The organism is Actinoplanes sp. NPDC023801 (genome assembly GCF_040639655.1).
GTDB lineage: Bacteria > Actinomycetota > Actinomycetes > Mycobacteriales > Micromonosporaceae > Actinoplanes.
The window spans coordinates 111,875-166,554 of record NZ_JBFAAI010000004.1; the positions used below are offsets into that span (position 1 = coordinate 111,875).

A 54,680-nucleotide genomic window follows, 5' to 3' on the forward strand; every position below is an offset into this window, starting at 1 on the left:
CCGGGTCTGCGACCGCTGGCCGCGGCCTGGGCCGGCGACGTCCCCTTGCAGGACCCACGGCTGAGCCCGATCTTCGGCGACCTGACCCGCCTGCCACCGACGCAGGTACTGGTCGGCACCCGCGACATCACCCTGCCCGACTGCCGCCTGCTCCGCGACCGGATGCCCCCGTCGGTACCCCTGACCTACCACGAGCAGGAGGGTGCCGTGCACGTCTATCCACTGCTCCCGGTCCCCGAGGCCAAGGCCGGTCGCCGGGCCGTTGCCGACCACATCCGGCAGACCTGCCAGTGATCACCCCGGCTCGGCGACCGGCCTCGCCTTCTGGGGATAGAAGGTCTCGTGGCGGGCCAGCATCGCGACGAACTCGCCGATCTTGCGTTCCCGGGTCTCGGCCCGTTTGACGGCGTTGAGACGGTGGATCAGGGCGAAACGGTTCGTCTTGGTCAGGACGTCGAACATGGCCTGAGCGGCGGGTTCGGCGGCGATCGCGGCCAGCAGGTCGGCCGGCACCACGGCCTCCGACGGCGGGGCATACGCGGCCGCCCACCGACCGTCCGCCTTCGCGGCCTCCACCGCGGCGCGGCCGGCAGGCTGCATCCGGCCCTCTTCCTCCAGGCGGGCGACGTGTTCGACGTTGCGCTGCGACCAGATGCTGCGAGCCCGGCGGGGGGTGAACCGGATCCACGACGAGGCCTCGTCACGTTTACGGGCCTGCCCGTCGATCCAGCCGAAGCACAGCCCTTCGTCGACGGCCTGCTGCCAGGTCAGCGTGGTGACGGTGCCCCCCTTCCTGGTCAGCGCCAGCCACACGCCGGGCGATATGGCGTGGTGCTCCAGCAGCCAGCCGCGCAGCGCCTCGGCGTCCGCGACGATCAGCTCCTCCAGCTCAGGGTTTGCCATACCGGGCAGGTTAGCGGGCAGCCCCGGAGTGTGCGACGCCGATAAGATCCGGCTCCGGCCGGACCACGCTGCGGGGAGAGCCACCTTGAGACGTACGCTCCTGCTGCTGCTCGTTCTCGCGGCCGCCGGCGGATGGCTGATCGCCGGAGCCGGCCCCGACGTACGCCGCACTCACGTCACCTCGGCCGGGGTGCCGCTGGACGTCGTCCACCCCGCCGGGAACGGACCCCACCCGGGAGTCGTCGTCGCGCACGGCTTCTCCGGGTCGGCGAAACTGATGGCACCCTTCGGCGACACCCTGGCCGCCCGCGGCTACGTGGTCGTCCTGCTCGACTTCTCCGGCCACGGCGCCAACACCCGGTCACTGCCGGATCAGGCCGCCGGTACCGCGGACTCCACCCGGGCCCTCCAGCGTGACCTCGACGCGGCGGTGGCCCACCTGCGGTCGCTGCCCGGCGCCGACCCGGCACGGATCGCGCTGGTCGGACACTCGATGGGCGCCGGCGCCGTCACCCGCTACGCGGCCGCACACCGGGACGTGACGGCGACCGTGGCCATCTCCCTGCCGGACGCGTCCGCCGCCACGGCCGACGGGCCGGCACGGCTGCTCACCGTGGTCGGCGCCCTGGAGTTCCCCGGCTTCCACGAGGCCGCGACGAGCGCCGCCGCGCAACGTGACGACCGGGCCTCCTACACCGTCGCGGGAGTGGAGCACATCACCGTTCTCTACGCCCCCGAGACCCACCGCGAGACCGTGGCGTGGCTGGACCGGGCGTTCGGCGGGTCGCGTGACGACGACGCGATCCCGTTCCCGGGGCGGCGGCTGGTGGGCGCGGCCCTGCTCGTGCTGGCTTTCCTGCTCGGTTTCCACCCGCTGACCGTCCTGCTCGCCGGCCCCGCCGCCGGTCCCCGGCCGCCGTTCGGGCTGCGGGCCATGGGTGCGGTTCCGGCTGTCCTCGGCCTCGCGGCGGCCGGTGCCATCACCGCGGTGGCGGCGGTCGTTGCCCGTTTCCTGCCCACCGACGACCTGCCGCTGGCGATCGGCGGTTACGTCGCCGGGTACGCGGCCGTGATCGGGGTGCTGCTTCTCGCGTACGCCCGACGGCTTCCGAAAGACCCGACCCGGCGAGCCGGCCGCCTCCGTCTGCTGGCGGTCGTTCCCTACGCGATCGTCTCGGTCGCCGTGCCGGTGCACCTGGGCCTGACCCACGCCGTTCCGTCCGGTGACCGCTGGTGGCTGCTGCTGATCGTGTGGGCCGCGTTCGCCCTGTTCGCCTACGGCGCCGAACGCGCCACCCGGGGTGTACCGCTGCACCTGCTGGTGATCGCGGCGTTCTTCGTCGTCGTGCTGGCCGCCGCAGCCATCACCGGGCTGACCCACGGTTTCGTGCTGCTGGTGCTGTTCCCGCTGATCGGCCTGCTGCTCTGGCAGACGCTGTGGAGCGCGACCCTCAACCGGTTCGCCGTGCCGGCCTGGATCATCGCGGTGACCGGCTCGATCGTGGTGGCCTGGCCCCTGGCGGTGGCGCTCCCGCTCGCCGGCTGACACCGGCCCGGCCGGCCGGACCGGCGAAGCCGCCGAGTCCGTCGTGGCGAGCTCCGAGGTTGCCCGCTGAACGGCGGACCGGCGGCGTCGTGGAGGGTTCAGGCTCGAAGAGGTGGATGATCGCGCCGACGGAGCGCCAGCTCCACCAGCCGGGCGGCACGACCGCGTAGCTCGCGTCCAGTGCCACCTGGTCCTGCGCGCTCACCCACAGCCACGCCCCGGACCGGTCACTCCGGCTCCGTCGTCTCCAGGAACGTCTCCACCGACTCCCGGATCGCCTCGTCCGTGTCGCCGGCGTGCGCGGCCACCGCTTCGCGCAGCTGGGGGATGATCGCCGTGCACTCGGCGACACCGGGTTCGCTGGTGTACTCCTCGGCCTCGATCGCCCCGGCCGCGACGATCTCCAGCCAGTCGATCAGTTCGGCACGCAGGGGCCGCCCCTGGAACCGCACGTCGGTCCGAGGGTCGCTCAGGATCGCCGCCACGTACAACGCGGCCGGCGCCGTGGCCGGATAGACCGACTCCTGGTGGGTCAGAGCGTTCGCGAGTTCGTCCCAGACCTCGGCGATCCGGCTCTCGTCCTCGCTGAGCAGCGCCCGCAGCCGCTCCGGGACGTCCTCGGCCGAACCGTACGCGTGGCCGAGCTCCGCCCAGTCCGTACCGTCGAGAATGGCATCCGCATCGATCATGACTTCAAATCCTAGGTGAGCAGCCGGTGTGCCCGCAGGTGGTCGAAGACGAGCCGGTCCACGGGGGACACCCGGTCCCGGTCGGCCCAGGTGAGCCACACGTACTCCTCGACCTCCGCGCCGGCCATCAGGGTTCCCTCGTACGCGGCCGTGTAACACGCCATCCGTACCGTCGTGCCCTCCGGATGGCCGTGGGCCTGCGCCTCGAACGTCGCGAGATGCCGGGCCGTCCCGGCGGCGATGCCGACGCCGAGTTCCTCGCGCACCTCACGGACCAGCGTCTGCACGTCGCTCTCACCGGGTTCGCGTTTGCCGCCGGGCAGGTAGTACACGTCGATCCCGCGGTTGCGGGTGCTCAGGACGGACCCGCCGTCCAGATGAATCCAGGCGATCTTGTCGATGACGGTCACCGCGGTATTCTCGCCCGTTCGGTCAGGCCGATCATCCGAGGCCCGGCCCCCACCGGCGGCCGAGACTGAGCTCGTGGGCATCGACCTGGGCAATGTCGAGTTCTACACCGGACCGCCGATCCTGGGCGCCCCGGACGACCTCGACCGTGTGATCCGCGACTTCATCGACGGCGCGACCGAGTCCCTGGCGATCGCCGTCCAGGAACTCGACTCCCGCGGCATCGCTGAAGCGGTCCTGGCGGCCCGGCTGCGCAAGGTCCGCATCCAGATCATTCTGGAGGGCGACTACCTGCTCGAGGACCCACCCCGCGGCGACCCGTGGGCGCCGGCCGGCGACAACGAGACCAACCGGGTCATCCACGCGGCGCTGCTGCGCGGCGGCGTCGACCTGATCACCGACCTGAACCCGAAGATCTTCCACCAGAAGTTCATCGTCCGCGACGCCGGCCGCGACAGTGCCGCGGTTCTGACCGGCTCGACCAACTTCACCCGCACCGACACCGGCACCAACCCGCCGGACAACCCGGAACAGCGGGGCAACAACCTCAACCATCTGGTGATCCTGCGTGGCCGTACCGCCGCGGATCTGTATCTCGCCGAATTCCGGCGGATGCGTTCCGGCACCTTCGGCGCCCTCCAGGAGCGGGTCGGCTCACGCCCCGCCGAGTTCCGGCTCGGCCGGATCCGGGTCAAACCGATCTTCGCGCCCTACCACGGCCCGGAGATGGAGATCATGAAGCAGATGCTGAAGGCACGCGAACGTGTCGACTTCGCCATGTTCACGTTCGCCCAGTCCTCGGGCATCGACGACACGATGGAATGGCTGCTCAGGGCCGGCATCCCGATCCGCGGGGTACTCGACCGGGGCCAGGGCTCGCAGAAGTGGGCGGCCACCCGGCGCCTGCTGGCGGCCGGCGCCGACCTCCACGAGAACAGCGTCGGCAACGGCGTCCGCAAGGTCCACCACAAACTCATGATCATCGACGAGCGCCTGGTGGTCGCCGGCAGTTTCAACTTCACCGCGCCCGCCAACACCCTCAACGACGAGAACATCGTCGTGCTCGGCGATCTCGAGGAGACCGACCCGGCCGCCGAGACGGCCCAGCGTGGCCTCGCCGCCTACGCGCTCGCCGAGATCGACCGCATTGTCGCCGACCTCTCCCGTCCTGTCGCCGCATGACGGTTCTGCAGGCTTCGCGCTACCCGGCCACACGACTGTCCCCAGTCGGTTGATCGCCATTTTCCGTACGTTCTCTCCCGCGCCGCCGAAGCGCCCCATGGGATCGATCAACCCTGATAAGGTTCGCATGTCCTAAAGGGATCTGGCGCGGGGGCGAATTCGATGACCACGGGGATCAAGTACTGCATTCCAGCGTCTCCCATACCTTCCCGCCCAGCAGCCGGGAACAGGTCCCGTTAGCGGTAGGCATTTCGGCCCGCCATTGACGCATTCACTCAGATGAGCGCCTCCAGTCGACCTGGCGAGCGCTGCTTCGTGCTGCCGGAAATGCACCGGCGCCGAATAAAACTCCGGATCAATCATGATTCCGGGAACCGTTAACGGGGAGGAACTTCTTGTACCACTCGACCGAAGGCCGGATTTCCACATGGATATCCCGGCTGACCGCCGCCGCCGCCTCGACGGCAATTCTCACGGTTGTCGCCGTGAGCCCGGCCACGCCCGCCGCCGCTGCCGCGAACCCGAATCCGGCCCGGATCACCGATGCATCCTGGTGGCTGATGGAGCAGCTCCTGGCCCTGGAGCCCGGCACCCGCAACGGCGGTATCTACGCCAACAAGTCCGGCTACCACAACACCAGGGCCGCCAACGACCCGGACGACTACTCGGTGCGCCACGAGGAGGACCAGGGTGGCCCCTCCGACAAGGCGGCCGCGTACGACTGGACCTTCCCCGAGGCCCAGCTCGCCTCGACGAACCTCGCCGCTCTGGCCTCGTCCGAATATGCCGGACCGGTCAGCACGGCGGATTTCCAGGCGGCCAGCGCCGACTACAGCGGCATCGCCAAGTACTCCAGGCGGCTCCTCGCGTCGGGGCAGGATCCCAAGGATCCCCGGCTCAACGGCTGGAAGGAGTTCTTCGGCCAGGCCGACAGCGACGGCTCGGTGGAGGGCTACGACTTCCGCGCCGACCGCACCTCGAGCTCCGACCCGTCGCACCTGTGGCACATCCACCTGAGCGAGGACCGCAACAAGGTCGAGAGCCTCGAGAACAAGCAGGCACTGCTGAGCGTCCTGCGCGGCGAGACGGTTGCGGAGTGGCAGGCTCCGCAGCAGGAACGCACCATCGGTGACTACAACAACGACGGGCAGACCGATCGCGCCTTCTACCGGCCGTCCGACGGCAAGTGGTACATCCAGTACTACCGGACCAACGGTGTAGCGATTCATCCGCAGTTGAACGCGGCGGCCGGTGACATCCCGGTGCCTGGTGACTACAACGGTGACGGTCAGTTCGACCGTGCGGTGTGGAACCCGAACGGCGAGTGGAAGATCACCTACTACGGCAGCAACGGGACCGCCATCCACCGCGGCTGGGGCCAGCCCGGCGACATCCCGGTCCCCGGCGACTACAACCGCGACGGCCAGTACGACCGCGCTCTGTACCGGCCGTCCGACGGCAAGTGGTACATCCAGTACTACCGGACCAACGGCGTGGCGATCTACCCGCAGCTCAACGCGGCGGCCGGTGACATCCCGGTGCCTGGTGACTACAACGGTGACGGTCAGTTCGATCGTGCGGTGTGGAACCCGAATGGCGAGTGGAAGATCACCTACTACGGCAGCAACGGCACCGCCATCTACCGGGGCTGGGGTCTGCCCGGCGACATCCCGGTCCCCGGCGACTACAACGGCGACGGCCAGTACGACCGCGCCGTGTACCGGCCGTCCGACGGGAACTGGTACATCCAGTACTACCGGACCAACGGTGTAGCGATTCATCCGCAGCTCAATCCCGCTGCCGGTGACGTCCCGGTGCCTGGTGACTACAACGGTGACGGTCAGTTCGATCGTGCGGTGTGGAACCCGAACGGCGAGTGGAAGATCACCTATTACGGCAGCAACGGCACCGCCATCTACCGCACGTGGGGTCAGAACGGCGACATCCCGGTCACCCAGTAACCACCCGTTCGCAACGGCCCCGGCCGCTCCGGCCGGGGCCTCCCCCTCGTGCTGCAGGAGGACCACTGCCATGATCCGGTACCCGCGCCGCCCGGCGCGCCTCGCGACCGTCTCGGCGGTCGTCGTGGGACTCATGACCGCGCTGTCGCCGAGCGCCGCCTCGGCTGCCGAACCCGACGAGCCCCTCACCACGCAGCAGGCTGCCGTGCTGGCGCTGACCGCTGTCGCCTGTCAGCCCGGCGGGCCGTCCACGCAGGACAGCCAGCTGGCCGCCACCCTCAACACCAGGCTCAACAACTCGCCGCGCCTCGGCGACAGTGTGGACGCATACCAGGTGTCCTGTGCGCGGGCCGTCGTCGCGGCGGTGCGCGCCCGCAAACTCAGCGAGCGTGCCGCCGTGATCGCGCTGACCACTGCCATCGCCGAGACCACCCTGCACAACTGGGACGGTGGCGACGACGACAGCGTCGGCCTGTTCCAGCAGCGTCCCTCGCAGGGCTGGGGCGATCCGGAGGACCTCGTCAAGCCGGCGTACGCCACGAGCAAGTTCCTCGGCGCGATGCTCAACAAGTACCCGAACAACGCGTGGACGAGCGGTGACATCGGCGCCATCTGCCAGCGGGTGCAGGTGTCGGCTTATCCGGACGCCTACCGTCCGGAGGTGAACAACGCCACGGTCATCGTCGACGCGCTGTGGTCGGACGAGACCGTGCGATCCGCCGCGACCGGTGACTACAACAACGACGGGCAGACCGATCGCGCCTTCTACCGGCCGTCCGACGGTAGGTGGTACATCCAGTACTACCGCACCAACGGGGTGGCGATTCATCCGCAACTCAGTCCCGCTGCCGGTGACATACCGGTGCCTGGCGACTACAACGGTGACGGTCAGTTCGATCGTGCGGTGTGGAACCCGAATGGCGAGTGGAAGGTCACCTACTACGGCAGCAACGGCACCGCCATCTACCGGGGCTGGGGTCTGCCCGGCGACATCCCGGTCCCCGGTGACTACAACGGCGACGGCCAGTACGACCGTGCTCTGTACCGGCCGTCCGACGGTAGGTGGTACATCCAGTACTACCGGACCAACGGTGTAGCGATTCATCCGCAGCTCAGTCCCGCTGCCGGTGACGTCCCGGTGCCGGGTGACTACAACGGTGACGGTCAGTTCGACCGTGCGGTGTGGAACCCGAACGGCGAGTGGAAGGTCACCTACTACGGCAGCAATGGCACTGCGATTCATCGCGGCTGGGGCCAGGCCGGCGACATCCCGGTCCCCGGCGACTACAACGGCGACGGCCAGTACGACCGTGCTCTGTACCGGCCGTCCGACGGTAGGTGGTACATCCAGTACTACCGGACCAACGGTGTAGCCATTTACCCACAGCTCAATCCCGCTGCCGGTGACATACCGGTGCCGGGTGACTACAACGGTGACGGTCAGTTCGACCGTGCGGTGTGGAACCCGAACGGCGAGTGGAAGGTCACCTATTACGGCAGTAATGGCACCGCCATCTACCGCACGTGGGGCCAGAACGGCGACATCCCGGTCACCCAGTAACTCTCCCGACGGAGGGCCCCGCCGTACGCGGCTCGGGGTCCTCCACCTGGGGAACACAGGCCATGTGAGTTCCAGGGGCATCGCGCATCGGAAACTAACCCTACGATTGCCGGCATGACGGGGACGATCGACTACGCCGCACCGGGTCCGCTGACCACCATCGGCTCGCACCTTGAGCCGGCCCTGGCTGATCTGCCCGGCGATCCCGCCGGCATCTGCCGGGCCGTCCACGACCTGGTCATCCAGCCCGCCGACGCCGCCAAGCTCGGACTTCCCGAACACCGGTTCGCCTCGAACCAGCTGCGGCCCGCCGACGACATCATCACCGCGCTGCTCGCCGTCGACCCGGCCCCGCTGACCGTCCCGCGCCAGCCCGAGCAGCGAGTCGTCGGCACCTGCCGCCACTTCGCGCTGCTCAGCTGCGCCCTGATGCGTCACCGCGGGATCGAGGCCCGCACCCGCTGCGGCTTCGGCACCTACTTCCAGCCCGGTCAGGGCCGCGACCACTGGATCACCGAGTACCGGCACGACGGCCGCTGGGTCCGCATCGACACCGAGATCCTCGGCAGCAACCTGGTGAAACAGCCCGAGGACCTGGCCGTCGGCGAGTTCCTCACCGGCGGCGAGGCGTGGACCGCCCACCGCGCCGGCACCATCGACGCGGCGACGTTCGGCGTCCACGGCACCGAGAACTTCGGATCGGCCGAGATCCGCGGCAACGCCATCCGGGACCTTGCCGCCCTGCAGAAGATCGAGATGCTGCCGTGGGACGAGTGGGGCCGGATGGCCGCCTCCTACCGGTACGAGACCGGCCCCGACTACGACGCGCTCATCGACACGATCGCCGCCACCTGCGCCACCGGCGACCCGGCCGCGCTCGCCGCCCTCTACGCCTCGGAGGATCTCCCGGTGCCCACCGACCTGGTGCGGTGATCGACCGGGCGGCGACCCGACCCTTGCCGGTGGGATCCTCCATCCGTTCGGCCGGGTCGGATGCGGCGCCTGCGCCAGCACGTTCGATCTGGCCGAATGGTTCGAGGCGGAGAACGGTCCCGCCCAGCCCATCGACCCGGTCGTCCCGAGAACCGGCTGCTCGCCGGCGATCCGGCAGCCCGTTCCGATCTGCGCTTTCACCGAGCCGCCGCCGGCGGTCACGGCTGAAGAGGGCGGCGGGGCAGCGCGGTGCGGGCCGTCGTTCGTAGGGTGGGGACATGAGCGAGGCGCCGATCCTGCTGCTCGATCTCGACGGGGTGCTGAACCCGTTCGCAGCCGCGGCCTGTCCCGACGGCTTTCTGGAGCACGTGTGCATCGCGGGGGAGGACCCGCAGCGCTACTGCCCGGCGCACGCCGGCTGGATCCGGGAGCTGGCGGCCGCCGGGGATCTGTGGTGGGCCACGGGCTGGGGCGAGTATGCGAACCAACTGTTCGTCCCGCTGCTCGGCGTCGACCCGCTGCCGGTCGTCCGGTTCCCGGAGGCGCCGTTCGAGCCGGAGCTCAAGGTCCCGGCCGTTGACGAGGTGGCCGGGGACCGCCCGGTCGCGTGGATCGACGACAACCACACGCCACGGGGTCTGCGCTGGGCGGCGGGCCGGCCCGCACCGACGCTGCTCGTCTCCGTCGACCCGGCCGTCGGCTGGACCCGGTCGGACGTCGACAACGTTCTGGAGTGGGTCACCCGTCTCTGACACTCACCGACGCCTGGCGGGCGGTCCGGTTCTGATCGGCCCGGACGGTGCGCGGGCCGCCATGATATCCACCCTCGGCATCCACTCGCGTCGCCGCGCCGAGAAACGCACCGAACAGCTCAGGGCGATCCGGGCCACGGCGCCGGACGGTGACTAGATCTCCAGCATCAGGGCGCGGTGGTCGGATATCTCCGGCTGGGCCAGGATCTCGAACGCCTTGACCGCGGCCGTGTCGGAGACCAGCAGGTAGCTCGCGTGGCGTACCGGCCTGAGGTAGCGGGACGTGCGGGTGTCGGCTGTACCGACGAGGTCGGTGAGACCGATTCCGGCCAGTACACCGAACGTCTCGCTGTCCGGCAGCAGGTTGAAGTCGCCGCAGAGCACCACAAGATCATGAGGACCACGGATCCGCTGTACGAGCTCCGCGAGCCGTTCGGCCTGCCGGCACCGGGCCGGGGTGTCGCCCTTGCCGGCCGGATCGCGCAACCCGTGCACCTGCACCACCCACACCGAGCGGCCGGACGGACGGTCCACGGTGCGCACGGCCAGAGCGACGCGGGGCCGGTCGGCGATCGTCCACTCGTCGTGGTCGGTGAATTCGCCGTGCACGAAGGCCGATTCGACGCCGCACACCGGCAGTGGCTCGGCCACCAGGGTCGCCAGGCCGAAATCCTGCCGGTGGCGGGTGCCCGCCGGGTCGTGGACCGGTCCGGAGTCGCCGGCGACGAAGATCGCCTGGTGGTCGGGGAGTGCGCCGCGGACGTCGGCGAGCAGGTCGGCGCGTTGCGGCAGGGTCCGCTCGCCGTCGTCGAAACGGGTCCAGCCGGTCAGGCCCGGTGTCCGCGTCACCTCCTGCAGGCACACGACGTCGGCGCCGCTGCGGGGCAGCCAGGTCAGCAGCTCGTCGGAGAGTGTGCCACCCCAGGCGTTGACGCTCATGATCCGCATCTCGGCGCACCGCCGTTCCTCGTCCGTACCGGCCACCATCGATCTTATGGGTCTCGGTGCGCTGCCCCGGTCCGGCGTCGTCCATGCCGGACCGGACGGTGATCGAGGCCCCGAGCAGCCAGCCGCGCGGTGAGATGCCGTACGGCCGGTCAGCGCCGGCGGTCCGCCTGTGCGCTCAGCGCGGCCGCCAGCCATCGCAGTTCCTCGGTGGAGTCCGGCGAGCTGTTCTGGCCGCGCACCCGGGCGACCAGCAGGCGGTAGCGTTCGGCGCCCGCCTCGATCCCGGCCCGCAGGCCCGCCAGCACGTCGGCCGGGTCGGCGGTCCCGAACATGTCATCTATGAGCCCGGCCGCGGCGGATCCGTCAGGCGTGACTCCGCGGCCTCTGGCTTCCGCGACGGTGGTCACGACCTGCCGGGCCCACCAGATCCGCGCCGCCGGCGCTTCGGTGCGTCCCGGGACGGGGGTGTTCAGTTCCAGGAACGTTCGCATCCGGGCGCGGAAGTCCGGATCCTGCAGCAGTTCCGCCAGTTCGATCCAGGCGTCGACCTGGTCGGGTGCCGGGTCGTCGGGCAGATCGATGCGCAACTCGCGCACCTTGTCCCGTCGCTCCGGGCCGATGTCCAGGCCGTCGAACACGTCGGCCTTGAAGTCGTCGATGATCTGTGTGCGTTCAGCGGCGGAAAGCCGCGCCAACCGGTTCATCAGGGCTGTCTCCTCAGCGGTGGAACCACGTTTCGACACGGTGGACAGCACGGCCCGGCTGACCTTCAGGGCACGGATCCGCGCATCGAGCGCCACCACATGCGCCTCGGCGACCTCGGCGACCGTCGTCCGGCCGTCGAGCACCCGGCGTACGTCGTCGAGCCCGAGACCCAGCTCGCGCAACGTGCGCACGAGCTCGACCCGGGCCACCGACGCGGCGTCGTAGAGCCGGTAGCCGCTCGCCGAACGCCCGGCCGGCGCAATCGCCCCCTCGTCGGACCAGAAACGCAGGGTCCGCGCGTCGATGCCGGTACGGCGCGCGAGCCCGCCGATGGTGAGCAGGTTTTCGTCCACGCGGCAATCCTGGACGTTCCAGCCACTGGAAGGTCAAGCGCCCGGTGGCCGGCGCTGAGGTCAAACCCGCGGGATGGGTACTTCCCGCAGCGGGTTCCCGCCGTCGATGAAGAGCCGGGCGCCGGGCGTGGTGGCCGCGGCGAGACGCTGGAGTATCCGCCGGCCGAGCGCGGGATGCCGTCCGTCGAGGCCCCCGACGCGCACGGCGAAGACGAGGTCGTACGGCTGCTCGCCCGCGCCCAGCTCGAAGTCCTCCGCGGCCACCTGCCGGACACTCATGCGCCCGGCCGCGATGGCGCCGGCCGCACCGGCCAGGGCCTGCGCCACAGCGGCGGCGGATCGGTCGATGGCCAGGATGTGACCGGTGGTGAGACGGGCCGCGACCGTCCGGGCGGCTGCCCCCGGCCCGCAGCCGATCTCCAGAACCCGGGAGTCCGGCCGGAGGGGGAGCGCGTCCACGACGGCGAGGAGACGAGGCGACACCGATTCCGGCACGCGAAGAACCATACCGGTGACCGCGGTCAGGCGCCGGCGTGCCGGGGAGCCAGGACGGGGAACCGCACCCCGGTGAGGTCTTCGGAGACGGCCCACAGTCGCTGCTGGACGGTCGCCTCGTACGACTGCGGGCTGGAGGTGACCAGCCGGGGGTGGCCCTTGACCTCGTAGCGTCCGCCGGGACCGTAGTACTGGCCGCCAAGAACGGCGGGGTCGGTGGCGGCGCGCAGGGTCGGCAGTGCGCCCATCGCCGGCGTCTGGGTGATCAGCGGCGTGATCCAGGTGAGCGGCACCCGGACGGCCGCGGGGGTGTTGCGGGTGAGTTCGGTGCTCGACATCCCGGGGTGCGCGGCCACCGCGACGGTGGTGCCGTGGGCGGCGAGCCGGCGCTGCAGCTCGTACGTGAACATCAGGTTGGCCAGTTTGGACTGACCGTAGGCGCCGGCCCGGCTGTACGACCGCTCCCACTGCAGGTCGTCGAAGTGGATCCCGGCGCGGATGCGGTGGCCGGTGCTGCTGACCGTCACCACCCGTGAGCCGGGCACCGGCAGCATCAGGTCCAGCAGCAGCCCGGTCAACGCGAAGTGGCCCAGATGGTTGGTGCCGAACTGCATCTCGAAGCCGTCCCGGGTGGTCTGCTTCGGGGTGTACATCACGCCCGCGTTGTTGATCAGCAGGTCGATCCGGTCGAACCGCGACCTCAGCTGCGCCGCCGCGGCCCGGACGGAGCCGAGCGATGTCAGATCCAGTGCCTGCACGGTCACGTCGCCGGTCATGCGGGCCGCGGCCTGCGTCCCCTTGTCGACGTCGCGCACGGCGAGCACCACGGACGCGCCGCGTTCGGCGAGTGCCTTGGCGGTCTCGTACCCCAGTCCGGTGTTGGCCCCGGTCACGACGGCCACCCGCCCGTGCTGCCCCGGAATGCTCGCCGTCGTCCACTTCTCGCTCATGCCTGACTCCCTCACCCATTAACGTACCGAAGGTATCTTGTGATGACGACGCTAAAGTACTAGCGGTACGTTGTCAACGTACCACCGGTATTTAAGTTAGGCTGTTGATCGTGACCTTCCAGCGAGCGCGAACCGAGGAGCAGCGGGAAATCCGCCGCCGGGCGATCCTCGACGTGGCATCGGCGATGCTCGACGAGATGCCGGTGGCCGCGGTCACCCTCAACGAGCTCAGCCGCCGCGTCGGCCTGGCGAAGCCGAACGTGCTGCGATACTTCGAGTCCCGCGAGGCGGTACTGCTCGAACTGCTTGACCACTTCCTGCGGGAATGGCTCACCGAACTCGCCGGGGAGCTGGCCGCCGGCGTCGACGCGAACCTGCCCATGGCCGAGCGGGCGACAGCCGTGGCCGAGATCCTCAGCCGCTCACTCGCCGGCCGGGCGGTGCTGTGCGAACTCTTCGGCGCGCAAGGCGGCGTCCTCGAGCACAACGTCTCCGTCGAGGTCGTGACGCGCTACAAGCGCGCCTCCCTGGACCGTCTGGCCACCATGACCGGACTGCTCCGCGAGTGCCTGCCGGAACTGGGCGAGAACGCGACACTGTTCAGCCTGCAGACCATGGTCCTGGCCGGTGCCCTGTCGGTGTACAGCACGCCCCCGCCCAGCCTGCAGGCGGCCTACCAGGCCGAGCCCGATCTGGCCCGGCTCCACCTGAACCTGGGGGACAGCCTGAATCTGGCTCTGACGGCCACCCTGCTGGGCGTGCTGCCCCGCCGCTGAATCGTCTTCGACCATCATGGGTACCGGTCGCCGAGGACCTGTTCGTACGCATGGAGAGAGGACCGCATGGTCAGGCATCTACCCGGGCCGGGTCGTCAGCACCCTGCCCCGGCAGCAGCGGAGTTACCGGGCCCTCCTGCCGGGGCGCGGCACGCGGTGGTCGACTGTGCGCTGTACCGCGAAGGCGTCCGCGCGCCGGGGCCGACCGACGACCTGCCGGCCCTGTACGACGCGGCCCGCGCCACTGCGGGCGCTTTCGTGTGGATCGGCCTGCACGAGCCGGACGAGGCGACGTTCGCGACCGTCGCGGACACGTTCGGGTTGCATCCTCTCGCGGTGGAGGACGTCCTGCATCAGGAGCAGCGGCCCAAGCTGGAACGCTACGAGGACGTCACGTTCCTGGTGGTGCGGGCAGCGCAGTATGTGGAGCACGCACAGCTGACCGAGACCAGCGAGGTCGTCCACACCGGTTCCGTGCGGATCTTCGTGGGTGCAGACTTCGTCGTGACGGTCCGCCACGGCGCGATCGGTGAACTCCGGTCGGTGCGCGCCGATCTGGAAGCCGCGCCGCAACTGCTCGCTCAGGGCCCGTGGGCGGTCGTGCACGCCCTCTGCGACCGGGTCGTCGACGCCTATGTCGACATCGCCGCCGCCATGCAGGCCGACCTGGACGCGGTCGAGGCATCGGTGTTCTCCCCCGGTCCCACCATCGGCATCAACCACATCTACCAGCTGAAACGAGAACTGCTCGAGTTCAAGACCGCCGTCCTGCCGTTGCAGCGGCCCCTGGCAGTCATCGTCAACGGTCAGCCGCTCGGCGTGCCGAAGGAGATCCGCCGCTACTTCCGTGACGTCGCCGACCACCACGCCCGCGTCGTCGACCAGGTCACCAACTACGACGACCTGCTCAACACCATCCTGCAAGCCCGGCTCGGACAGGTCACCATCGACCAGAACAACGACATGCGCAAGATCGCTTCCTGGGCGGCCATCGCCGCGATGCAGACCGCCATCGCCGGCATCTACGGCATGAACTTCGCCTTCATGCCGGAACTCCAGTGGCGCTACGGCTACCCCGGCGTGCTGACCCTCATGCTGGTCAGCTCCGTGCTCCTGTACCGCACCCTGCGCCGGGCGGGCTGGCTGTGACAACAGCGACCGCCGGCCGGACGGCACCGGTGCTGGTGATGCTCGCCGCGATCGGTTTCATCGCGACGGTCGTCGTGTTGATCGCCCGGACACCCCTGCCTGGGGAAGCCACGGCCGCCGGGCTGGCGGCGGCCTATCAGCAGGCCCTCGCCGATCAGGACACCGACGCGATCAACCGATTGACGCACGGACTGCCGGACGACGCCGCCGCCATCGCGGTCCTGCTGTCGCCGACCCCATGTGGCGGCCAGGTCGGCCAGGTCCGGGCAGTGAATGCCACCGTGGACACCGCGACCCTGCTGCTGTACGACCGGAGCGGCCGGTCGTGCGCCCAGATGGCCATCGCCGCCCACGACGGACGCTGGTTCATCGACCCCTGGGCCGCACCGTTCCGCGAGCCGCAATGAGCTCACCCGTTCTCAAGGGTGGTACGACCGGTGCGCGTGTAAGCTCCCCGCCCTGTGAAGATCATGAACATCCCGGCGGCCGTCGGGCTCGCTGTCATTCTTACCCTCACCGGCTGCGGGTCGGACAAGGCCCCGGTGGCGCAGCAGCCGCCGGCAAGTGCGGCGCCCGCGAGCAGCGCACCCGGGGCCGCTCCCGCGGCGGCGGAGGGCGAGCTGATCGGCGCCAAGGGCAGCGCCTGCCCGATGCCGCTGTCCTTCCGGGCGGCGGCCGGCTGGAAGCCCAGCGCCGTCGACGTCAAGTCGCTCGGTGAACTCGCCGCCCTGGCGAAGATCGGTGACTTCACGGTGGTGTGCGAGATCGACGCCAAGCCGGCCGGCAGCATCGGCTTCATCCGGGTGCACGTGGCGAAAGGGCTGAGCGGGCTGCCGCGCGAGCATCTGGCGTCGTTCGTCAAGGCGGACGGCAAGGGCAAGGAGGTCTCCGGTGCGGTCTACTCGGACGTGCAGATCGGCGGAGGACAGGCCGCCGAGGTGACCTGGGAGGTCTACAGCGCTGTCGCCGAGCAGCGCACCAGGTACACCGCGTTCGCCCTGAACACCGGGGACGGCGCTGTGGTGGTGCGGCTCGCCCCGTTCGACGAGGGCGAGCACGCGGGCATGCTTCCGGCGTACGAGTTGGCCAAGCAGACCGTCAAAGCGGCCTGAACGAAGGGGCGGCCCGCGCCGCCCCTCACCGCACTACCGCAGTACCGTGTCGATGCTCTCGGCCCGCCATGTGCGCAGCAGCTCGTGGAAGGCGACCGGCCCCGGTCCGTACATGAAGTTCACGGGGCGGGGGTTGCCCTCGCCGTTGTAGTAGCCGGGCGTGCACTCGGACTGGAAGTTGAAGTTGTTCGGCGCGGTCTGGAAGATCGTCGCCGCCCAGGCGTCCTCGGCCTCGGCGGTCGGCTCGATGTAGCGGGCGCCGCGCTTGTTCGCCTCGGCGACGACCGCGCCGATGTGGATGGCCTGCTCCTGCAGCACGTGCACGAAGTTGACGGCCGCCGCGTTCTGCAGCGATCCGAGATGGAACAGGTTCGGGAAGCCGTGGCTGTAGAAGCCGTGCAGGGTACGCGGCCCGCGCGCCCAGTGCCCGAGCAGCGGCTTCCCGTCGCGGCCAGTGACGGGCAGGGTGCCGGACAGCACGCCGGAGATGCCGACCTCGAACCCGGTGGCGAAGATGACGACGTCCACCTCGTACTCGGTGTCGCCGACGACCACACCGGTCGGTGTCATCCGGGTGATGCCGCCGTGGTCGGCGGTGTCGACAAGCGTCACGTTGGGACGGTTGAACGTCTGCAGGTAGAAGTCGCTGAACGTGGGCCGCTTGCACATGTACCGGTACCAGGGCTTGAGGACCTCGGCGACGGCCGGGTCCTCCACGATCAGGTCGATGCGTTCCCGGATCCCGTCCATCTTGCGGAAGTCGGCCATCTCGTCGAGGTACTCGCGTTCCTCGTCGGAGATGTTGGTGTCGACGCTGCCGGTGAGCATCTGGCGCTGCAGTTTCGCGGTCGACGTCCACCGGTCGTCGATCAGATCCTCGTCGGCGTACCCGCCGGTGACGATCGTGAGGAAGTTCTCCATCCGTTCCCGCTGCCAGCCGGGCTGGAGCGAGGCGGCCCAGGCCGGATCGGTGGGCCGGTTGTCGCGGACGTCGACCGACGACGGGGTGCGCTGGAAGACGTACAGCTTCTCGGCGGACTCGGCCAGGTGCGGGATTACCTGGATGCCGGTGGCGCCGGTGCCGACCACGGCCACCTTTTTGCCGGCCAGTCCGGTCAGGCCACCGGACTGGTCACCGCCGGTGTACTCGTAGTCCCACCGGCTGGTGTGGAACGTGTGCCCCCGGTAGTCCTCGATGCCGGGGATGCCGGGGAGCTTCGGCTGGGTCAGCGTGCCCGAGGAGATCACCACGTACCGGGACCGGTAGGAGTCGCCGCGGTCGGTGGTGACCTCCCACTCGGCGTTCTCCTCGTCCCAGGTCAGGCCGGTGATCCGGGTGTGGAACAGGGTGTCGGCGTACAGGTCGAAGCGTTTCGCGATGGCGACGCAGTGCTGCCGGATCTCCTCGCCGGGGGCGTAACGCCACTTCGGGACGTACCCGACCTCCTCCAGCAGCGGCATGTAGACGGTCGCCTCGATGTCGCAGTGGATGCCCGGGTACCGGTTCCAGTACCAGGTGCCGCCGAAGTCGCCGCCCTCGTCGACCATCCGGATCTGCTGGACGCCGGCCTGCCGCAGCTTCGCGCCGCTGAGCAGCCCGCCGAAACCGCCGCCGATGACGGTGGCCTCGACCCGGTCGGTCTTGGGCGCACGCTCCTGGAAGGGGGTGTAGGGATCCTTGGCGTAATACCCGAACTCGCCGGCCGCCCGCCGGTACTGGGTCGCGCCGTCCGGCCGGATGCGCCGGTCCCGTTCCACCCGGTAACGCTCGCGCAACGCGTCGAGATCCGCGGGCTTGATGCGGTGCGGGAACGGGACAGGGGATGTGGGGGACATGCGGGCCCTTTCGCGGGGGTTCATCCGATCGTGTGATCCGAGGGCACAATTTAAAGCACTTGTCTTACCGAATGGGCATCCGACAGCCCCGTTGTCCGAAAAATTCATGCGGTGGTCCGGCGATGCGGTCCAGCGCCGCTTCTCAAAACCCCCATTTCGTACGATCCACGCGCGCCGCCTCACGCCGAGCGATCGTCACGTCACCGGTGCCATGAACAGGCCGACGATCGCGTCGATCAGTCCCGCCGCGACCGCGTCCCACGCCGGCGCGGGATCGCGTTCCCGCTGGGCGCAGAAGTGCACGAGCAGCGTGTGCGCCATGTGGATGCGCTCGTGCCGGACGTCCTCGGGGAGCTCGGGCAGGCACCGCTGCAACCCGTCCATGACGGTGAGCAGTCCGGTCGCGTCCTGGAACTCCTCGGCCGCCACCTCCAGCAGCCCCGGCTCGGTGATCAGCTGTGCGGAGAACCGCGCGTACCAGCTCGGATGCCCCAGCGCCGTCAGATGCTCGGTGATCGGCAGCACCACGCAGGCCACCCAGTCACGCAGCTCCCGGCTGCCGCTGTGCGCGACGAGAAGCCGCCGCCGGATCCGCTCGGTCCGTACCGAATGCCGCCGGATGATTGCCCGGACCAGATCGGTCTTGGTGCCGAAGTGGTAGGCGACGGCCGCGTTGTTGCCCTGCCCGGCCGCCTCGCCGATCTGCCGGTTGGAGACCGCCTGCACGCCGTGCTCGGCGAACAGCCGCTCGGCGGCCGCGAGCATCAGCATCCGCGTCTGCTCCGACTGCTCGGTCCGCTGCCGCCGGCCGCCCGCGCCGGCGGCGGCTTCTGCTCGGGGGCTCATCGTCGAACTCCGTTGGGTGCCGTGGGGGGAAGACCGCAAGGATAGGACCCTGACTGGCCCGGCCGGGTCACCGGAGTCGCCCGATCACTGCCGGGCGCCGCTATATGCTGACAGAGTTGTGCAAACCGGCCCCTTCCGCATGCTGGGAACCGGGCCGCGGGCCGCGGCCCGGCAGTTCGCGGTACTCGTCGCGGTCGCCGGCCTGCTCGCCCTGATCGGCATCCTCAACGATCCGGTCCACACGAACCGGCTGTTGCTCGTCGCCGCCTGCGACTTCGGTCTGAGCCTCCTCGCCCTGCTGCTGCCGTGGCGGCGGTTCAGCCGGCACGCCCCGGCCGCGCTCGGCCTGGCCGGGTTCGCCGTGCTCGGCATGTCCACCTGGTCGTTCGGGGGAGTGGCGGCCGGCACCGGGCCGTTCCTCGTACTCATCTACGCCTGGGCGGCACTGCACTTCCCGCGCTGGATCCTGGCCGGCTACGCGATCCCGGCCACCCTCGCCTACCAGGTTCCGCTGATCCTCACCGGCCAGCCGCCGCTCGTGCTCGGCAGTGCCTTCGTGCTGATGCCGATCGCGCTCGCCGTCGCGTTCCTGATCGAGGCCCACGCCCGCCATCTGCGCGACGACCGGGAACGGCTGTCCCGGATCGAGCAGTGGCGCGCCGCGATGATCAACACGCTGGCCCACGACGTCCGGGCGCCACTGGCCACCGTACGGCTGGTGTTCGAGGAACTGCAGGAGACCGCGACCGGACCGCAGGCCCGGATGATCGGTGCCGGGATGCGGCAGGCCGCGCGGATCGCGCGTCTGGCCGACGGCCTGCTGGACCTCTCCCGCATCGACAGCGCCGGGCATCTCAAGCTGGACCGGGCCGACCATCCGGCGCACGCGCTGGTCAAGGACGCCCTGTCGTACGTGCGGGAGGACGCCGACGTGCGCGCCGAGGTCGACGAGAACCTGACCGTGCACGTCGACAAGCAGCGGTTCGAGCAGATCCTGCTGAACCTGGTCTCCAACGCGCTGCGCTACGGCAAACCGCCGGTGATCGTCACCTTCGTCCGTGACGTCACCGGAGACCGCCTCGAGGTGCGCGACCACGGGCCGGGCATCCCCGACGACCTGCGTCCGCGCCTTTTCGGCCAGTTCGCCGTCGGCGGGGAGCAGGGCGTCGGGCTGGGTCTGTGGATCGTCCGGCAGCTGGCCGCCGCTCACGGCGGCCAGGCGGCCGCCGAGGCGCGCGATCCCGGCGTGGCGATGGTCGTCACCTTCCCGCCACCGCCGCCACCGCCTCAGCAGTAGCCGGACGGGCACTCCCCGCTGGCCAGCAGCTCGTACTGCCGGCACTTCGAACACCGCGGCGGGTCGGGCCGGGGCGCGGGCTTGGCCGCCTTCGCCGCTTTCGCGGCGGTCGCCGTCCGCGTGCCGCCCGCCGCCGAGGCGCGCGGCGCGGCGGCCGCCCGGGCCCGCTTCGGCGCCGCCGGCTTACCGGCCGAGCGCAGCTGCACCGCGTCGGCCGCCGCCACCAGCAGCGCGTCGTAGTTCTCGTCGATGTAGTCGGCCGGCAGGGACACGAAACAGTCCGGGTCGTCCGGATCCATCACGTACGCGCCGGACATCCCGAGCGCCACATCGTTGGCCTGCTCGGGTGCCACCGCCACGTCCACACCACCGGGGTGGATCTTCACAGCGATCGCGTTGACACCCTTCGGGCGCACCTGCAACGCCCGTCCCACGGTCCGCATGTCGATGTCCACCCGGCTGCGCAGTTCCAGCAGCAGGCGGGCCACCGACGGAGCCGCTCCGACCCCATCGGAATCCGTTCCGTACTCGTCCATCCGACCTCCGCTCCGATGCGACCACGTGATCCTCTTGCCGTATCGACACGTCCGTGCCGCACGTGAGAGCCGTTGTCACCCTACGACGCGATTTCCGCGCCGACGCTCACCCCCCTCTCAACGCCCCGCAACCTTGTCGCAACCATCGCCCGCTAAGGTCGCGGCCGGAGATACGGACGTCGATCCCTGGGGGTGAGCCGCATGACCTCGCCGCCCGCCGACGAGTTCTACCTGGCCGCGCACGACGGCATCGGCGGAAGGACACTGCTGTCCGACCGCACGCTCGGTATCGGCCTCGGCGCCGCCCTGATCGGCGAACTGATGTTCTGGCGCCGCCTGGACCTGACCGGAGACGACCTGCACGTCGTCGACACGCAGTCCACCGGCGATCCGGCCACCGGCATCCTGTTGCGGCGGATGGCGGCCACACCCGGCCCGCACGACCCGGGCCGGTGGATCGTCCATCTGGCCACCGGCTCCGCCGCCGAACTGGTCGAGCAGCGGCTCGTCACCGCGGGCCGGATGCGGCGGGAGACGAAACGCCGCCTGCTCAGCTCCACCACCTCGCTCGTCCTCGCCGACCCCAGGAGCGCCGGGGAACCGGCCGCCCGGATCCGCACCCGCCTGTCGTACAACGAGGAACTCGACATCGCGGACCTGATGCTCGCCGGCCTTGTCATCGCCACCGGGCTGGACGCGTTCGTCCTGGACACCTGCAACCCCCGCGACCGGGCCCGGCTGTCCGACCAGTTCCGCCGCCGCCTCCCGCAGCCACTCGCCACGCTGGTCGCACACGCCCGCGCCGCGGCCACCGCAGCCGTCACCGGAGTCCCCGGCTAACCTGCCGACGTGATCACCGCGCGTTCCCTGCTGCTGTTCGCCCTGGCCGCACTCGCCGAGATCGGCGGTGCCTGGCTCATCTGGCAGGGCTGGCGGGAGAACCGTGGCCTGTGGTGGATCGCCGCCGGAGTGATCGCGCTCGGGGCGTACGGCTTCGTCGCCACCTTTCAGCCCGACCCCCATTTCGGCCGGATCCTTGCCGCCTACGGCGGGGTCTTCGTCGCCGGATCACTGCTGTGGGGTGTGCTGGTCGACGGATTCCGGCCGGACCGCTGGGACCTGATCGGCGCCGCCCTCTGCCTGGCCGGAGTCGCCGTGATCATGTACGCGCCGCGCATCCACTGATCGGTGGACCCGCGCCCCGCGGCGATGGACGCCCGGGGCCGATGGATCGGTCGATTCCCCGGCCGCCCCGCGGTCACACGCTGGAGGCATGACCGCACGAGACATCTCCGCCGGCCCGGTCGGCACCCGTGACCGGGCACTGGGCCCCGACCTGGCGCGGGGCCTGATGCTGGCCCTCATCGCCCTGGCCAACTCGGTCGTCTACCTCTACGGCCGCCCGTACGGCGTACGCCAGCACATCGTCGAGACCGGCCTGCCGGACCGGCTCGTCAGCGTCGTCACCGTGACCCTGGTCGACGCCCGCGCGTACCCGATGTTCGCCGCCCTGTTCGCCTACGGCGTCGTGCAGATCTTCCAGCGCCAGCGCGCCGCCGGCCTTGCCGAACCACGGGTGCGGAGCCTGCTGCGGCGCCGCAGCGGATGGCTGATCGCGTTCGGCGGCGCACACGCGCTGCTGCTGTTCCCCGGTGACATCCTCGCCCTCTACGGTGCTACCGGCTTCCTGCTGATCGCCCTGACCCGGGTCCGCGACCGCACCCTGCTCGTCGCCGCCGGACTGTGGCTGATCGTGGTCGCGCTCGTGCAGGGCGCCGCCTACACGATGCCGTCCGACGGCGGCCGCTCGTTCTTCTGGTCGTTCGAGGCCGCCGACCCGCTGACCGCGCTGTCCCTGCGCCCCGTCGAGTGGCTGATGACCCCGGCCGGGCTCGCGGGCGTCGGCACCGCCGTGCTGGCCGGCACCTGGGCGGCCCGCCGCGGCGTCCTCACCGACCCGGCCGCGCACCGGCCGCTGCTGACGCGTACCGCGATCCTCGGGCTGCCCCTGGCCGTCGCCGGTGGGCTGCCGGCCGGGCTGGCCGTCGGCCACTTCTGGGAACCGGACGGACTGTCCGCCCTCTGGGGCGTCTCGGCACTGCACGCGGTCACCGGAATCGCCGGCGGCCTCGGTTACGCGGCGCTGATCGCGCTGGCCGCCCTGCGCATCGGCGACCGGCCCGGACCGGTGGCGCGGGCGCTGGCCGCGACGGGGGAGCGGTCGCTCACCTTCTACCTGTTCCAGTCGGTCGTCTTCGTGTTCCTGCTGACGCCTCTGCCGTACGCCCTCGGTCTCGGCGCGACCCTCGGCACCGCCGCCACCGCCGCACTCGCGGTGACCACCTGGCTGATCTCGGTGCTGATCGCCGACGCGATGCGCCGCCGCGGCGTCCGGGGACCCGCCGAGGTTCTGCTGCGCCGCCTCACCTACCGGTCGGCGATGATGGGCCGGTGACGGTGGTGGATGAACAGCTGAGACGCTGGAACCGGGCGTGGGCGCTGTCGCCCTACCCGCTGCTCGCCGTCGCCGCCGCCGTCTGCCTGCTCAGCGACGCCGCGCCGGTGCATCGCCTGGTCACCGTGACCGTCGCCGCCGGGCTCGGCGCCTGGCACTGGTGGTTCGTGCTGGCACATCCGCAATGGCCGGAACACCGGCCGTGGATCAACGCCGGCTACTTCGCGGGCGTGCTCGCCATGGCCACCGTCCTGATGCTGCGCAGCGACGCCTTCCAGCTGTTCGTCCCCGCCTGCTACGTGCTCGCGTTCGTCTCCCTGCCCGGGTGGTTCGCCTACGCCGGCGTCGTCGCGGCCGGCCTCCCGGGCCTGGTCGCTTCCGGCTTCGACCTCGACAGTGCCCTGATCAGCGTGGGCGTGGCCACCCCGGCCGCCGCCCTGTTCGGCGCGATGATCCGCACCATGGAGCGCGAGGCCGTCCGCCGCCGCGAGATCAACCGCGAACTCCTGGCCGTCTCCGCCGAGAACGCCCGGCTCGCCAGGCAGGCGGGCATCGCCGAGGAACGGGCCCGGATGGCGCGGGAGATCCACGACACCGTCGCGCAGGGACTCACCGGCATCGTCACCCAGCTGGAAGCCGTCGACGGGATCCCCGCCGAGGCACGCTCCCGGCTCGACGCGGCACGGGCGCTGGCCCGCACCAGCCTCGACGAGGTGCGCCGGTCCATCGAGGCGTTACGGCCGGGCCCCCTGCAGGGCGCCCGGCTCAGCGAGGCGATCGAGCACACCGTCACGACCTGGACCCGGCTGTACGGGACACCGGCGCACTACACGATGACCGGGACCCCGGTGCCGGTCCACTCCGAGGTCGAGGTCACCCTGCTGCGGGCAGCACAGGAGGCGCTGTCCAACGTGCGCCGGCACGCCTCCGCGGGCCGGGCCCACGTCACCCTGTCGTACATGGAGGATGTGATCGTGCTGGACGTCCACGACGACGGCCGCGGGCTCCCGGTGCCGCCGCCGTCCACCGGTTTCGGCCTGACCGCCCTGCGTCAGCGCGTGTCCGCCCTCGGCGGTTCCGTTTCGGTCGAATCGTCGCCCGGCGCCGGAACCGCCGTCAGCGTCACCGTCCCCACGATCGGGGCCGGCTCGTGACCGCGCTGCGGCTGGTGATCGTGGACGACCATCCGGTGGTCCGCGACGGGCTGCGCGGCATGCTCGGCACCCAGCCGGACCTGGAAGTCGCGGGTGAGGCCGCCGGGGGAGCCGAGGCCCTGACCGTCGTCGGCGCGATCCGCCCCGACGTGGTGCTGACCGATCTGCGGATGCCCGAGCCGAGCGGCGGAACCCTGATCCGCCTGCTGCTGGAACGTGTGCCGCAGACCCGCATCCTGGTGCTGACCACGCACGACACCGACTCCGACGTGCTGCCCGCGATCGAGGCCGGCGCCATCGGCTACCTGCTCAAGGACGCCCCGCGCGAGGAACTGTTCCGCGCCGTCCGGGCCGCCGCCCGCGGGGAGACCGTGCTGTCCCCGTCGGTCGGCGCCCTGCTGCTCGCCCGGGTACGCCCGGGGCATCCCGTACCGTCGGCGACGCTGAGCGCCCGCGAGCGGGAGGTGCTGGCCCTGATCGCGCAGGGCCGGACCAACCGGGAGACCGCTGCGGCACTGTTCATCACCGAGGCCACCGTCAAGACGCACCTGCTGCACATCTACGCCAAGCTGGGGGCCCCCGACCGCGCCGCCGCCGTCTCGGCCGCCCACCGCCGCGGCCTGCTGTGACCCGCCGGCCGTACGTGAGGCCGGTTCTGCGTGCCTGATCACCGGTGTGGGTACGGCCGGCGGCCCGGGCGTCACGGTCAGAGGCCGGCCGCGTCGTTGTAGCGGCGGCGCAGGTCGGACAGTTCCGTGTCGGCCAGCGCCTCCTTCATCGCCAGGTCGGCGTACCCGGCCGGGAACATCTCCCGCAGGCGGTCGACGTACTTCGTCTCGGCGGTCGCCTCGACGACCTGGATGCCCGGCGGGGTGCTGGACATGTCCACGATCACCGGGCCGGCCAGCTTCACCGCGACGTCCCAGGGACGCTGCGGCTCGGCCACACCGCACAGGTGGAAGCCGTAGACCGTACGCACCTCGGTCAGGGCGGTGACCTCGGCCGGTTCGTAACCGTAGACGCGGACGCCGCAGACCACCGACGGTTCCGTGGTGCCCGCCACCGGGATGGAATGCCCGCCGTGGTTGTGCTGCTCAGGGCTCGTCTGCTCGAGCGTGGTCCGCATCCGGTTCTCGATCTGCGCCCGCAGGTCCGCCGGGTCGGCCGTCGAGCCGATCGGGTCGGCCAGCACGATCGCGACGGCCGCTGTCACCAGCAGGACCAGGGCCGCCCACACGTACCGGGAACTCGTCAGGATTCTCATGATCACCCCTCACATTCCCGCCCGGGACGTCGTACGACGTCCCGGGCGGGCGTGCCGGTCAGCTGAAGACCACGTCGCTGCACCACATGTAGGCCTGGTCGAGGTGCGAGGCCTGCCAGATGATGAAGAGGATGTGGTGCCCGGTGTAACCCGAGGTCGAGACGTTGAACGAGATGTTCTGCGACGGCGCGTACCGGCCGGTCTGCGTGATGAAGTCGAGGTTGCCCCAGCCGAGGGTCTGGGTGGCCGGGTTGAACCCCTGCTTGCTGACGTAGACGCGGAAGTAGTCAGCGCCGTGGCTCGCCTGGTCGTACAGCTGCACGGTGAAGTTGCGGGTGATGTTGGTGGTCTTCCAGGCTCCGGCGCGGTTCAGGCTGTTGTTACGGGCGAGCCCGTTGCTGCACAGCTGACCGTCCGGGGTCCGTGCCTGGAACTGGGCGCCCAGCCCGTCGCGCAGCGCGCTCATCCAGTTCCACATGGTGTCGGGGTTGGCCTGGAAAGCCTGGTAGCACATCGGATCCTGCTGCTGCATGGCCGGATTCGTGTGCTGGCTGCCCCAGGTCTTCCAGCACTGGTAGGCGCGGGTGGCCGGGTTGATGATCGTGCCATGGGCCTGGGCGGTGCCCGTCCATTGCAGCGTGCTGGCCAGCATGGCCAGGATCACGACGAGAACCTGGACGGGTCGGCGGACGGCAGCGCGGTGTTGCCGTCCGGATTGACGGGACTCGTGTGGGGGCACGGTACCTCCTCCATTGTTCGGCGTTCGGGGAAATGGGAGCGCTCCCGGCGCAAGCATTACACCAATGTGTCGGGACATCAACCGATGTCTATAAGCGGCTTTCGCCAGGAGCGGATTCTGCCCTTGGAAGATCGCGCCGCCGCGGGGCCGTGAGCAGGTGACGGCACAGGCATGCTCGGGTCATGAGCGGGCAGATCGAAATCTTCAACGAGGCGGCCGACGACTACGACAGCGTCGGTGTCGACTTCTTCACGCCGTTCGGTGCGGCTCTGGCCGAGGCCGCCGCGGTCCGGCCCGGCGACCGGGTCCTCGACGTCGGCTGCGGGCGTGGAGCGGTACTGTTCCCCGCCGCGGCGGCCACCGGTCCGGGCGGGCACGTCACCGGCATCGACCTCGCGCCCCGCATGGTGGAACTGACCCGGACGGCCGCCGCCGCCCTGCCGCACGTGACAGTTCGGCTCGGCGACGCTCAGGCCCCCGCCTTCCCGGACGCCTCGTTCGACGTGATCACCGCTGGGATGGTCCTGTTCTTCCTGCCCGACCCACCGGCCGCCCTCGACGCCTACCGGCGGCTGCTACGACCCGGCGGACGTCTCGCCTTCAGCGCCGCCGCCTCCTACGACCCCGCCTTCCCGCAAGCCATGAAGGTGCTCGCCGGACACGCCGAGGGTCCGCCGTCCCCGCCGCCGGGTCAGGGCCCGATGTTCGAGAACGCGGACACCCTGCGGACCGCCGTGGAGAACGCCGGATTCGAACGCCCACGCCTGAGCAGGTACACCGTGGACAGCACCTTCCGCGACCGACGGCACTTCGTCTCCTGGGCCGGCTCGCACGGCGGCCGCGCCGTGGTGCGCCGGATCCCGCCGCAGCGGCTCGAGGCGGCCATCGCCGGCCTCGCCGCCGTCCTGCCCGAGCCGATCACCCTTACCACGACCCTGCACCTGGTGGTCGCCGATCGCCCTACAGTGGCCGGATGACCGCTTCGTTGTACCTGACCGGCCGGGGGACGTTCTGGCCCGGCGTGCCGACCGGCAACGACCCGCCACTCGTCGCGGGACGGCCTTGCCGCCCGCAGACCGCCCACCAGCCGGACCCGGCCTCCTTTTCGGGCCCGGCCTCGTGTTCGGGCCCGGCCTCGCTTCGGGAGGCACGGTGAGCCGGGGCCCGATGCCGGACGCGGGCTATTTCGACAAGTGGCACGCCGACATGGCCACCTCGCCCGTCCGGGACGCCGTCATCGCCCGCACGCTGGAACTCCCGGCCGAACTGCGGGACGCGGGCACCCTCAACCGGCAGGGCGTCGACGAACTGACCGGCGAACTGCGCCTGCCGCCGGACGGCCTTCTGCTCGACATCGCCTGCGGACGTGGCGGGTACGGCATCGAGGTCGCCCGGCGAACCGGCGCCCGCCTGATCGGAGTGGACTTCTCCGCCGTCGCCGTGCAGCAGGCCCGGTCCAACGGTGCGCACCGGCTGCCCGCCGGCCGCTCCGACTTCCGGGTCGGCACGCTGCTGGCCACCGGTCTGCCCAGCGGGTCCGCGGACGCTCTGATGTGCGTCGACGCGGTGCAGTTCGGCGATCCGCCGCTCGCCGCGCTGCGCGAGTTCCGGCGCCTGCTGGCACCCGGCGGCCGGCTCGCCGTGACCTGCTGGGAAGCCACCGACCCGGCCGACGACCGGGTTCCGGCGCGGATCCAGGCGGTGAACCTGCTCCGCGACCTGCCGGAGGCCGGGTTCACCGACGTGCGGGTGCATGATCGGCCGCAGTGGCGCCGGGCCGAACTGGCCATGTGGGAGGCGGCGCTCGCCGAGACCGGCACCGACCCCGCGCTCCTCTCCCTCCAGGCCGAAGGGCGCCGCTCGCTGGACACCGCCAATGCGATGCGCCGCGTCCTCGCCACCGCCACGGCACCCTGAGGGGCGTTCACTCAGCCGGCGCCCCACCCGGGTACGGACGCCTGATGCCGTGCTCGGCGAGGACGGACTCATAGAACTCCAGCAACTGAGACATCTCGCCGCCGACGTAGTCGAGATCGTCCAGTGCCTCACCGTCGGCGGGATCCCGGCGCAGCCGCCGGGCGGCGTCGACAACCTGATCCCGCAGTACGGCGAACGTGTCACCTTGGACGTGGATGCCGGGGAAGGCCCGACCGTGGAGCTGCGTCACGGCGACGTTGCCACCGCGCGCCAGCACGCGTGCTCGTTCGTCGTTCACCCGGAGATGTTCGCATCCGTCGGACGGTGCCGAGGCTGAGCAAAATCGGAGCTGAAAAGTACCGCTAGAGGATGATCTTGGATTAGGAGCGCTCCGACTGAACACGTTCGGTGCGTCGGTCTTTCACCGATGGGCAGGCCGCGGCGTACGGCGGTTTTCGGCCTGCAGTAAGGGCCGGCGCTCGCCGGTGCGGAGCGAAACCACACGGCGGGCCGGTGCGGGGGACCGGCCGTATCGGTCGGCACTATGGCGGCCCGTCCGGGCGGAGGGCGTCGAGCTGCTGCAGGATCGAGGGGTCGGTGATCTTCTCGTCCTCGGCGAGGAGCAGCACCTTGCTCAGGATCACGCTCGTCATCCGGTCCTCGTCGGCGAACGGCAGGAACAGGCGGCGGTGCGCGGTGGCGCCGAAACCGGCCGGGACGACGCACAGGTAACCGGCCGGTTCGACGTGGATGCTGCCGCTGGTGAGGTGCACCCGGTAGGTGGCCCGGCTGCCGCGGACCACGGCGGCCGTGCCGTCCACGGCGACCCGGGTCAGACCCAGCTCGGCGATGAGCGCGGTCAGCACGTCGGCCCGGGAGCGGGCGCCGGCCGGTGAGGACCAGCGTTCCGGTTCGGTGCCGGCGACCGAGACGACGAGGTCCAGGTCGCGCATCACCTCGGAGAACACCACCGGCGGCACCTCGGCCAGCGGTACCGGCCTGCCGTCACGCAACAGGACCAGCCCGCCGATCAGCACGTCACCGAGACCGAAGTATCCGTGGAACTCGCAGCTCAACGCGGCGGTCAGGCCGGCGCCGGCCGGGCGGGTGGCCTGATGGGCGGCGTCCTCGTTGCCGATGCTCCAGCCGCGCGCCGACAGCAACTGGGCGGCGACCCGGCCGGACACGTTCTGGCCGGCGAAGCGCTGTGACACGTCGACGGCCTCGCGTTCGGCGGGAGTCGGTACGTACAGCTCGCGGAACGCCTGTTTCACCGGCTGGCGGATCCGGTCGCGCACGATCCGTTCCTGCCAGCGGGCCAGCGTGCCGCCGGCCAGCAGGTCGGCCGGGTGCACGGCGGTGACCGGGCCGGTGACGTCGAGCTCGTCGAGCAGGCCGACCGTGCCGGAGCTGTCGCGCCAGATCAGGGCGGGCAGCACGGCGGCCCCGGCGGGCAGGGACCGCAGGCGGGCCAGTTCGTCCGGGCTCAGGGTCGCGGTGGTCGCGACGAGGCGCTCCATCAGGCCGGTACGCATCCGGCGGGCCTGATCGCGCAGCAGCTCCTGGTGTTCACGCAGCCGCTGGTAGGCCGGATCGGCGCGGACCGCGGCCGGCACCGATCTCAGCGGCTTGCCGGCCCGGCTGACCGCCAGCACCGGTTCCGCCCCGTCGAACCGCACCTCGACCCAGTAGTCCCCGGCGTCGGCGCCGGTCGGTGCCGCCTCGGCGATCCGGGCCTCGCAGTCCCATTCGAGGCGGCTCGCGTCGGCGGCTCCGGTCACCTGAGCCAGGTGGTCGAGGGCGACGCCGATCGCGGCGGCATGGCTGTGGCGGCGGTTGGGGCCGAGCTTGGCACCTTTTTTCGCCGACTCACGCAATGCCAGATAGCGGTCGAGAACCGTCTCGCCGGGGACCAGCGGCAGCATCCCGAACGCCGCGATGCCCTGCAGAGCGTTGTTCTTCACCCGTTTGAGCACCGCGGCCCGGTTGTCGCCGAGCACTGCCGACACCAGCTCGCTGGGTGCCAGCAGCAGCAGACGCCGCGCCGTGTCGAGCCCGGCCGCCTCGACCGCGGCGAGCACGGCGGCCCGGTCCTGCCGGAACGGCTCGTGCCCGTCGGGCATCGCCCGGATCAGCCGCAGCAGGGGCGCCGCCGGTTCCAGGCCGAACAGTGGCAGCAGCGCCTCGGCGTCCCCGGTCGTGGTCCGCCACCGCCAGGCCCGGTGCCGGTCACCGGCCGGCCGTTCCCGCAGCAGGTCGAGCAGCCCGGCCCGCTCCGGCCCGGTCAGGTCGGCGGCCCCCAGATGATCGGCTGTCTGCTCGTCGCCGGTCCAGTCGAGCGCGAGCCGCACGAATCGCAGGCCGCGGGGCGCGACATCGGCGGGCAGTCTCGTGGGCGTGGCCGGCACCGGCGCGGTCACCCGCCGCCACACCAGTGCGTCCAGGTGGCCGCGGACCGCATCGGCGCACGGTGTGTCGGCGAGAGCCGTCCAGAGGTGACGGTCGTCGGTGAAAGCGCGCTCGACGTCCTGCGCGGCGAGCTCGTCACTGCTGTGCAGCGCGTCCAAGACCCGGGCCGTGGCCTGCCGGGTCAGGAATCCCAGCGGTGTGTGGAGCACCGCCCGCATCATCCCGATATCACCCTCGGCGACGGCCCGATCTGCCAGGTCGTCGAGTTTGGGGCTGGTCCGCGGGTCGCAGCCGAGCGCCGCCACGAGCAGCGACCGGTGGCGGCGCGTCGGCCACGGCACCTCGAGGATGTGCCGGACCGCGGACGGGTCGGTCACCGGGAACGCGGCTGCGAAGATCGGGTCGAGGGTGGTCAGGAGATCGTCCACGTACTCACGGAAGTGGCCGTCGGAGCGGCTGTTGCCGTGCCGGATCAGCTCGGTGATCTCGTCGGCCAGGACCGTGAGCCCGGCCCGGTCCGCGGCGCGGGCCTTCCCGGCCAGGGCGGTCAGGCTCGCGCGATCCTCCTGGACGACGTCGGTGAACTGCTCGGGCACCTGATCGAGTGGCATGATCAGCCACCCACCAGAGCGACCAGGCGCAGGAACACCACCGGCTCGCCGAGACGAACCGTGATCTCCTCGTCGAGCGAGCCGACCTGCCGGCCCCCGTTGAAGATCACAAAGGTGCCGCGGCTGAACGCCCGATGCGCCCGGGCCACCTCGCGCTCCGGGTCGGGCGCGAGGACGGCTCGGTCTGGCAGCCGGATCACCCCGGTGGCCGCCTGCGCCCGCAGGTCCTCGTCGGAGAGGAACTGCCGGTCGAGTGCCCGCCGGCAGCGGGCCGTAGCGGCTCCGGCCAGCCGGATCTGCTCCTCGACCGCGCGGCGGATCAGCTCCCGCGCCGTCGTGCTCTCCCCGGCCAGCCGCACCAGCACCCGTGGCAGGCCCTCGGGCGTGCCGGTCACCCGGCTGCGCACCTCCACGTCGACCATGGCCGGAACCCTAAGACAGGGGTACGACAGGAAACGCCCGTGCCCCGGGATGGTTGGATCGGCGGGTGAACTACCAGGAGCTGTTCGCGCAAGTCCACCGCCGGCCGGGCATGTTCTGCCTGGACGGCGAGTTTCATACGCTCACCGCGTTCGTGCGCGGGTGCGAGGCCGGCAACGACTGGCAGCTGCTCGCGGGTTTCCGGGAGTGGCTCGTGACCCGGCTCGGCGGGGGTGACAACCTGGTCTGGGAGGGCCTGGTCCTGCGCCTCGCGTTCCCGGACCGCGAATCCGGCCCCGGCCGCGAAGAGTTGCGGGCCGACCCGCGGATGAACGAGAAGGCCGTCGAGCTGCTGTTCCAGCTGCTCGACGAGTTCCTGCAGAAGCGGAACGAACACGACGGCCTGGCAAAGATATTCGGGGCCTACTTCGAGTCCAGGAGCAGACGTGCCACCCCCTGACGGGGACGCCGCTGGGTCGTCCGCCCGGCGGCTCGGGCCGGGCATGGACGAACTCACCGACTTCCTGTGGCAGATGGAGATCGCCGCCTGGGAAGAGGCGTGGCTCTTCGAGATCCCGCTCGGCTCGATCGACAGTCCCGGCCCTTGGCAGATCGTCCATGGCCCGTGGCCGGCGCCGACGTGTGCGGCCGTTCTCCGGCTCTGGTACGACGCCGGGTGGATCGGTCTCCACTACCGCGACCCACCGCCGGGATGGGATGTGGGCGCGCCGCACTGGCGTGACCGTGTCTCCGCCGACGGCTATGTCCAGCTGTATCGGGCCGACGAGGGCGAGACGACGCTGAGGGAGCAGTGGTTCGAGCACGTCATCGACATCGCCCGCGGCCTTCCGCTCAGGCCGTGACGGTCCAGGGCGGCGTGAAACGGCGCACGTACGCCCGCGCCCGCGGCAGTGGGTTCTGCCAGTAACCGTCCGGCATGCGGTGCAGGTGGGCCGCGCAGAACTCGGCCAGGCCGGTGGTGATCCGGGCCCGTTCGATCCGCCGGTTCTCGAAGGCGGCGTTGACCGTCAGCACCTCCTGCTCGAGGTTCCAGCCGGAGGCGTCGAACGCCCAGGCCTCCCATGTGGCGTACACGTGGAAGGGGTGCTCGTCCCCGGCCATGGTCATCGCCGTGAGGCCGATCTCCCGGCCCGGGTGAAGCTCCCGGCAGGTGAAGGCGAGGATGTGACAGGCGCCCGCCGCGAAGAAGGCCTGGTCGCCGCGTTCCCAGGCGACGCGCTGGTCCGCTCGTTCGAGCGGCGTCCGCCGGAACACCCCGGCCGCGGTGACCGACATGCTGTCGAGGGTAGCGGCGCGGCGGGCGGAGAGTCGCGGCACTAGTTTCCTGGAAAGAGATGTGAGAAGGAAGCGCCGCTGGAGCCGCCCACCGCTGGCGTCGATCCTAGGGTTCGCGGCGACTAAGCGCATCCGGATTCGGCGCGGATCTCGGCGGCGATGCTCGCGGCCGGCCGTGAGCCGTCGACAACCAGGTCACAATGAGCGCGGAGCGGTTCGACATGCTGTTCGTGGGCGTCGCGCCGATGGTCCAGATAGTTGGCCAGGAGCACGTCCAGGGGGAAGCCGTCCCGTACACACTTGCGGTGGATCTTGCGCGCCAGGCGCAGGTCGGCGGCCAGCTCGACGAACACGTCGCAACGCCGGTGCGGCACCGGCGGCCTGATCCGCGCCGCGAACAGCCCCTCCACGATCACCAGACGGTGGCGGCGCAGCGCGGCCGCGGTGTCCGCGGTGAGCCGGCCGGCATCGATCGAACGGGGGTCACCCACGTCGAGGCGGGGAATGCCGGTGCGGTCCGGAATCCACACGCCACGGTCACGGGTGGTGACGTAGTAGTCGTCGCCGTGCAGCACCTCCGCGTCGCCGAACGCCTCGGCGATCGTGGTCTTCCCGGCTCCGGAACCGCCGGTCAGGGTGAGCAGCAGGGGCGTCACGGCACCGTGAGACCGATCGCGGGGGCACCGTCGGCCCAGTCGTCCGGCAGCACCGCCAGCGTCCCGGCCGCCGCGGCGGCATGCAGTCCGACCGGCCCGGCGGCGGCCAGTTCACCGGACGGTCCGACCGGGACGATGCGGACACCGCCGGGCATCAGCGTGGCCCGGCCGGTGACCGTCACCGTCGGCAGCGGCGTCGCAGGACGTCCGGCGAGCGCGCCGAGCAGCGGTTCCAGCAGCGTCAGGGCGGCGACCAGCCCGGCGTACGGATTACCGGGCAGACTCACCACGAAACGCCCGTCCGGCAGCACCGCCAGTGCCTGCGGGTGACCCGGCCGGCAGGCCACACCCCGTACCAGCCACGTCGCCCGTGCGCCGGTCAGCAGGTCGTGCAGATGGTCGGCCGCTCCTGCCGACGACGATCCGCTGACCACGACGACCTCGGTGGCGGACGACTCGAGCGCCACAGCGAGCGCGGCCGGGTCGTCCGGCACCCGCCGCGAGCCCGCGAAACTGCCGCCGGCCCGCGCCGTGACCGCCGTGACAAGCCCGGTGAAGACGTCCCGTACCTGGCCCGGCCCCGGCGTACCGTCGGTGATCACCTCGTCCCCGGTGACCAGCATGGTGACCGCGGGCGCCCGGTACGCCAGTACATGCTCGACGCCGGCCTGAAGAGCGGCCGCGGCGACGGTGGCGGTGACCGTCCGCCCGGCGGGCGCGATCAGTACACCGGGCGCGAGGGCGTCCCCGGTCCGGCGGATGTGCCGGCGCGTTCCCACGGAGCCGATGACCAGGCCGTCCACGACCCGGCAGTCCTCGTAGGGCAGCACCGCCCCGGCCCCGGCCGGCAGCGGCGCCCCGGTGGCGATCTCCAGAGCCGTGCCGGGCGCCAGGCCCGCGCCGCCCGCCGACTGACCGGCGAGGATCCGGCCCCGGAGCGTCCACGGCCCGTCCCCGGCGATCACGTAGCCGTCCATGGCCGCGTTGTCGAACGCCGGCACCGGCCGCTCACAGCGCACCGCCGCCGCCAGCACCAGGCCGGTGGCCGCGACGACCGGGGTGAGGCCGGCCGGCAGCGGCTCGGCGGCGCCACGCGCGGTGGCGTAGGCCTCGGACCACGACATCTGCACCGGCCGAGTAGACCCGGCCGGTGTGTCCTCGCCGTGCCCGGCCTGCTGCCGCCGTGCGACCAAAACCTCACCCATCGTCCACCCCGGATGTGACCTGCGGCCCGTGCCGGGCCGCCACCCGATCATGTCCGGCGCGGCGCGGCGGCGACAGGGCCGTCCGGCCCGCTATGCCGGGTCCCACACTCCCCGGGCGGCGGCGTCGGTGGCGTACGCGGAGAAGTCACGGCCCGGCCGGCCGAGAATCTTCTCCACCACCCCGGTCGGGACGGTGTCACCGCGCTCACCGAGCCGCACGAAACTGCCGGTCAGGGCGTCGACCACCTCGTCGGGCAGGCCGTCGGCGCGCATCGCCTGCCGGTACGCCCCGGGCGTGCCGTCGAACTCGATCCGCCGTCCGGTGGCGCGCGAGATCTCCGCGACCGCCTCCCCGAACGACAGCGCCCGTGGCCCGGTGATCTCCACCAGTTCACCGGCGAGATCGTCACCGGTCAGCGCCGCCACCTCGACCGCCGCGATGTCGTCGGCGTCGATGAAGGCCTGCCGTGCCTCCCCGACCGGCAGGCACAGGCGCCCGTCCACGACGGACTGCCGGAAGAACGTCTCGAAATCCTGATGGAACCAGTCGGGACGCACGATGGTCCATTCGGCGCCGGAGTCCCGTACCCAGGCCTCGGTCCTCTGCAGTTGGTCCATGCCCATGACCTCCAGGCCACGATCGGAATGCAGGACCACCCGCCGCACCCCGGCGCGCAGCGCCTCCGGGAGGAAGGCCTCCGGCATTCCGGTCCGGTCGGGCAGGAGCACGAACATGATCGGTACGCCGTCGAGCGCGGCCGCCCAGGTACCGGGATCCTCCCAGTCGAACCGCTGCTCGGTGTGGCGCGACACCACCCGGACGTCGCCTCCGGCGTCCCGCAGACGTGCGGCGACCCGGCTGCCGACCGTGCCGGTGCCGCCCAGTACAAGAATCGGGCTGCTCTGGCTCATGTGCCCACGCTAACCCGGCTGCCCGGGAACTGCCCGCCGTGATGAGGCAGAGTGGGGCAGTGGCTTCCGGGCGGGGTACTGGTGCTGGTGTTGTCGTCGGCGCTGGTCCACGCCCTGTGGAACGTGCTGTTCGCGAAGGTGTCGCGGGGCGCGGCGGCCGTCGCGGTGGCCAATGCGGCCTCGTTCCTGGTGCTGGCACCGTTCGCGCTCGCCCGTTGGCGGATCACCGCCGAGGCGTGGCCGTTCCTGCTGGTGACGGCCGCTTTTCAGGCCTACTACCTGGTGGTGCTGCGGCGCGCCTACGCCAGGGCGCCCGCCCACACGGTGTACCCGGTCGCCCGCGGACTCGGTCCGGTCCTGGTCCTGGCCGTGGCGGTGGCCGGCGGAGCCCGCCTGCCCGGCGCCGCGTTCACTGCGGTGGCCCTGATCAGTGCGGGCGTCTGGCTGACCGCGAACGGTGAGGTGAACCGCCGGGTCGTTCTGGCGGCGGTGCCGGTCGCGATCTCGCTGGCCGCCTATCCACTCGTCGCGTCCCACGGGCTGCGTCACGCCGATCCGGCCACCTACCTGTGGTTGTCGCTGGCACCGCTGACCGCCGGATCCGTGGCCGCGAGCCTGATCAGAGCCCGCGGCGCCGCGGAACTGCGCTCCGAACTGCACCCGGCGGCCGTCGCCACCGGCATCGGGATGGCCGTGGCCGGCGGCCTCACCACGGTGGCGCTGGCCATGGTGGCCCCGGCCCAGGTGCCGGCGGTGGCCGCTCTGCGCGAGACCGGCATCCTCTTCGTCGTCCCGCTGTCCTGGCTCACCACCGGCACCTTCTCCCGCAACGCCGCCGGCGGCGCGGTCCTCGTCTTCGCCGGGGTCGCCCTGCTCGCGCTGCACTGAGTTCAGCCGGGCGGCCCGCTGCCGGGAACCACGAGCTTGTTCTGGTACGCGGCGACGACGGCCTGAGTGCGATCATGCACCTCCAGCCGCATGATGATGCGGCAGACGTGAGTCTTGACGGTGGCCATGGCCAGATGCAGCCGGCCGGCGATGTCCTCGTTGGTCAGCCCGTAGGCCATCAGCGTGAGGATCTCCCGCTCGCGCGTGGTGAGGCGATCCAGAAGGCCGGCGACCGGACGCGCGGGGGCGGGCCGATCGGTGAAGCCGGCGATGACGCCACGAGTGATCGATGGTGCGAGGTAGCCGTTGCCCTTGGCGACACACTCGATCGCGGTGGCCAGCTCGCCGGGAGCCGCATCCTTGAGCAGGAATCCCGAAGCGCCGGCTCGCAGTGCGGCGAAGACGTGCTCGTCGTCACCGAGACCGGTGAGGATCAGCACCTTGGCGGTGTAGTCCGGGTCCGGCGTGAAGTCGTCCGCGGTGAGCCGGCGCGTGGCCTCGACGCCGTCCATACCCGGCATACCGAGGTCCATCACCACGACGTCAGGGGTCAGCTCGCGCGCCAGTTTCACGGTCTCGGCGCCGTCGCCGGCCTCGCCGACCACATCGAGGTCCGGATGCACCGACAGCATCATGCACAGCCCGCTGCGAACCAGGGCCTGATCGTCCGCGAGTACCACGGTGATGGCCATCAGCCGACGATCCGTTCCGGCGCCGCGGTCGCCACCAGGCCGTCCGGCCTGCCGGCCGCCGGGCGCGTGACCGCGTCCGGCCTGCCGGCCCCCGAGCGCGTGACCGCGGGCAGGACGGCCTGGACGACGAAACCGTCGGCGGTCGGCCCGGTGTGCAGTGTGCCGCCGACGGTCTGCACGCGTTCGCGGAGCCCCAGCAGGCCGTGTCCAGTCGACAACGGTGCCGTACCAGCGGCTCGCCCGCCGTCTCCGGGTGCCTCGTCCTGCACCGTGAGGGTGAGATGGTCCGGAGTCCAGGCCATGCCGACCCGGATGGTCGCCTGCGGCCCGGCATGTTTGAGCGTGTTGGTGAGCGCCTCCTGAACGAGGCGGAAGGCGGCCAGCCCCACGCTGGGGTCGAGCAGGCCCGGCGTACCCCACACCTGTTTGCTGACGGTCACCCCGGTGGCCCGGGCGGTGGTGAGCAACGCGTCGACACCGTCCAGGTCCGGCTGCTGCCCGGTGACGGTGTCGTCACCGTCACCGTCACCACCGGCGGACCGCAACAGGCCCAGCAGACGGCGCAACTCGTTCATCGACTGCCTGCCGACGTCCTGCACCGTGTCGAGAGCCGCTTCGGCGCGCTGCGGATCATCCGCCAGGACAGCGCGGGCACCGGCCACCTGCAGCACCATCACGCTCACCGCGTGCGCCACGATGTCGTGCAGTTCCCGCGCGATCCGCAGGCGCTCGGACCGGAGGGCAGCCGTGGTCTCCGCCTCATGGTCGGCTGCCCGCTCGTCGGCGACTCGGGCACGATGGCCCAGCAGCCACGCGGTTCCGGCCACCAGCATGAGTACGAGGACGAAGATGAGCTGCCATTGCGTGTCGCCAGTGCTTCGCGAATACAGGGCGAACGGCAGGGAACAGGCCACCCACCCCGGCAGGGAGCGGGACGGCGGCCGCTGCCGGGCGAGAGCGGCGAGTGCGACGAGCATCCCGGCCAGCGGCGTGTACTGCAGGAACGTGAAACCGCTCGCGCACGCCCAGAGGAGCTGCACGGCCAGCACCGACACCGGGAAGCGACGTCGCAGCAGCAGTGCCGACAGGGTCGCAACGCTGCCGGCCGGGATGAGCCACGGCGGAGCCGTTCCGCCCCGGTACAGCTCGTTGTCGTTGTACCAGACCAGCAGATCCACCGATCCGGTGGCGAACAGGATGAGCGACTCGGAGACCCATAACGGGAGCACGACTCTGCGGTGGGCGCCGTGAAGGACGACATTCATTTCGGTCCCGGCCCCCTCTTCGGCAACTTCGGCGGTTTGAAGATGTCGCCGACTCCCTTTTGAATATCGGTGATGATGCCTTTGACGACAGCGCCGACCGGTCCTGTTCCGAGGAGCGGACCCAGGTCGATCGGTCCGGGTTCGGGAACCGGCGGGGGATCCCCGGCGCCGGGTGTCGGTGTGCCGGTCTGCGCGATGGCGACCGGCGCCGGCGCGGCGAGCGCCTGGCCAGGATTCATGCTCAGCGTCAGGACCGAGATCGCCGTCACGGCGGCTACCCGTATCTGTGGTTTGTCGGACATGCACCTATAGTCCGCTGGGCTGCCGGTTCGCGCGTCCGGCTTCGGCGTTAAATCCCCGGAGCCGCATGCAACCGTGGCGGTAATGCCGTGGCGGTACCCCGGCGGATGCACCTCTGCGGTACCCGCCGGAGGCGCACCGGGCCGCCGATCGGTACCGCTGGGGAATCATCGGCGATCTACCGCTACGGGCCGACGCTTTTCCGAGGCCGGGACGCGACGATTTTCTCGTCACCGAATCGGATGCGGGAAAACGCGATGACACAGAACTCTCCGCATTGCGGAAATCCCGGAACGGACCTGGAGGAAGTCATGTATTCCCTGCTCAACGTCCATCGGGCGCCGGACGACGCCTCCGCGGGTGGTCACGAGGCCGAGCTCCGTACCCTGCTCGCGATGGCCTCGCACGACCTCAACAGCCCGCTCACCAGCATCGCAGCACACGTCGAGATGCTGCGATCGGACTACGCCGACGCCCTGGGCGAGGACTTCGCCGAGGATCTGGCCGCGATCGAGCGTGGCCTGCGCCGCATGACCCGGATGACCCGCGACCTGGTCGACCACGCCAAGGCGGACCATCCGCTCGACCCGGTCCCGACGTCGCTGCGCGAGCTGGTCGCCGAGGCCGTGGCCGACCACACGGCCGGTCCGACCCCACCCGAGATCACCGTCACCGGAACCCTGCCGGACATCCTGGCCGACGCGGACCTCCTGCGACGGGTCTTCGACAACCTGATCGGCAACGCGGTCAAGTACACCCGGCCCGGCGAGACCCCGCAGATCAACGTCAACGGCCTCGTCGGTACGGACGCCACCGTGCTCATCCGGATCACCGACCGGGGGATCGGCGTCCCCGCCGGCGACCGGCCGAAGGTCTTCGACGCCTTCCACCGATGCCACAACAGCCGCGGTTACCCGGGCACCGGCCTCGGCCTGGCCAGCTGCCGGCGCATCGTCGAACGTCTCGGCGGCCGGATCGGCGTCACCGGGAACCCGGGGGGCGGCAGCCTGTTCTGGTTCACCCTGCCCGGCACCGCCCGATGACCGCCGTCAGGAGTCGTCGGGCCGCCATCCCGCTCTCAGCAAGCGCTCCCGGACACGGGCGATGTCCGCTGGCGTGGGACGGCCGCCGAGCCCGGCCGCGTCGTTGTCCACCCGGAGCGGGTCGCCGGACACGAACGCGGCGACGACGGCGGCCAGGTGCTCCTCGCTGTAGTGGTCGTGAAGAGCGGCCAGCAGCGGGCGGTGGTCGGCCTCCGGCAGCCCCGCCGGCCAGGCCCGCCACAACGCCTCCAGGTCGGGCCGCAGGTGCTCGGGCAGAAACAGGCCGCCCCGGGGGCGCAGCACACCGGGTTCGGCGTGCGAGTAGTCGCGGGCCTCGACGACCAGCCCGTCCGCGCCGAACAGCAGGATCGTGCAGCCGGCGATGGTCAGCGGCTCGCCTCCGGGGTACGTCACCGCCCAGTACTCGACGGTCGCGGTGTCACCGCTGACGACCGGTTCACCGAACCACACCTCGGCCGGCTGGGTCTCCTCGCCGAAGCACTCGCCGAGATAGACGCGCAGCCCCGCACGTCCGCGGTACCGGCGTGAGATACCGGCCCAGTGGTCGCCGTGTTCGGCCTGCAGGGCCGCGATCGCCTCCACGTCCCGCGCGGGCCAGGCCACCCTCCAGGTCTGCGCCCACCGCCGGGCCCACCGTGCCGTTTCCACCCCGATGATCCTCAATTCCGGTGATCCTCTACCGTCGATTCGTGACGCTACTCCCGGGGTACGACGATTCCCGCCTCTGCCGAGAGTCGCCCGAGCTGCTCGACGCGCCGGGATTCTGGCCGGCGCACCTGGGCAGCCATCTGATGGAGACGATCGACGAGGCGGCGGCGCTGTTCGGCGACGACCCGGAGGTGGTCGAGCGGACCTACGCCCGGCTGACCGGCCACGACTCCTGGCCGGTGTTCCTCTTCGGCACCGGCCGCGACGCGCGCCTGGCCGTCGTCTACCGCAACTTCGCCGAGGACGAGGGCGTCGACTACCTGCTGATCCCGGACGGCGCGGACGCGATCACGTTCGCCACCGACGAGGGCGGCCAGTTCGGCCGGGGCATCACGTGGAACGAGCTGGCCGCGCTCGCCGACCGGCAGCCCGACGATCGTTCGCGGGCCACCGTCCTGCTGCTGCTCGCGCCGATGCTCACGATCGTCGAGGTGCCCGACGAGCAGGCACGGCACCGCCTCGCGCGGGCGCTGCGGACCGTCGCGGTGACGGGCGACGCTGATCTGATCGCGGCCCGGATCCTGCACCCGGACCAGGACGAGGACGAGGACGAGGATCACGATGGCGTCGTCCCCCGGCGGACCGGCCCGGAGAGCGTCGTGGACCGCCTTCTGGTGCCCTGATCAGGTCAGTGCGTAGTTGCGCAGCAGGCCCAGAGCGGTCGCCGCATGCGGACCACTGACCTGCAGCTTCGCCTCCGCCACCGGCAGACGCAGGGCGCCGACCCGGCAGAAGTCACCGGCCGGCCCGCTGATCACCGAGTCGGCGCCGGGGTCACCGAGCTGCCAGGACGAGCCGTCCGGCGCGACCAGGTCACAGCGGATCGGCACCGGCGGGAGACCGGCCAGCCGGAACGCGTACGGCAAAGTGGCGTGCCCCAGCCAGGCCACGTGCCGCAGCCGCGCCGTGTCGGGATAGTCCAGGCCCAGCGGCACGGTGATGTCCAGGGCGTGTGCCCAGTGCTCGGCGAGCCGGGTGGTGGCCAGGCTGTACGGCTTCAACGGCGTGGCCACCCACTGCACGGGCCGTCCTGGGTCGGCTGACCGCAACGCCGCCAACGAGGCGTGCCGGGCCGACTGCCACCGCCGCAGGATCACCGCCCCGTCGGCGCGTTCGGCCTCGACCAGGGCGGCCATCGCCGCGTCGACAGTGTCGCCGAGCTCATGCCAGCGGATCGCGTCCGGCCGTCCCTCGACGGCGGCCGGTACCGCTTCCTCGGTCTGTGCCAGGTGCAGCACCACGTCGGCGATCGTCCACCCGGTCGCGGCCGAGGGGGTACGCCAGTCGTCCGGCGCGAGCCGGGACAGCACCGCCCCCAGTTGCTCCTGCTCGGATTCCAGATCGTCCAGGATGTCAGCGGCGGTCACGGTGCACTCCTTCGTGGAGGATTCCGGTGGGACCGGGTACGGGTGGCGCGATGGAGCCACCGCGGCAGCATAGAAGACCGCCGACGTCCCACGGGGGGCGGCGCGGCACGATCCCGGCCTGCCTATGATCCGTGGATGGCCGTCTTCGCGCAGATCTCCCTCGGTGTCGACGACTGCGAGCGGGCCGCGGCCTTCTGGGCGCGGGCGCTCGGCTATGTGCGGCGGGCGCCCCGCTGGCCCGGGGACGACTGGATCGTCCTCGAGCCGATGCCCGGTGCCGCCGGGACCGCCATCGCCATGGACCTCAGTGAGACGCGGCCGCCGGAGTTCCCGCGCATCCACTTCGACCTGCGGGCACCGGACGGCGACCTGGACGCCGAGGTCGACCGGCTCCTCGCCCTCGGTGCGACCCGCGTCGACTGGCGGTTCTATCCCGCGCCGGGGGAGCGGCACCCGGCCGAGCCGGCGTACGTGGTGCTGGCCGATCCGGAGGGCAACCGGTTCTGTGTCAGTGCCTGACCTTGTCGTTTAACCAGTTCGGCGGGGCTTGGTGCCCTTCTTGTGATGGCTCGGCCGATGATGCGCCTGGCCGGTGACCAGGATGAGTCCACGTCGTGGCGGACAGCGGCTTGTCGGTTGCGGGAGCCTGGCGGACGTCCAGGGCCGGGGCGGCTGGGTTTCGGTGCACGCGCTGGTGAAGGACTCGTCGCGCAGAGGTTCCGAAACCCCCGCCGTACCCGGGCCGGGGTGAGCCGTTCCGGGTCAGCGGGCGCTCCCAGGGTCGGCGCAAATCCTGTCCGGGTGTATCCGTCGACACGCACCACGACGCCGTGCGCAGTGTCGGCTTCTATGGTCGGTGCCGACGGCGTACCGGGTTGATGCGGGAGGTGCGGGGTGCAAGCGGCTCCTGTTGCTCGATATGGTGCCCTACCGCTCGCAGCAGACGCAGAATCAGCTGCCGGTACGACGACTGCTGTTCGTCATCGCCCCGGGGCCGGGTCAGATCCCGCCAGGTCACACGTAGCCGGCTGACCCGTTCGGGGGGCAAGGCATAGATAAGGCTCCAGCCGAGTGCTGTCACTACAATGCCGACCACGGCAACCCGTCAGCGGCGTCCCGCACTGAGTGGACCTGCCGCAGGCTGCTGATCAGACCGGCCAAGCCAAGCAGGCCCAGGAATGCCAACCGCATCAATGCGAACGGCCGCTCCGTCATCGCGTCCATCGCGCGGAGAAGGAGGCGATCCCCGCGAGCCAGCACCGCCCCGCCGAAGACGATGGCGATGATGCCTCCGAGCCAGCCGTAACCGGCGATCACCCAGAACAAGACGCGTTCGCCGTGAAGCGGCGGATAACGCAGCATGCCGGCGATGATCAGGGCGCCACCGGCGATGCCCGTCATGCCGGTGAGCAAGGTCAGAGCGGTTTTTACGTTCTTCTCGCTGGAGACCGCGACGGCGACAATCGCCGCGGCAAGGAACGTCAGATAGCCTCCTCCGACGCCCAGCACCGAGGCGAAGATCAGCGGCGACACCACGGTCACCGCGACCGGGGATGCGTAATGTCGTAACGCAGAAGAGGGCGGTATCCGTCGAAGCTGGTACACGCTGAGCAGGACACCGCTGATGGCCAGAGCCGCCACTGCGACGCGCGCCGCGGCCGCGACATCGTTGGTCAGCAAATTCACCGCGATGGCGGTGACCACCCCGAACAACCAGAACCCGATATCGCGAGGTACCCGGTTCGGTGAGGAGGGCACATCGGCCGGAATATCCGAACTCGACATCAGAGCAGCATGATGCTTCTGGGGTCACTGCGGCCAGCGCCTGCTGGGCGAGCTGCTCGATCTCGGCGTGGGCGCAGACCATGACAGAGGAGGATCGGCGCGGCCTGACCCCACTGTTCTGGTTGCAATCGACCAAGACACATCAGGAGTTCGTAGGCTCCCGGCCCACCTTCACCACAGGAACGACTGCGCGGCGAAGGGCTCACACCGTTGGGCGACCCATCCGTCTACGGAGTGCTACGCCGGCTCGAGCAGGACGGGCTGGTCACCGCCCGGCTGGAGCCGTCGGCGGACGTCGACCAGTTGCGCCCCGAACTCGCTGAAGAACGGAACGATCTGGTCATATTCCGCGGCGAACCGATCGAACAGCACCAGGCTTGAAGCGCCGCAGCTCGCGGGTCCACTGGTGGGTGAGGGTGAAATCGGACAGTACGGCCATCGTGTAGACGCCGGACTCGCCGTCCCAGCCGCGGCTGCGCGCGGCGACACCGCCGCGCCGCAACCGGGCCGCGTGGCGCTGCTGGGTGAGGTGTACGAGGTTCGGCATCACCGGGCAGCGTAGGCGGTCACACCCAGTGGTACGACACATTTGTCACCAGGTCGGCGACCACCGTCACGAAGAAGACGGCCCAGCCGACCAGGTTCCGGGAGCCGACCCTCAGGTGGGCGATGAGCGCGCCGGTGAAGTAGAGGACCAGGCAGGCGGCGGCCACCGTGCCGAGCAGCGGCACGGCGAATCCGAGCAGCAGCCCGGCCGTGCCCGCGGCCAGTAATGAACCGAGCACCGGCACGTACCGGCGTGGAATGCCTTTCATGTCGGCCTGCGACTTCGGGTACTCGTGCCCGATCAGGTAGAACACCGCGGCGCTGCCGGTGAAGAACGCGGTGACCAGCGTGACGGTGATGTAGAGGGCAGACATCCGGGATCCTCCTGTTTGGTCGGTCACCGTGAGGACGATCCGGGCGATCGGTTTGTGACAGTCACCTCGCCCGCCGCCGGATCAGGGCCGCATCCTGCACCGGCGGTACGGCGGAAACGCGTGGCGTACCCCCGCCGTAAACATGTGATACGACAATGTGTCACCGGCCCTTCACCTGCTTTGTTGATCATGGGTGGTCCAGAACGGGAAAGACGGGAGACGGCATGCCGCAGCGCGTGTTCGTGCACATCGGGGCACCGAAGACCGGAAGCACCTTCGTGCAGAACCTGCTGTTCGGCAACGCCGACCGCCTGCGGCGCGCCGGACTTCTGGTGCCGGCCACGTTCCACGCCCACGACCAGGCGATGACCGACCTGCGGCAGGTGCCGTGGCGCGACGTCAACCTGCACTGGTCGTGGGACCGGCTGGTGGAGAGCTTCGCCCGCTGGCCCGGTGACGTGGTGCTCACCAGCGAGGGCCTCGGCGCCGCCACCGCCGACCAGGCCCGCCGTGCGGTGGAGAGCCTGCAACCGGCCGAGGTGCACGTCGTCGTGGCGGCCCGCGACCTGTGGCGCACCTTCCCGTCGATGTGGCAGCAGACCATCCGGGCCCGCAGCACCTGGCCGTTCGAGGACTTCCTGAAGGCCGTGGAGCTGGGCAGGTTCGAGGGGTTCTGGGACGAATACGTCGCCAACCGGATGTTCCAGCGCTGGGGTGACCTGGTTCCGGCCGCCCAGCGGCACGTCGTCACCGTCCCGCAGCCGGGTACCCCGCACGACGTGCTGTGGCACCGGTTCGCCGGCATCCTGGGCGTCCCCGGCGAGATCGATGACAGCGTGGCGCCGCCGTCGAACCCGTCACTCGGTGCACCGGAGATCGAGTTGCTGCGGCGGGTCAACGCCGCGCTCGGCGACGACTATCCGCACCGGCTGCCGTACCAGCGTGTCGTCCACCGCCACCTGATCCGGGCCGTGCTGCAGGAACGCGACAACGACGTACGGTTCGGCGTCGGGCTGGACCGGGCCGGATGGGTGTCCGAACTCGCCGAACGGCAGATCAGCGAGCTGCGGGACTACCCGTGCCACATCGTCGGCGACCTCGCCGAACTGCGGCCGCACCGGATGGACGGCTCGATGAGCCCCGACGACGTCGGCGAACGGCAGCTGCTGGACGCCGCCGTCGAGACCATCGTCGCGCTGATCGGCCACGCGGACTCCCTGCAGCAGCAGCTGATCAAGGAGCCCGCGGGCATGCTCAGCCGGGTCCGGCGCGGCCTACGCCGCCGCCTGGTCTCGTAGCCGGCGCGGCTAGTTGCGCAGCCTGCGGTAGGCCCGTGCCGACAGCGGCACGAACACCGCGGCGATCAGCATCGGCCAGCCGAGCGCCAGCCACACCGCGTGCTCGGCCAGCACCCCCTCGGTGAGACCGGTCGGGTTGCCGAACAGCTCCCGCGCCGCGGTGGCGGTCGCCGACAGCGGATTCCACGCCGCGACCGCGCCGAGCCAGCCCGGCATCGTCTCGGCCGACACGATCGCCGTGGACAGGAAGCCGATCGGCCACACCAGCACCTGCACGGCCGCCGTCGCGCCGCCCCCGCGGAACGACAGCCCCACGAAGATCCCGATCCACAACATCGCAAACCTCAACCACAGCAAGAGGAGTACGGCCAGAGCCGCCGAAGCCGGATCGGAGGTGATCCGCCAGCCGATCGCCAGACCGCCCAGCAGCAGCACGAGCAGTTCGGCCGCCGAGTTGGTCATGTCCGCGCCGACCCGGCCGAGCGCCACCGACGCGCTGCCGATCGGCATGGACCGGAACCGGTCGGTGATGCCCTTGCCCGCGTCGGCGGCCATCCTGGTGGCTGTCGTCTCGACGCCGAACATCATGCTCAGCGCCATCATGCCGGGCAGCAGGAAGGCGATGTAGTCGCCGCCGCCCGGCACGCTGATCGCCCCGCCGAACAGGAAGCCGAACACCAGCAGCAGCATGATCGAGAACAGCAGCCCGAAGATCGGCCCCCATGGCTCACGGACCCAGTGGGCCAGTTCCCGCTGCGTGATGATCCAGCCGGCGCGCAGGGTCGTCATCGGGCCGCCTCCTTCTCGGTGATCGCGAGGAACGCCTCGTCCAGGGTGGGATGCCGCAGCCGCAGGTCCTCGGGCACCACGCCGAGGTCGTCGAGGCGGCGGACGATCTCGGCCAGACCGGAGGTGACCTCGATCGTGATCGTGCGGTCGTCCTCGCCGGCGACGCCGCCCAGCCGGCCGGCCAGTTCACCGGCCGGGCCGCGCAGCGTGATCGTCACCCGGTCGCCGCCGACCTGCCGTTTCAGCTGCTCCGGCGTGCCCTCGGCGATGACCCGGCCGCTGTCGACCACGGTGATCGCCGAGGCCAGCTGGTCGGCCTCGTCCAGGTACTGCGTGGTGAGCAGGACCGTGGTGCCGCGGGCGGCGGCCTCCCGCACGCTGGTCCAGACCTCGTTGCGGCCGCGCGGGTCGAGCCCCGTGGTCGGCTCGTCGAGAAACAGCACGGCCGGGGTGAGGATGAGCCCCGCCGCGATGTCGAGCCGCCGGCGCATGCCACCGGAGTACGTCTTGACGGGCCGGTGTGCGGCCTCGGCCAGTCCGAAGGTGTCCAGCAGCGCGGCCGACCGAGCTTGGGCGGCGCTTCTGGTCAGCCCGTAGAGGCGGCCGAACATCACCAGGTTCTGGTGGCCGCTGAGGACCTCGTCGACGGCCGCGTTCTGCCCGACCAGGCCGATGCTCCGGCGCACCTCGGCGGCCTGTCTGCGGACGTCGAAGCCGGCCACGCTCGCCGTCCCCTCGTCGAGGTCGATCAGGGTGGCCAGCGCCTTGACAGCGGTGGTCTTGCCGGCGCCGTTGGGCCCGAGCAGGCCGTGGATGACGCCGGCGGGCACGTGCAGGTCGAACCCGTCCAGGGCGAGCAGGTCGCCGTATCGCTTGCGCAGTCCTTCAGCGATCAGGGTGTGCACGGACGCTCCTTAAACTCCGTATACCTTACGGAAATTGTCGCGGGCAACACCGTACACCCCACGGGGTAGATTTCGCACATGGAAAAACAGGACGTCGACCGCACACTGACCCTGCTCTGGCGCCGCACCCTGGGCACACCGCAAGGATCGAGAGGACCGAAACAGCGGGTCAGTGTGGACGAGGTCATCCAGGCCGGTATCGCCGTCGCCGACGCCGAAGGGCTCCCGGCCTTCTCGATGCGCAAGGTCGCCGACCGGCTCGGCCTCAAACTGATGTCGATCTACACGTACGTCCCCGGTCGTTCCGAATTGATCGGTCTGATGGTCGACGAGGTCATGGGCGAGGTCCCGCACCCGCCGCACAGCGGCACCTGGCGCGAGCGGCTCACCGGGGTCGCGCGGCACCTGTGGGACGAGTACCACCGCCACCCGTGGCTGCTCCAGGTCGAGAGCAGCCGGCCCTGGATCGGACCCAACGGCACCGACCGGTACGAGTGGCAGCTCGCCGCCATCGAGGGCGCCGGACTCACCGACCTGGAGATGGACCAGGTCGTCACCGTGATCGGCGCCTTCACGGCAGGTGCCGCCCGGATGTCGGTCGCCGCCCGCAGCACCGCCGAGGAGAGCGGCATCTCCGACGCCGAATGGTGGGAGGTCAACGCACCCATCCTGGAACGGGTGATGCCACCCGGCGCCTACCCGCTGGCCGGGCGGGTCGGTACCGCGGCCGGCGAGGAGTACAACGCGGTCGCCGACCCGGCGCGGTCGTTCCGCTTCGGCTTGGACCGCATGCTCGACGGCGTGCAGGTACTGATCCGGTGAGACACAATCAGCGCACCATCCGACGGGGGAGAACTTGTGATCATCATTGCCGGTGAGCTTCGCGTGGAACCGTCCGACCGGGACCGCTACCTGACCGCCGTCGCCGACGTGACCCGCCTGGCCCGGCAGGCCGACGGCTGTCTCGACTTCGTCCAGGCACCCGACCCGCTCGATCCCGCACGCATCACCGTCTACGAACGCTGGGAGTCCGACGAGCACCTGGACCGCTTCCGCGGCACGCCCGGCCCCGACCCCGACGTGCCGCCCGTGCACTCCGCCGACGTACGGAAATACCGGATCAGCGGGGTCGAGCAGCCGTGACCGACTACGACGCGATGTACCGCGACGGCACGGCCCCGTGGGAGATCGGCCGGCCGCAGGCCGCCTTCGACCTCGACGTCAGCGGACCCCGGGTCCTCGACCTCGGCTGCGGCACCGGCGAACTCGCCCTGGAACTCGCCCGCCGCGGCCACCGGGTCACCGGCGTCGACATCTCGGCGGTCGCGATCGAGCGGGCCCGCGCCAAGGCCACCACCGACGGGCTCGCCGTCGACTTCCGGATCGGCGACGCCACCACGCTGGAGCCCGGCGAGTTCGACGCGCTGTTCGACTCCGGGCTCCTGCACAACCTGCACCGCCACGGCGGCGCCGAGGACTATCTCGCCCTGCTGCCCCGCCTGGCCGCGCCGGGCGCGGTCCTGCAGGTCCTCGGCATCTCGGCGTCGTCGGGCGAGGGCTGGGGCCTCACCGAGGACTACCTGCGGGCCGCCTTCACCGGACCTCACTGGAACGACACCCGCATCGACGTCATCGAGGTGACCGCGACGATCGGCGCCCTGCCGGGGCTGCTGACCCGGACCGTCCGCACGGGAGCCTAGAGAACCGGAAAGATCGATGGAACCGATCGGCGCGCCGATGCCTTTCGGAAGGGTATGACAGAGCGGATCAGCGAACTGCTGAACGAGGCGGTGGCCGGTGTCGAACCGGCACACCCCGATCCGGTCGGGGCGGTGCTGCGGCGCAGGCGGGCAGCGCGGCGTACATCGGTGCTGACAGCGGCCGTGGTCTGCGTCGGGCTCACGCTGGGCGGAGCGGTGGCCGCCCAGCAGCTGAACCATGGGCCGGACACCGGTGTGGTCCCGGCCGCAGTGCCGGTGCCCTACATCGACGGTGACAGCGTGGTGGCCGGCTCGGTGCGGCTCCCGATCCCGGACGGCTGGCAGGTCGTGACCACGTACCAGCCGTGTGTGAACCCGGCCCGGGCCATGGTGATCTGGACCGCGGAGGTCGACAGACCACTGTGCCGTAACGCGGCGGTGGAGATCTTCCACAACCCGCACACCCTGCCTGGAGGCAGGATCGTGCACTCCGACAGCGAGGTCATTCCGGGCGGGATCATCATTCCGCGGGCCCAGATCACTCTGCCCGGCGGGGAACCGGGCCTGCTGGAACGCGACGAGGGCGACCCAGGACGCACACCAGCGGGGTACTACCTCGACACCACTTTGAAGATGCCCTGGTCCCAGTCCAGCATCATGTTCCGCCTCCACCGCGACGACGTCGGAAAGATGATCGCGTCCATGCGGAGCGCACCCGTCGGCGCCGGAACCCTCGCCCTGCCACGGACCGCTGTCGTAGCCGACTTCATCGTCTCGGACGCCACCGGCCGGGTCGCGTCGAACGGGTTCGGCCGGATCCGGGACCGGAAGGCGATCGACCGGGTGCTGGAACTGCTACGCGAGCAGGACACCGTGGTTCCTGACCCGCAAGCGTGCGCCGGCAGTGCCCAGGGCACCGCGCAGCTCGTCATGAAGCCCACCGAGGGTGTGCCGTTCGGCACGGACCCGTCGCCGGTCCCCGGGCCGTCACCGGCACCGGATCCCCGGGACACCACCGTGGTGACGATCGCCCTCGGCGGCGACTGCCAGGAGGCGGTGTCGGCCCACGGCGGGCGGGTGCGGTTCAGCGACGAGGCCCTGACCGAGCTGAGGACGATCTTCGGGATCGGTGCCCGGTGAACAATCAGGACACCGGCGCGCCGGACTTCGCGCGGTGGGTCACGGCCCGGTATCCGGCGCTGGTCCGGTACGGCACGCTGCTGACCGGCGACCGCGGGCACGGCGAGGACCTGACCCAGGAGTCGTTGGTGAAGACGCATCGGGCGTGGCGGCGGCTGCATCCGGACGGTGACCCGGAGGCGTACACCCGGCAGGTGATGGCCCGCGCCGCCTGGCGTCTCGGCTGTCGGCTGTGGCGCGGCGAGGTTCCGGCGGCGGCCCCGCCGGACCGGCCCGCCGGCGGTGACGCGTACGACCACCGCGACACCGCTGATGCGGTCCTGACCGCGATCCGGGCGCTGCCCGCCGGCCAGCGGGTCGTGCTGGTGCTGCGCTACTGGGCCGGGCTCACCGAGTCTGAGATCGCCACCCAGCTGGGCTGCTCGACCGGCACCGTGAAGAGCCGCGCGAGCCGGGCCATCACCGCGCTGCGCCGCGCCGACGGGCCGCTCGCCGAGGCGTTCGCCCATGCCGCGTCGGATGCCAGCGGCTGAACAGCTGCGTCCGGCCGCCCGCACACGGGGACGGGCGGCCGGACGTTAATCATCCCGCGTCCCGAGGTGCGGAGTACCCCCCTGCGGTACAGCAGGCGGCTCAGACGCGACGCAGGACGGAGACGACCTTGCCGAGGATGACGGCGTCGTCGCCGGGGATCGGCTCGTAGGCCGGGTTGCGGGGCTCGAGGAACACGTGACCGCCCCGGCGGCGGAACACCTTGACGGTCGCCTCCTCGTCGATCATCGCGGCCACGATGTCGCCGTTCCAGGCCTCCGACTGCTGGCGTACCACCACGATGTCGCCGTCGCAGATCGCGGCGTCGATCATCGAGTCGCCCTGGACCCGCAGGCTGAACAGGGTGCCGCGGCCGACCAGGTCGCGGGGCAGGTTCAGCAGCTCCTCGGCGTGCTCGTCAGCCAGGATCGGGGTACCGGCGGCGATCGTGCCGACCAGCGGCACACCCACGGTGTCGCCGGGCCGCCCGGCCGGGCCCGGCGGCTCGAGGAACATGCGGATGTCGACGGGACGGGCCATGGTACGGCCGCGGCGCAGGAAACCGTGCTCCTCGAGGGTTCGCAGGTGCCGGCTGACCGACGAGCTGGACATGCCGAGCGCGTCGGCGATCTCGCGGGTGGACGGCGCATATCCGTACTTGACCGCCGCGTCCCGGATCACGATGAGGATCCGTCGCAGACGCTCGGGCAGGACGGACGTGTCGTACTCTTCCTCGGCTGGCACCTGGAGATCTTGCCTGATGAGGAACGTGAATCCCGGTCCGCCGCGCCGTGCACCGCTCAGGTGTGACGGACCCGGACTGCCGATGACCGCCGCAGCGGTCGTCGGGCCGGTCCGGGCCCACCCCTATCGTGATCGGTTCCGGTCACAGGTCGCGGCGCTGGAACGACAGCGCCGCCAACCCCAGGACGAGCCCCGTCCACACCGCCGCCCAGACGAGATACTCCCAGGTCAGCGGTTGCATGCTGAGGAACGGTGACTCCTCGGTGCCGGAGCCGACCTGGGCCAGCAACGCCGGATCCTGGAACGCGTTCATCGCTCCGCGCCACAGCCCGTCGGTCGGCAGGAGCATCCGGGACACCGTGCCGACCATGGCGACGCTCGGGTTGCCGAGAGCACTGCCGACGGATCCGACGACACCGGCGATCCAGGTGGCGCCGAAGAGGCCGACCGCCACGATCCCGGACGCCATCGGCGAGATCGCCGTGGAGAACAGCAGGCCCAGGGTGAGCAGCGCCGCTGTTTGGCCGGCCAGCAGCAGCAGGCCGGTGACCGGATGCGGCGGCCAGTAGTCGACGGTGATGTGGACGATCACGAACTGGGCGACGCCGGCGACCGTCACGAACCCGGTCCCGAACGCGACCAGGCCCAGCCATTTGCCGATCAGCACCTGCACCCGGCGGATCGGCCGGGTCATCATCGCCAGCGCCACCCCCGACTCGACCTCGCCGGACAGGGTCGGCCCGGCCAGGAACGCGGTGCCCAGCGCGGCGATGAGGCTGAACCCGAACATCACCAGGTTCAGCACGGTGGACCCGGCCACCTTGGCCTCGCCGCTGGTCAGGCCACCGTAGTCGGAGGCGATCTCGGAGAATCCCCAGGCGCTCAAGCCGAGCAGCACCGCGGTCAGCACGGCCAGCGAACGCAGCACCCGGCGGCGCGAACCCTCCTGCAGGGTGAGCGCGGCGATGGTCAGCACGGTTCTCACGGCTGCTCCCTCAGAATGTCGAGCAGCCGTTCCTCGAGGCTGACGCGGGCCGGTTCGACGGCGTGCACCCGCACGCCGAGTTTGACGAGACCGTCGATCAGCGCCGGTACGTCGTCGGGCAGGGTGACGCTGTAGTGGTCGCCCACCCGTTCGAAGGTCCCCAGCAGGGCGGCCGCGTCGGCCGGAACCTCCGTGAGGTGCAGCCGGAGCGTCCGGCGGCCGAGCAGTTCGGCCAGGGTGCCGGAGGCGGCCACCCGGCCCTGGTCGAGGATCATCACCCGGTCGCAGACCCGCTCCACCTCACCGATCAGATGCGAGTTCAGCAGCACCGCCACCCCGCGGTCCTTCAGCGACAGCAGAAGGTCACGCACGTCGGCGCGCCCGAGCGGGTCGAGCGCGCTGGTCGGCTCGTCGAGCACCACCAGTTCGGGCCGGGCGACCAGCGCCACGGCCAGGCCCAGCCGCTGCTGCATGCCCTTGGAGAAGCCGCCGACCCGATCACCGGCCCGATCGGCGAGACCGACGAGCGCCAGGGACTCCCGCCGGCCGGGATCCGAGACCTTCACCCCCGCGAGCCGTACGTGCAGACGCAGCACCTCGTCGGCGGTGAGCCACGGCTGATAGCGGAACAGCTCCGGAAGGTATCCGACCCGCTCCCGGGACCGCGGGTCGGTGTTCGGCCGCCCCAGCAGCATCACCTCCCCGGCGTCCGGGCGGACCAGGCCGAGCATCATCTTGATGACGCTGGTCTTGCCCGCCCCGTTGGGCCCGAGCAGCCCGAGCACCTCCCCGCGGCCGACGGTGAACGAGACACCGTCGACCGCGGTCCGCCGCTTGTAGCGTTTGCGCAGGTGGGACGCCCACACGGCGGGGGAGTCGATCACTGGGCCCACCGGGTCTCCTTCGCGACCCGCAGCACCTCGTCCGTGCTGAGCGAGCCACCGGCCACGTTGATGAAACCGTCCTGCACCCAGAACACCACCGACAGTGCCCCGCCCTCGGCCGACAGCACCGTGGCCGGCGCCTTGCCGACCTTCGTGGTGAAGCTGGTCTCGCTGCCCTCCTCGACGATCAGCGGCAGCGTCCCGCCGTCCTTGGCGAAAGCCTTCAACTGGCCCGCCACCGATTCCGGCAGCCCCGGCAGCGACAGCAGATAGTCGCGGGCCGTCTCGAACGGCACCCCGTTGGAGAACGCCTTCGGTGCCACCACCCGGCCCACCATCAGTGCCGGCATCCCGCTGTTGCCCGGCCACACCGCTACCAGCCCCGGCCCGGCGGTCAACCGGAACTCGGTGGCCGTCAGACCCGCCGGTGGCTCCGGGACCGGCCGGCCGAGCGCTTTCTCGGCCTTCGCCCGGTCGAACTGGAACACCCCGAGCACCCGGTCGCCGACCAGGAAGTGTGGCCGGCCGGTCACCCCGGTCGGCAGGTTGGTGACGCGCGGGCTGGCCAGACCGGTCGCCTCCCGTGCCTCCCGGACGTCGCCGACGTCCCGGATCTTCGGGCGGCTCTCCACCCGCATGGCGCCGAACTCCTCCAGCTCCGGCAACTGCACCAGGTCGGCCTGCGGAATCGTGATGGGCGTGACCTGCTCGGTCCGGAAGATCTGGAACCAGTTCCCGG

The 54,680-nt window shown here is 70.9% G+C and carries 63 protein-coding genes and 3 pseudogenes (2 of these 66 running past the window's edge); 32 read left to right on the forward strand and 34 right to left on the reverse strand.

Annotation, left to right across the window (positions count from 1 at the left end):
* Positions 1-294, forward strand: partial view of an alpha/beta hydrolase gene (locus AB0G04_RS10255; protein WP_360979718.1) — the 3' portion only. The gene continues 588 nt to the left of window position 1, outside the view; only the last 294 of its 882 coding nucleotides appear in the window; the start codon falls outside the window, past its left edge; its stop codon occupies positions 292-294.
* Here the strand turns inward: AB0G04_RS10255 and AB0G04_RS10260 are convergent, their stop codons facing one another.
* Positions 295-903 (reverse strand): YdeI/OmpD-associated family protein, encoded by a 609-nt coding sequence (locus tag AB0G04_RS10260; protein ID WP_360979721.1) that lies wholly within the window; start codon positions 901-903, stop codon positions 295-297.
* Between the two features lie 85 nt (positions 904-988).
* Here AB0G04_RS10260 and AB0G04_RS10265 point away from each other — a divergent pair, with 85 nt between their 5' ends.
* On the forward strand, positions 989-2,449 hold the full coding sequence (locus AB0G04_RS10265; protein ID WP_360979724.1) for an alpha/beta fold hydrolase: 1,461 nt from the start codon (positions 989-991) through the stop codon (positions 2,447-2,449).
* A gap of 227 nt (positions 2,450-2,676) precedes the next feature.
* On the opposite strand, the gene AB0G04_RS10270 is transcribed toward AB0G04_RS10265, so the two are convergent.
* A complete protein-coding gene (locus tag AB0G04_RS10270) occupies positions 2,677-3,138 on the reverse strand; it encodes a hypothetical protein (RefSeq protein WP_360979729.1) in 462 nt (153 codons plus the stop codon).
* 11 nt (positions 3,139-3,149) lie between these two features.
* Positions 3,150-3,548 (reverse strand): NUDIX domain-containing protein, encoded by a 399-nt coding sequence (locus AB0G04_RS10275; RefSeq protein ID WP_360979732.1) that lies wholly within the window; start codon positions 3,546-3,548, stop codon positions 3,150-3,152.
* Between the two features lie 73 nt (positions 3,549-3,621).
* Between AB0G04_RS10275 and AB0G04_RS10280 the strand changes: the two genes are divergently transcribed.
* The 5 genes and pseudogenes from AB0G04_RS10280 to AB0G04_RS10300 all read left to right on the forward strand — a co-directional run bounded on the left by AB0G04_RS10280 (position 3,622) and on the right by AB0G04_RS10300 (position 9,935).
* Positions 3,622-4,728 (forward strand): phospholipase D-like domain-containing protein, encoded by a 1,107-nt coding sequence (locus AB0G04_RS10280; RefSeq protein WP_360979735.1) that lies wholly within the window; start codon positions 3,622-3,624, stop codon positions 4,726-4,728.
* A 440-nt stretch (positions 4,729-5,168) separates the two neighbouring features.
* Positions 5,169-5,840, forward strand: a pseudogene (locus tag AB0G04_RS10285) (hypothetical protein); the annotation flags it as partial.
* A gap of 919 nt (positions 5,841-6,759) precedes the next feature.
* Entirely contained in the window at positions 6,760-8,250 is a 1,491-nt protein-coding gene (locus tag AB0G04_RS10290; RefSeq protein ID WP_360979738.1) for a VCBS repeat-containing protein, read from the forward strand.
* Between the two features lie 114 nt (positions 8,251-8,364).
* Positions 8,365-9,183, forward strand: a complete 819-nt coding sequence (locus AB0G04_RS10295; RefSeq protein WP_360979741.1) for a transglutaminase domain-containing protein — start codon at positions 8,365-8,367, stop codon at positions 9,181-9,183.
* A gap of 278 nt (positions 9,184-9,461) precedes the next feature.
* Complete coding sequence (locus AB0G04_RS10300) at positions 9,462-9,935, forward strand: hypothetical protein (RefSeq protein WP_360979744.1); 474 nt, start codon at positions 9,462-9,464, stop codon at positions 9,933-9,935.
* 153 nt (positions 9,936-10,088) lie between these two features.
* Here AB0G04_RS10300 and AB0G04_RS10305 read toward each other — a convergent pair whose 3' ends face one another.
* The 4 genes from AB0G04_RS10305 to AB0G04_RS10320 all read right to left on the reverse strand — a co-directional run bounded on the left by AB0G04_RS10305 (position 10,089) and on the right by AB0G04_RS10320 (position 13,386).
* On the reverse strand, positions 10,089-10,874 hold the full coding sequence (locus AB0G04_RS10305) for an endonuclease/exonuclease/phosphatase family protein (RefSeq protein ID WP_360979747.1): 786 nt from the start codon (positions 10,872-10,874) through the stop codon (positions 10,089-10,091).
* 158 nt (positions 10,875-11,032) lie between these two features.
* Complete coding sequence (locus AB0G04_RS10310) at positions 11,033-11,941, reverse strand: MerR family transcriptional regulator (protein WP_360979750.1); 909 nt, start codon at positions 11,939-11,941, stop codon at positions 11,033-11,035.
* Between the two features lie 60 nt (positions 11,942-12,001).
* On the reverse strand, positions 12,002-12,436 hold the full coding sequence (locus tag AB0G04_RS10315; RefSeq protein WP_360979753.1) for a methyltransferase domain-containing protein: 435 nt from the start codon (positions 12,434-12,436) through the stop codon (positions 12,002-12,004).
* Positions 12,437-12,462: 26 nt separating this feature from the next.
* The gene (locus AB0G04_RS10320; RefSeq protein ID WP_360979756.1) at positions 12,463-13,386 is read right to left on the reverse strand and encodes an SDR family NAD(P)-dependent oxidoreductase; all 924 of its coding nucleotides are present in this window, start codon (positions 13,384-13,386) and stop codon (positions 12,463-12,465) included.
* Positions 13,387-13,496: 110 nt separating this feature from the next.
* On the opposite strand from AB0G04_RS10320, the gene AB0G04_RS10325 reads away from it, so the two are divergent.
* The 4 genes and pseudogenes from AB0G04_RS10325 (at position 13,497) to AB0G04_RS10340 (ending at position 16,423) form a co-directional block, all read left to right on the forward strand.
* Positions 13,497-14,162: a TetR/AcrR family transcriptional regulator gene (locus tag AB0G04_RS10325; protein WP_360979759.1), complete on the forward strand. Its 666-nt coding sequence runs from the start codon at positions 13,497-13,499 to the stop codon at positions 14,160-14,162.
* A 144-nt stretch (positions 14,163-14,306) separates the two neighbouring features.
* A pseudogene (gene corA / locus AB0G04_RS10330) lies at positions 14,307-15,311 on the forward strand (magnesium/cobalt transporter CorA); the annotation flags it as partial.
* A complete protein-coding gene (locus tag AB0G04_RS10335) occupies positions 15,308-15,718 on the forward strand; it encodes a hypothetical protein (RefSeq protein WP_360979762.1) in 411 nt (136 codons plus the stop codon). The pseudogene corA and the gene AB0G04_RS10335, both read left to right, overlap by 4 nt.
* Before the next feature lie 63 nt (positions 15,719-15,781).
* Positions 15,782-16,423 carry a lipoprotein gene (locus AB0G04_RS10340; RefSeq protein ID WP_360980763.1) on the forward strand — a complete coding sequence of 214 codons (642 nt, stop codon included), beginning with the start codon at positions 15,782-15,784 and terminating at the stop codon, positions 16,421-16,423.
* A 33-nt stretch (positions 16,424-16,456) separates the two neighbouring features.
* Here the strand turns inward: AB0G04_RS10340 and AB0G04_RS10345 are convergent, their stop codons facing one another.
* A complete protein-coding gene (locus AB0G04_RS10345) occupies positions 16,457-18,259 on the reverse strand; it encodes an NAD(P)/FAD-dependent oxidoreductase (protein WP_360979765.1) in 1,803 nt (600 codons plus the stop codon).
* A 195-nt stretch (positions 18,260-18,454) separates the two neighbouring features.
* Positions 18,455-19,105 carry a TetR family transcriptional regulator gene (locus AB0G04_RS10350; RefSeq protein ID WP_360979768.1) on the reverse strand — a complete coding sequence of 217 codons (651 nt, stop codon included), beginning with the start codon at positions 19,103-19,105 and terminating at the stop codon, positions 18,455-18,457.
* Positions 19,106-19,223: 118 nt separating this feature from the next.
* Between AB0G04_RS10350 and AB0G04_RS10355 the strand changes: the two genes are divergently transcribed.
* Positions 19,224-20,402 carry a HAMP domain-containing sensor histidine kinase gene (locus AB0G04_RS10355; RefSeq protein ID WP_360979771.1) on the forward strand — a complete coding sequence of 393 codons (1,179 nt, stop codon included), beginning with the start codon at positions 19,224-19,226 and terminating at the stop codon, positions 20,400-20,402.
* Here AB0G04_RS10355 and AB0G04_RS10360 read toward each other — a convergent pair.
* Positions 20,393-20,938 (reverse strand): hypothetical protein, encoded by a 546-nt coding sequence (locus AB0G04_RS10360; protein ID WP_360979774.1) that lies wholly within the window; start codon positions 20,936-20,938, stop codon positions 20,393-20,395. The genes AB0G04_RS10355 and AB0G04_RS10360 overlap by 10 nt on opposite strands.
* Positions 20,939-21,139: 201 nt before the next feature.
* Here AB0G04_RS10360 and AB0G04_RS10365 point away from each other — a divergent pair, with 201 nt between their 5' ends.
* The 5 genes from AB0G04_RS10365 to AB0G04_RS10385 all read left to right on the forward strand — a co-directional run bounded on the left by AB0G04_RS10365 (position 21,140) and on the right by AB0G04_RS10385 (position 25,176).
* A complete protein-coding gene (locus AB0G04_RS10365; protein WP_360979777.1) occupies positions 21,140-21,778 on the forward strand; it encodes a GPP34 family phosphoprotein in 639 nt (212 codons plus the stop codon).
* Between the two features lie 9 nt (positions 21,779-21,787).
* A complete protein-coding gene (locus AB0G04_RS10370; RefSeq protein ID WP_360979780.1) occupies positions 21,788-22,123 on the forward strand; it encodes a YnfA family protein in 336 nt (111 codons plus the stop codon).
* An 88-nt stretch (positions 22,124-22,211) separates the two neighbouring features.
* Positions 22,212-23,393: a DUF418 domain-containing protein gene (locus AB0G04_RS10375; protein ID WP_360979783.1), complete on the forward strand. Its 1,182-nt coding sequence runs from the start codon at positions 22,212-22,214 to the stop codon at positions 23,391-23,393.
* Positions 23,390-24,547 (forward strand): sensor histidine kinase, encoded by a 1,158-nt coding sequence (locus AB0G04_RS10380; RefSeq protein WP_360979786.1) that lies wholly within the window; start codon positions 23,390-23,392, stop codon positions 24,545-24,547. The genes AB0G04_RS10375 and AB0G04_RS10380 overlap by 4 nt, the downstream gene beginning before the upstream one ends.
* Positions 24,544-25,176 carry a response regulator transcription factor gene (locus AB0G04_RS10385; protein ID WP_360979789.1) on the forward strand — a complete coding sequence of 211 codons (633 nt, stop codon included), beginning with the start codon at positions 24,544-24,546 and terminating at the stop codon, positions 25,174-25,176. Before AB0G04_RS10380 ends, AB0G04_RS10385 begins: the two co-directional genes overlap by 4 nt.
* Before the next feature lie 77 nt (positions 25,177-25,253).
* Here the strand turns inward: AB0G04_RS10385 and AB0G04_RS10390 are convergent, their stop codons facing one another.
* Positions 25,254-25,811: a hypothetical protein gene (locus AB0G04_RS10390; protein WP_360979792.1), complete on the reverse strand. Its 558-nt coding sequence runs from the start codon at positions 25,809-25,811 to the stop codon at positions 25,254-25,256.
* A gap of 58 nt (positions 25,812-25,869) precedes the next feature.
* Positions 25,870-26,475, reverse strand: a complete 606-nt coding sequence (locus tag AB0G04_RS10395) for a lytic polysaccharide monooxygenase (protein WP_360979795.1) — start codon at positions 26,473-26,475, stop codon at positions 25,870-25,872.
* A gap of 257 nt (positions 26,476-26,732) precedes the next feature.
* Here AB0G04_RS10395 and AB0G04_RS10400 point away from each other — a divergent pair, with 257 nt between their 5' ends.
* The 3 genes from AB0G04_RS10400 to AB0G04_RS10410 are packed head-to-tail and all read left to right on the forward strand — an operon-like array spanning position 26,733 to position 28,467.
* Positions 26,733-27,527 carry a class I SAM-dependent methyltransferase gene (locus AB0G04_RS10400; protein WP_360979798.1) on the forward strand — a complete coding sequence of 265 codons (795 nt, stop codon included), beginning with the start codon at positions 26,733-26,735 and terminating at the stop codon, positions 27,525-27,527.
* The gene (locus tag AB0G04_RS10405; protein WP_360979801.1) at positions 27,524-27,706 is read left to right on the forward strand and encodes a hypothetical protein; all 183 of its coding nucleotides are present in this window, start codon (positions 27,524-27,526) and stop codon (positions 27,704-27,706) included. Before AB0G04_RS10400 ends, AB0G04_RS10405 begins: the two co-directional genes overlap by 4 nt.
* On the forward strand, positions 27,703-28,467 hold the full coding sequence (locus tag AB0G04_RS10410) for a class I SAM-dependent methyltransferase (RefSeq protein ID WP_360979804.1): 765 nt from the start codon (positions 27,703-27,705) through the stop codon (positions 28,465-28,467). The genes AB0G04_RS10405 and AB0G04_RS10410 overlap by 4 nt, the downstream gene beginning before the upstream one ends.
* A gap of 7 nt (positions 28,468-28,474) precedes the next feature.
* Here AB0G04_RS10410 and AB0G04_RS10415 read toward each other — a convergent pair whose 3' ends face one another.
* The 3 genes from AB0G04_RS10415 to AB0G04_RS10425 form a co-directional block, all read right to left on the reverse strand.
* A complete protein-coding gene (locus AB0G04_RS10415) occupies positions 28,475-28,765 on the reverse strand; it encodes a hypothetical protein (RefSeq protein WP_360979807.1) in 291 nt (96 codons plus the stop codon).
* A 244-nt stretch (positions 28,766-29,009) separates the two neighbouring features.
* Positions 29,010-31,487 carry a DUF4132 domain-containing protein gene (locus AB0G04_RS10420; RefSeq protein WP_360979810.1) on the reverse strand — a complete coding sequence of 826 codons (2,478 nt, stop codon included), beginning with the start codon at positions 31,485-31,487 and terminating at the stop codon, positions 29,010-29,012.
* 2 nt (positions 31,488-31,489) lie between these two features.
* Positions 31,490-31,909, reverse strand: coding sequence for a hypothetical protein (locus AB0G04_RS10425; RefSeq protein ID WP_360979813.1), 420 nt, complete (start codon positions 31,907-31,909; stop codon positions 31,490-31,492).
* 65 nt (positions 31,910-31,974) lie between these two features.
* On the opposite strand from AB0G04_RS10425, the gene AB0G04_RS10430 reads away from it, so the two are divergent.
* Together AB0G04_RS10430 and AB0G04_RS10435 are read left to right on the forward strand one after the other, a co-directional pair.
* The gene (locus AB0G04_RS10430) at positions 31,975-32,367 is read left to right on the forward strand and encodes a hypothetical protein (RefSeq protein WP_360979816.1); all 393 of its coding nucleotides are present in this window, start codon (positions 31,975-31,977) and stop codon (positions 32,365-32,367) included.
* A complete protein-coding gene (locus AB0G04_RS10435) occupies positions 32,354-32,770 on the forward strand; it encodes a hypothetical protein (RefSeq protein WP_360979819.1) in 417 nt (138 codons plus the stop codon). The genes AB0G04_RS10430 and AB0G04_RS10435 overlap by 14 nt, the downstream gene beginning before the upstream one ends.
* On the opposite strand, the gene AB0G04_RS10440 is transcribed toward AB0G04_RS10435, so the two are convergent.
* The 4 genes from AB0G04_RS10440 to AB0G04_RS10455 all read right to left on the reverse strand — a co-directional run bounded on the left by AB0G04_RS10440 (position 32,760) and on the right by AB0G04_RS10455 (position 35,976).
* Positions 32,760-33,203 carry a hypothetical protein gene (locus AB0G04_RS10440; protein WP_360979822.1) on the reverse strand — a complete coding sequence of 148 codons (444 nt, stop codon included), beginning with the start codon at positions 33,201-33,203 and terminating at the stop codon, positions 32,760-32,762. The two genes, AB0G04_RS10435 and AB0G04_RS10440, sit on opposite strands and share 11 nt — an antisense overlap.
* A 122-nt stretch (positions 33,204-33,325) precedes the next feature.
* A complete protein-coding gene (locus AB0G04_RS10445; protein WP_360979825.1) occupies positions 33,326-33,859 on the reverse strand; it encodes a hypothetical protein in 534 nt (177 codons plus the stop codon).
* Complete coding sequence (locus AB0G04_RS10450) at positions 33,856-35,064, reverse strand: molybdopterin-binding protein (protein WP_360979828.1); 1,209 nt, start codon at positions 35,062-35,064, stop codon at positions 33,856-33,858. Before AB0G04_RS10450 ends, AB0G04_RS10445 begins: the two co-directional genes overlap by 4 nt.
* A 90-nt stretch (positions 35,065-35,154) precedes the next feature.
* Positions 35,155-35,976 (reverse strand): NAD(P)H-binding protein, encoded by an 822-nt coding sequence (locus AB0G04_RS10455; protein ID WP_360979831.1) that lies wholly within the window; start codon positions 35,974-35,976, stop codon positions 35,155-35,157.
* A 51-nt stretch (positions 35,977-36,027) separates the two neighbouring features.
* Here AB0G04_RS10455 and AB0G04_RS10460 point away from each other — a divergent pair, with 51 nt between their 5' ends.
* Positions 36,028-36,864: a hypothetical protein gene (locus tag AB0G04_RS10460; protein ID WP_360979834.1), complete on the forward strand. Its 837-nt coding sequence runs from the start codon at positions 36,028-36,030 to the stop codon at positions 36,862-36,864.
* A gap of 2 nt (positions 36,865-36,866) precedes the next feature.
* On the opposite strand, the gene AB0G04_RS10465 is transcribed toward AB0G04_RS10460, so the two are convergent.
* The 3 genes from AB0G04_RS10465 to AB0G04_RS10475 are packed head-to-tail and all read right to left on the reverse strand — an operon-like array spanning position 36,867 to position 39,123.
* Positions 36,867-37,556 (reverse strand): response regulator transcription factor, encoded by a 690-nt coding sequence (locus AB0G04_RS10465; protein ID WP_360979837.1) that lies wholly within the window; start codon positions 37,554-37,556, stop codon positions 36,867-36,869.
* The gene (locus AB0G04_RS10470; RefSeq protein WP_360979840.1) at positions 37,556-38,785 is read right to left on the reverse strand and encodes a histidine kinase; all 1,230 of its coding nucleotides are present in this window, start codon (positions 38,783-38,785) and stop codon (positions 37,556-37,558) included. The genes AB0G04_RS10465 and AB0G04_RS10470 overlap by 1 nt, the downstream gene beginning before the upstream one ends.
* 32 nt (positions 38,786-38,817) lie before the next feature.
* Positions 38,818-39,123, reverse strand: coding sequence for a hypothetical protein (locus tag AB0G04_RS10475; RefSeq protein WP_360979843.1), 306 nt, complete (start codon positions 39,121-39,123; stop codon positions 38,818-38,820).
* 309 nt (positions 39,124-39,432) lie between these two features.
* On the opposite strand from AB0G04_RS10475, the gene AB0G04_RS10480 reads away from it, so the two are divergent.
* Positions 39,433-40,164, forward strand: a complete 732-nt coding sequence (locus tag AB0G04_RS10480) for a HAMP domain-containing sensor histidine kinase (protein WP_360979846.1) — start codon at positions 39,433-39,435, stop codon at positions 40,162-40,164.
* Positions 40,165-40,170: 6 nt separating this feature from the next.
* Here the strand turns inward: AB0G04_RS10480 and AB0G04_RS10485 are convergent, their stop codons facing one another.
* Positions 40,171-40,833: a DUF3349 domain-containing protein gene (locus tag AB0G04_RS10485; protein ID WP_360979849.1), complete on the reverse strand. Its 663-nt coding sequence runs from the start codon at positions 40,831-40,833 to the stop codon at positions 40,171-40,173.
* A 41-nt stretch (positions 40,834-40,874) separates the two neighbouring features.
* On the opposite strand from AB0G04_RS10485, the gene AB0G04_RS10490 reads away from it, so the two are divergent.
* Positions 40,875-41,516, forward strand: coding sequence for a hypothetical protein (locus tag AB0G04_RS10490; protein WP_360979852.1), 642 nt, complete (start codon positions 40,875-40,877; stop codon positions 41,514-41,516).
* Here AB0G04_RS10490 and AB0G04_RS10495 read toward each other — a convergent pair whose 3' ends face one another.
* Complete coding sequence (locus tag AB0G04_RS10495) at positions 41,517-42,260, reverse strand: maleylpyruvate isomerase family mycothiol-dependent enzyme (RefSeq protein ID WP_360979855.1); 744 nt, start codon at positions 42,258-42,260, stop codon at positions 41,517-41,519. It abuts the gene before it with no gap.
* Between the two features lie 135 nt (positions 42,261-42,395).
* On the opposite strand from AB0G04_RS10495, the gene AB0G04_RS10500 reads away from it, so the two are divergent.
* Complete coding sequence (locus tag AB0G04_RS10500) at positions 42,396-42,779, forward strand: VOC family protein (protein WP_360979858.1); 384 nt, start codon at positions 42,396-42,398, stop codon at positions 42,777-42,779.
* Between the two features lie 9 nt (positions 42,780-42,788).
* Here AB0G04_RS10500 and AB0G04_RS10505 read toward each other — a convergent pair.
* From AB0G04_RS10505 to AB0G04_RS10520, 4 genes and pseudogenes are all read right to left on the reverse strand, one after another.
* A pseudogene (locus tag AB0G04_RS10505) lies at positions 42,789-43,056 on the reverse strand (transposase); the annotation flags it as partial.
* Between the two features lie 284 nt (positions 43,057-43,340).
* Complete coding sequence (locus AB0G04_RS10510; RefSeq protein WP_360979861.1) at positions 43,341-44,045, reverse strand: hypothetical protein; 705 nt, start codon at positions 44,043-44,045, stop codon at positions 43,341-43,343.
* A 340-nt stretch (positions 44,046-44,385) separates the two neighbouring features.
* Positions 44,386-44,592 carry a hypothetical protein gene (locus AB0G04_RS10515; RefSeq protein ID WP_360979864.1) on the reverse strand — a complete coding sequence of 69 codons (207 nt, stop codon included), beginning with the start codon at positions 44,590-44,592 and terminating at the stop codon, positions 44,386-44,388.
* 19 nt (positions 44,593-44,611) lie between these two features.
* On the reverse strand, positions 44,612-44,965 hold the full coding sequence (locus AB0G04_RS10520) for a DoxX family protein (protein ID WP_360979867.1): 354 nt from the start codon (positions 44,963-44,965) through the stop codon (positions 44,612-44,614).
* 224 nt (positions 44,966-45,189) lie between these two features.
* Between AB0G04_RS10520 and AB0G04_RS10525 the strand changes: the two genes are divergently transcribed.
* On the forward strand, positions 45,190-46,263 hold the full coding sequence (locus AB0G04_RS10525) for a hypothetical protein (RefSeq protein ID WP_360979870.1): 1,074 nt from the start codon (positions 45,190-45,192) through the stop codon (positions 46,261-46,263).
* A 9-nt stretch (positions 46,264-46,272) separates the two neighbouring features.
* Here AB0G04_RS10525 and AB0G04_RS10530 read toward each other — a convergent pair whose 3' ends face one another.
* Both AB0G04_RS10530 and AB0G04_RS10535 read right to left on the reverse strand, forming a co-directional pair.
* Entirely contained in the window at positions 46,273-47,052 is a 780-nt protein-coding gene (locus AB0G04_RS10530) for an ABC transporter permease (protein ID WP_360979873.1), read from the reverse strand.
* Positions 47,049-47,957: an ATP-binding cassette domain-containing protein gene (locus tag AB0G04_RS10535; RefSeq protein WP_360979876.1), complete on the reverse strand. Its 909-nt coding sequence runs from the start codon at positions 47,955-47,957 to the stop codon at positions 47,049-47,051. The genes AB0G04_RS10530 and AB0G04_RS10535 overlap by 4 nt, the downstream gene beginning before the upstream one ends.
* A gap of 78 nt (positions 47,958-48,035) precedes the next feature.
* Between AB0G04_RS10535 and AB0G04_RS10540 the strand changes: the two genes are divergently transcribed.
* From AB0G04_RS10540 to AB0G04_RS10560, 5 genes are read left to right on the forward strand one after another with little or no spacing between them, the layout of a single operon-like run.
* Entirely contained in the window at positions 48,036-48,779 is a 744-nt protein-coding gene (locus AB0G04_RS10540) for a TetR/AcrR family transcriptional regulator C-terminal domain-containing protein (protein WP_360979879.1), read from the forward strand.
* Between the two features lie 36 nt (positions 48,780-48,815).
* Positions 48,816-49,100 carry an antibiotic biosynthesis monooxygenase family protein gene (locus tag AB0G04_RS10545; RefSeq protein WP_360979882.1) on the forward strand — a complete coding sequence of 95 codons (285 nt, stop codon included), beginning with the start codon at positions 48,816-48,818 and terminating at the stop codon, positions 49,098-49,100.
* Positions 49,097-49,657 carry a class I SAM-dependent methyltransferase gene (locus tag AB0G04_RS10550; protein ID WP_360979885.1) on the forward strand — a complete coding sequence of 187 codons (561 nt, stop codon included), beginning with the start codon at positions 49,097-49,099 and terminating at the stop codon, positions 49,655-49,657. The genes AB0G04_RS10545 and AB0G04_RS10550 overlap by 4 nt, the downstream gene beginning before the upstream one ends.
* A gap of 54 nt (positions 49,658-49,711) precedes the next feature.
* Positions 49,712-50,797 carry a hypothetical protein gene (locus AB0G04_RS10555; protein WP_360979888.1) on the forward strand — a complete coding sequence of 362 codons (1,086 nt, stop codon included), beginning with the start codon at positions 49,712-49,714 and terminating at the stop codon, positions 50,795-50,797.
* Positions 50,794-51,330, forward strand: a complete 537-nt coding sequence (locus tag AB0G04_RS10560; protein WP_360979891.1) for a SigE family RNA polymerase sigma factor — start codon at positions 50,794-50,796, stop codon at positions 51,328-51,330. The genes AB0G04_RS10555 and AB0G04_RS10560 overlap by 4 nt, the downstream gene beginning before the upstream one ends.
* Before the next feature lie 100 nt (positions 51,331-51,430).
* Here AB0G04_RS10560 and lexA read toward each other — a convergent pair whose 3' ends face one another.
* The 4 genes from lexA to AB0G04_RS10580 form a co-directional block, all read right to left on the reverse strand.
* Positions 51,431-52,072 (reverse strand): transcriptional repressor LexA, encoded by a 642-nt coding sequence (gene lexA / locus AB0G04_RS10565; protein WP_360979894.1) that lies wholly within the window; start codon positions 52,070-52,072, stop codon positions 51,431-51,433.
* Positions 52,073-52,214: 142 nt separating this feature from the next.
* Complete coding sequence (locus AB0G04_RS10570; RefSeq protein WP_360979897.1) at positions 52,215-53,057, reverse strand: ABC transporter permease; 843 nt, start codon at positions 53,055-53,057, stop codon at positions 52,215-52,217.
* On the reverse strand, positions 53,054-53,950 hold the full coding sequence (locus tag AB0G04_RS10575) for an ABC transporter ATP-binding protein (protein WP_360979900.1): 897 nt from the start codon (positions 53,948-53,950) through the stop codon (positions 53,054-53,056). The genes AB0G04_RS10570 and AB0G04_RS10575 overlap by 4 nt, the downstream gene beginning before the upstream one ends.
* On the reverse strand, positions 53,938-54,680 hold the 3' portion of the coding sequence (locus tag AB0G04_RS10580; RefSeq protein WP_360979903.1) for a hypothetical protein. It continues 322 nt past the right edge of the window; the window shows 743 of its 1,065 coding nt (coding positions 323-1,065); its start codon lies beyond the right edge, outside the window; it ends in the stop codon at positions 53,938-53,940. The genes AB0G04_RS10575 and AB0G04_RS10580 overlap by 13 nt, the downstream gene beginning before the upstream one ends.

Coding starts and splice junctions, on each gene's coding strand:
- AB0G04_RS10450 (WP_360979828.1), bottom strand. CDS start 35,064: ATGGGTGAGGTTTTGGTCGCACGGCGGCAGCAGGCCGGGCACGGCGAG.
- AB0G04_RS10500 (WP_360979858.1), top strand. CDS start 42,396: ATGGCCGTCTTCGCGCAGATCTCCCTCGGTGTCGACGACTGCGAGCGG.
- AB0G04_RS10555 (WP_360979888.1), top strand. CDS start 49,712: ATGACAGAGCGGATCAGCGAACTGCTGAACGAGGCGGTGGCCGGTGTC.
- AB0G04_RS10465 (WP_360979837.1), bottom strand. CDS start 37,556: ATGGCCATCACCGTGGTACTCGCGGACGATCAGGCCCTGGTTCGCAGC.
- AB0G04_RS10420 (WP_360979810.1), bottom strand. CDS start 31,487: ATGCCACTCGATCAGGTGCCCGAGCAGTTCACCGACGTCGTCCAGGAG.
- AB0G04_RS10365 (WP_360979777.1), top strand. CDS start 21,140: ATGACCTCGCCGCCCGCCGACGAGTTCTACCTGGCCGCGCACGACGGC.
- AB0G04_RS10400 (WP_360979798.1), top strand. CDS start 26,733: ATGAGCGGGCAGATCGAAATCTTCAACGAGGCGGCCGACGACTACGAC.
- AB0G04_RS10515 (WP_360979864.1), bottom strand. CDS start 44,592: ATGCCGAACCTCGTACACCTCACCCAGCAGCGCCACGCGGCCCGGTTG.
- AB0G04_RS10295 (WP_360979741.1), top strand. CDS start 8,365: ATGACGGGGACGATCGACTACGCCGCACCGGGTCCGCTGACCACCATC.
- AB0G04_RS10475 (WP_360979843.1), bottom strand. CDS start 39,123: ATGTCCGACAAACCACAGATACGGGTAGCCGCCGTGACGGCGATCTCG.
- AB0G04_RS10425 (WP_360979813.1), bottom strand. CDS start 31,909: ATGGTCGACGTGGAGGTGCGCAGCCGGGTGACCGGCACGCCCGAGGGC.
- AB0G04_RS10300 (WP_360979744.1), top strand. CDS start 9,462: ATGAGCGAGGCGCCGATCCTGCTGCTCGATCTCGACGGGGTGCTGAAC.
- AB0G04_RS10455 (WP_360979831.1), bottom strand. CDS start 35,976: ATGAGCCAGAGCAGCCCGATTCTTGTACTGGGCGGCACCGGCACGGTC.
- AB0G04_RS10525 (WP_360979870.1), top strand. CDS start 45,190: ATGCCGCAGCGCGTGTTCGTGCACATCGGGGCACCGAAGACCGGAAGC.
- AB0G04_RS10260 (WP_360979721.1), bottom strand. CDS start 903: ATGGCAAACCCTGAGCTGGAGGAGCTGATCGTCGCGGACGCCGAGGCG.
- AB0G04_RS10350 (WP_360979768.1), bottom strand. CDS start 19,105: ATGAGCCCCCGAGCAGAAGCCGCCGCCGGCGCGGGCGGCCGGCGGCAG.
- AB0G04_RS10540 (WP_360979879.1), top strand. CDS start 48,036: ATGGAAAAACAGGACGTCGACCGCACACTGACCCTGCTCTGGCGCCGC.
- AB0G04_RS10305 (WP_360979747.1), bottom strand. CDS start 10,874: ATGAGCGTCAACGCCTGGGGTGGCACACTCTCCGACGAGCTGCTGACC.
- AB0G04_RS10510 (WP_360979861.1), bottom strand. CDS start 44,045: ATGTCGAGTTCGGATATTCCGGCCGATGTGCCCTCCTCACCGAACCGG.
- AB0G04_RS10520 (WP_360979867.1), bottom strand. CDS start 44,965: ATGTCTGCCCTCTACATCACCGTCACGCTGGTCACCGCGTTCTTCACC.
- AB0G04_RS10405 (WP_360979801.1), top strand. CDS start 27,524: ATGACCGCTTCGTTGTACCTGACCGGCCGGGGGACGTTCTGGCCCGGC.
- AB0G04_RS10340 (WP_360980763.1), top strand. CDS start 15,782: ATGAACATCCCGGCGGCCGTCGGGCTCGCTGTCATTCTTACCCTCACC.
- AB0G04_RS10320 (WP_360979756.1), bottom strand. CDS start 13,386: ATGAGCGAGAAGTGGACGACGGCGAGCATTCCGGGGCAGCACGGGCGG.
- AB0G04_RS10530 (WP_360979873.1), bottom strand. CDS start 47,052: ATGACGACCCTGCGCGCCGGCTGGATCATCACGCAGCGGGAACTGGCC.
- AB0G04_RS10290 (WP_360979738.1), top strand. CDS start 6,760: ATGATCCGGTACCCGCGCCGCCCGGCGCGCCTCGCGACCGTCTCGGCG.
- AB0G04_RS10440 (WP_360979822.1), bottom strand. CDS start 33,203: ATGTCGGTCACCGCGGCCGGGGTGTTCCGGCGGACGCCGCTCGAACGA.
- AB0G04_RS10345 (WP_360979765.1), bottom strand. CDS start 18,259: ATGTCCCCCACATCCCCTGTCCCGTTCCCGCACCGCATCAAGCCCGCG.
- AB0G04_RS10360 (WP_360979774.1), bottom strand. CDS start 20,938: ATGGACGAGTACGGAACGGATTCCGATGGGGTCGGAGCGGCTCCGTCG.
- AB0G04_RS10480 (WP_360979846.1), top strand. CDS start 39,433: ATGTATTCCCTGCTCAACGTCCATCGGGCGCCGGACGACGCCTCCGCG.
- AB0G04_RS10390 (WP_360979792.1), bottom strand. CDS start 25,811: ATGAGAATCCTGACGAGTTCCCGGTACGTGTGGGCGGCCCTGGTCCTG.
- AB0G04_RS10270 (WP_360979729.1), bottom strand. CDS start 3,138: ATGATCGATGCGGATGCCATTCTCGACGGTACGGACTGGGCGGAGCTC.
- AB0G04_RS10375 (WP_360979783.1), top strand. CDS start 22,212: ATGACCGCACGAGACATCTCCGCCGGCCCGGTCGGCACCCGTGACCGG.